This window comes from Bacillus cereus, from assembly GCF_007678085.1.
In the GTDB taxonomy this organism is placed as follows: Bacteria; Bacillota; Bacilli; order Bacillales; family Bacillaceae_G; genus Bacillus_A; species Bacillus_A cereus_BE.
Genome location: NZ_VEDW01000003.1, coordinates 402,367 through 460,037 on the forward strand (window position 1 = coordinate 402,367; position 57,671 = coordinate 460,037).

Below are 57,671 nucleotides of genomic sequence, written 5' to 3' on the forward strand. Positions count from 1 at the left end.
TAACGTATATGAAATGTGGCAACAATTAGATGCACATAGTAGCAGTGCCGAGCAAAAGCTATTAGCGAATAAAGTGTATGATTTACAACTACTATATGATGATTTTGAGCGTGCTTTAATCGGAAAATATTTAGATTCAGAAGATTACTTGCAATTGCTAATCGAAAAGCTTCCGCAGTCTGACTATGTAAATGGGGCTGAAATTTATATAGATGGATTTCATTCATTCTCACCGCAAGAACTAGAAATTGTAAGAAAGCTTATGATTTGCGGTGCGAGAGTTACAATCACTTTAACACTAGATGAAAAAACGTTAGCACAGCCGGTAAATGAACTAGATTTATTTTATGAAACGACGTTAACGTATGAAAAAATAAAACAAGTAGCACGTGAAGAGAAGATAGAAATTGAAAAAACGATTCCACTTATGGAACAACCGCGTTTTCATTCACAATCATTAGCGCATTTAGAAACGCATTACGAAGCACGACCAAATGAAAAGTTTCACGGGGAAGCAAGTGTAACGATTAGTACAGCAGCGAATTTACGAGCTGAAGTAGAAGGCGTTGCCCGTGAAATTCGTAGACTTGTGGCAGATGAAGATTATCGTTACCGAGATATCGCGGTTCTTCTTCGTAACGGGGAAAGTTATTACGATGTAATGCGAACGCTATTTACAGATTATAATATCCCACACTTCATCGATGAAAAACGCCCGATGTCACATCATCCGCTAGTAGAATGCATTCGTTCTGCACTCGAGATTATTAGCGGGAATTGGCGTTATGATGCAGTGTTTCGCTGCGTGAAAACAGAGCTTTTATATCCATTAGACGTAAGAAAAGAAACGATGCGTGAAGAGATGGATGAGTTTGAAAACTACTGTTTAGCGTACGGTGTACAAGGGAAGAGATGGACTTCTGAGGATCCGTGGATGTATCGCCGCTATCGTTCTCTTGACGATACGGACGGGATGATTACAGACAGTGAACGTGAAATGGAAGAGAAAATAAATAGGCTACGCGACGTTGTAAGAACGCCAGTTATTCGTATGCAAAAAAGACTGAAGCGTGCGGGAACAGTTATGCAAATGTGCGAAGCTGTTTACTTATTTTTAGAAGAACTTGACGTTCCGAAAAAACTAGAAGCATTACGTATTCGTGCAGAAGAGAGCGGAGATTTCTTATTTGCGACAGATCATGAACAAGTATGGGAAGAAGTAATGAGCCTTCTTGATACATTTGTAGAGATGCTTGGCGAAGAAAAAATGTCACTTTCTATGTTCACAGACGTTATGTCGACAGGTCTTGAGGCGCTTCAATTTGCTAACATTCCGCCTTCATTAGATCAAGTGTTAATTGCTAATATTGATCGTTCTAGATTATCAAATGTGAAAGCGACATTTGTCATTGGAGTGAATGAAGGAGTTATTCCAGCAGCGCCGATGGATGAAGGTATGCTTTCTGATGAAGAAAGAGATGTTCTTAGCGCTGCAGGTATCGAATTAGCGCCAACGACGAGACAAACTTTATTAGAAGAACAGTTCGTTATGTACCAAATGGTAACGAGAGCAACTGAGAAATTATATATTTCATGTCCGCTTGCAGATGAGGAAGGGAAGACGTTACTTGCGTCTAGCTTTATTAAGAAAATAAAAAGAATGTTCCCTGATGTGAAAGACTCGTTTGTTACGAATGATGTAAATGATTTATCACGTTCGGAACAAATTTCATACGTAGCAACGCCAGAAGTAACGTTGTCATATGTTATGCAGCAACTACAAACGTGGAAGCGATACGGATTTGAAGGGAATTTAGACTTTTGGTGGGACGTATATAACTTCTACGTTACTTCAGATGAATGGAAGCAAAAAAGTAGCCGCGTATTATCAAGCTTATTCTACCGGAATCGTGCGCAAAAGCTAAGTACAGTTGTAAGTAGAGATTTATACGGAGACAAAATAAAAGGAAGCGTCTCTCGTATGGAATTATTTAACCGTTGTGCGTACGCTCATTTCGCGCAGCACGGTCTAGCATTAAGAGAGCGTGATATTTTCAAACTAGATGCGCCAGATATCGGTGAATTATTCCATGCAGCGCTGAAGAGAATTGCAGACAGGCTATTACGTGAAAATCGTACTTGGGCAGATTTATCAATAAAAGAGTGTGAGCATCTTTCGGCTGTAGTAATAGAAGAGATTGCACCGTTATTACAAAGACAAATTTTATTAAGTTCAAATCGTCATTTCTATTTAAAACAAAAATTACAGCAAATCATTTTCCGTACGTCAATTATTCTTCGTGAACACGCGAAATCGAGCGGTTTCGTACCAGTTGATTTAGAAGTGCCGTTCGGTATGGGCGGTACAGGATCGCTTCCGCCGATGGAATTCTCATTACCAAATGGTGTGAAGATGGAAGTTGTCGGCCGTATTGACCGTGTTGATAAGGCAGAAGATGAAAATGGGACATTCCTCCGTATTATTGATTATAAATCAAGCTCAAAAGCGTTAGACTTAACGGAAGTGTATTACGGATTAGCTCTTCAAATGTTAACGTATTTAGATGTTGTTACTTCGAATGCACATACGTGGATGAAAAAAGGCGGCACGGCATCACCGGCTGGTGTACTGTACTTCCATATTCATAACCCGATTGTTGAGATGAAAGGTGACGCATCTGAAGCAGAAATTGAGAAAGAGATTTTAAAGAAATTTAAAATGAAAGGACTCGTACTAGGCGATGCTGATGTTGTTCGTTTAATGGATAACAAACTTTCAACAGGAAGCTCTGATATTATTTCTGCGGGTCTGAAAAAAGACGGTAGCTTTAGTGCGCGTTCGAGTATCGCAAGTGAACAAGAGTTTAACGTACTGCAAAAATACGTACACCATACGTTTGAAAATATCGGTAAAGACATTACAGAAGGCGTGATCGATATTGCTCCTTATAAGAAGGGGAATAAAGCGGCATGTACGTTCTGTAACTTCAAATCTGTTTGTCAGTTCGATGAATCACTTGAAGATAATCAATTCCGTACGCTAAAAGATATGAAAGATAGCGAAGCGATGGAGAAAATTAGAGAGGAGGTTGGCGGAGAATGATTGGAAATTGGCCTAAAAAACCAGAAGGTAGTCAGTGGACAGATGACCAGTGGAAAGCGGTTGTAGCGAACGGACGTGATATTTTAGTCGCAGCAGCAGCTGGATCAGGGAAAACAGCAGTATTAGTTGAACGTATTATTAAAAAGATTATAAGTGAAGAAAATCCAGTCGATGTCGACCGCCTACTCGTTGTAACATTTACGAATGCAGCGGCGCAAGAGATGAAAAACAGAATTGGGGAAGCGTTAGAAAAAGTATTAATTGATGAGCCAGGATCGCAGCACGTAAGAAAGCAGCTTAGCTTATTAAATAAAGCTTCTATTTCAACGATTCACTCCTTTTGTTTACAAGTAATTAGAGGATACTACTACATGCTTGATGTTGATCCTCGTTTCCGCATTGCGAATCAAACAGAAAACGAATTATTAAAAGAAGAAGTGTTAGATGACATATTAGAAGCAGAGTATGGAATTGAAGATAATACGATATTCTTTGAACTCGTTGATCGTTATACGAGTGATCGTAGTGATGATGACTTACAGCGTATGATTTTAGCGCTTCATACAGAATCAAGAGCGCATCCAAATCCGGAAAAATGGCTCGATAAATTAGTAGAAGCATACGACGTAGAAGGAAAGACAATTGAAGATTTAGTGTACGCTTCTTACTTATTAGAAGATGTGAAATTCCAGCTTGAAACGGCGGAGGCGCATATTCGTAAAGCGACGGAACTCGCAATGCTTCCTGATGGCCCGGCGCCTCGCGTTGAAACCTTGCAAGCTGATGCAGCTTTACTTGGAACGTTATCATCAGCAGCTCGTCAGTCATGGACAAGTGTGTATGAAGCGATGCAAAACGTATCGTGGCAAACGTTAAAGCGTATTAAGAAAAGTGATTACAACGAGGATGTTGTAAAACAAGTAGACTCTCTTCGTAATAAAGCGAAAGATGAAGTGAAGAAATTACAAGAAGAGTTATTTAGCCGCAGACCTGAAAGTTTCTTACGAGATTTTCAAGACATGCACCCTGTATTAGAAAAGCTTGTTCAACTTGTAAAAGTATTTACAGAGCGTTTCCAAGCGATGAAACGAGATAAAGGAATGGTCGATTTCACAGATTTAGAGCATTTCTGTTTACAAATTTTAAGTGAACAAAGTGAAAATGGTGAAATGAAGCCGTCAGCAGTAGCGCTTCAATATCGCAATAAATTTGCTGAAGTACTAGTCGATGAATATCAAGATACGAACTTCGTACAAGAATCGATTATTAAATTCGTAACGAAAGATTCTGAGAGTGAAGGAAACTTGTTCATGGTTGGTGACGTAAAGCAATCGATCTATCGTTTCCGACTAGCAGAACCAGGCTTATTCTTAGGAAAGTATAAACGCTTCACACAAGAAGGATTAGGCGGCGGAATGAAGATCGATTTAGCGAAAAATTTCCGTAGTCGTCATGAAGTGTTAGCAGGTACGAACTTTATCTTCAAACAAATTATGGGCGAAGAAGTTGGAGAAATCGACTACGATGCTGACGCTGAATTGAAGTTAGGTGCTACCTATCCAGAAGGTGAAGATGTAGCGGCGGAACTACTATGCATTCAGCAAACGGAAGAAGAAGTAATAGACGGAGAAGAAGGTGCAGAAGTCGAAAAAGCACAGCTTGAAGCTCGTCTTATGGCGCAGCGTATTAAAGCGATGGTTGATTCAGGTTATGAAGTGTATGACCGTAAAACGGATAGTATGCGCCCTGTACAATACCGCGACTTCGTTATTTTACTGCGCTCCATGCCGTGGGCGCCGCAAATTATGGAAGAGTTAAAATTGCAAGGAATTCCAGTATACGCTGATCTTGCGACTGGTTACTTTGAAGCGACGGAAGTAAATATTATGATGAACGTATTCCGCGTTATCGATAATCCGATGCAAGATATTCCGCTTGCAGCAGTGCTTCGTTCACCAATCGTTGGGTTAAATGATGAGGAACTTGCGACGCTTCGTGCTCATGGGAAGAAAGGTTCGTTTTATGAAGTCATGAGCTCATTCTTAAAAGGGGCACCGCTTGAGGAAGAAAAAGAACTACATGATAAATTAGAGTGGTTCTATAACTTGCTGCAAGGATGGCGTGAATTCGCGCGGCAACAGTCACTTTCTGATTTAATTTGGAAAGTGTACGGTGAGACAGGTTATTACGACTTTGTCGGTGGTTTACCAGCCGGAAAGCAAAGGCAAGCAAACTTGCGTGTACTTTATGACCGCGCAAGACAATATGAAGCAACATCGTTTAGAGGATTATTCCGCTTCTTACGCTTTATTGAGCGTATTTTAGAACGCGGTGATGATATGGGTACGGCGAGAGCTTTAGGTGAACAAGAAGATGTCGTTCGTATTATGACGATTCATAAAAGTAAAGGACTAGAGTTCCCAGTCGTATTTGTAGCTGGACTTGGTCGCCGTTTTAATACACAAGACTTAATGAAACGTTTCTTACTGCATAAAGACTTCGGTTTTGGTTCACAATTTATCGATCCTCGTAAACGAATTAAATATACGACATTATCACAACTAGCAATTAAGCGTAAAATGAAAATGGAATTAATCGCAGAAGAAATGCGCGTATTATACGTAGCGTTAACGCGTGCAAAAGAGAAGTTAATTTTAATCGGAACAGTTAAGGATGCAAATAAGGAAATGGAAAAATGGCTTGATGCAAGAGAGCATAGTGAATGGTTATTACCAGATCACATTCGTGCCGGAGCGTCTTGTTATTTAGACTGGATTGCACCTGCATTATATAGACATCGTGATAGTGAAATGCTTCTTGAATTAGGACAAGGAAGCGTTCCAGATGAAATTTATGGGTATAGTGCGAGCTGGAAAGTAGAAGTTGTTGACGGTAACACGTTACTTGCGCCAGAACCAGTTCAAGAAGAGAAACAAGAATTACTAGAAGCACTTCGTGAGAAAAAAGCTGTTCCCCTGCAAAGTGAACGAAAAGAAGAAGTGTATGACAGATTAATGTGGAAGTACGGATATGAGGAAGCGACATCTCATCGTGCGAAGCAATCTGTTACAGAAATAAAGAGAAATTATCAATCTGAAGAAGGTAGCGATAATGCCTTTATTAAAAAAATGCGTGCGCCAATTAAAACGCGTCCTCGTTTTATGGAGAAAAAAGGATTAACGTACGCTGAAAGAGGTACAGCAGTTCATGCTGTCATGCAACATGTTGATTTGAAGAAGCCGATTACAGAAGAAGTGATTCGGGAGCAAATTAATGGCATGGTTAATAAAGAACTATTAACATTCGAACAAGCTGAAGAAATAGCAATCGAAAAAGTCATTTCATTCTTTGACAGTGACCTAGGTAAAAGGGTATTGGCGGCGAAAAGTGTGGAGCGTGAAGTACCATTTACGATGATGCTTGCAGCAGAAGAAGCATATCAAGATTGGCAAGGAAAGAGCGGGGAATCAATTCTTGTCCAAGGGGTTATCGACTGCATGATTGAAGAGGAAGAAGGTATCACGTTAATCGACTTTAAAACGGATACGATTGAAGGGAAGTTCCCAGGCGGATTCGATCAAGCGAAACCGATTTTAGAAGATCGATACAAAGTACAGCTTGCGTTGTATGCAAAGGCACTTGAGAAAAGCTTGCAACATCCTGTGAAAGAGAAATGCTTATACTTCTTTGATGGTAATCATGTTGTAAAAATTGAAGAATAGAGGGACTTGAAAAATGGCAACGGAAAAAACGTTAAGAACGTGTGAAAAAGGTCATGAATACTACAAAAGTAGCGATTGTCCAACTTGCCCAACTTGCGAGAAAGAAAAGAAGCCGAAAACAGGGTTTCTTTCACTTCTTTCATCACCAGCACGAAATGCGCTGCAACATCATGGAATTCACACGATAGAAGAACTATCAAAGTATAGTGAAAAAGAAATTTTAAAACTGCACGGTATGGGACCTGCGTCTATGCCGAAGCTTAGAAAGGCTTTGGAGGAAGCTGGGTTATCGTTTAAATAAAATGAAATTGCAATAAGAAAAAAGTAGGAGAATATCTCCTACTTTTTTTACGCTGTTCCAATTTGATCTTGATCGGCCACATCGGAATCAAACGTATTTGTTGCACTAACACCGTTAAAAGTATTCACGACAAATCCAACATTAGAAGCTCCGGATCCGTTATAAGCTTTCGTATTTTCTTTCGGAGACACATTATAAAAATCCCCTAAATTGAAAGAACCATTACTGTTTTGAACGACGAGATTTCCAACAACAGAAGGCATACCATCCACCTACCTTACTAAGCTTTTTAATTACTATATGAATTATGGAGCGGAAGGTTCATCCGTAATATATTGGCGGATTTGCATAATACGAGAATTATTAAAACCATAATCAACATTTCCAATTTGAAAGCAAGCAGAATTTAAAAGTGATCGTAATTCAACGTTGTTTACTTCAATAAAAGGGCATTCATTTACAATGTTTAATTTTACATCTGTCGATCGTTTGGGGATGGTGACATGTTCATCTGTAAAGATTTCAAATGCATCGAAGCGACCTTCGCCTTTTATATAACAAGGAATTTCTCTGTGGACGGCAAGAGCCCTACTTTTTAACTCCATTTGATTTGCGTCTCCAACTTGAAATACGGCAGTAATCCCTAAAGAAATAATAGAAACATTTTGGACAACAGACACATGATGTAACATAATTTCTCAGTCTCCTTAACCTGGAGTAGGAGGGACATCTGTGACTAATGGTACAAATGGACCCTCTGTAACAGTTTCAAATGGTGTATCAAGAATAGAAGATAAAATGAGGAGATTTGCATCCCCGATTAAAAAGAGTGCGGACGACGATACACCGTTCATTTTAATCTGTCCGACTTTTAATTCACGATTTACAACGTTAACATTCATACATACTTACTCCTTTCGGAAATTGCCCGGTATGTGTTGAATAAAAGATAGGAAAGCTTTGTCGATATCGTGTTTCATTGCTTGAATAATGATATCTCGTAAATAATCTGGATCTGTTGAAATCCCTTCATAGGATTGCGCTTGTGTTAAATAATAAGGAAGTCTATGCTCCATCTGTTTTTTTATGTCATCCACCATCATTTGTCGATACATTTCATCGAGCGGCGTTCTCTCTTCTTGTTCAAAATGGAGAATTCGATTATATGCTTCTTCATCTAAGTAACGATGCATTTCTTGAAGGATTCCTTGGTAAAAGTCTGGATTTATGTCAGTTTCAGGATTGACCTTCAAAGTTTCTGTATCAACTTGAAAATCCTCAATTTGCTGTCCTTTTGTTGAAAATGGATTTAAGCCAATATTTAAAGTGCCATTTAAATTTTCTACTTTTAATTGATCGAATTTGTATTCCACTTTTCCTATAGAAGAGGAGGGGCGACTTTTTAATTCGTTAAGCTCTTCTTGTAGTTGGCGCACTTGATCCTCTAAATTCAGGATGGATGCTTGTTGTATTTGAAGAGCTTGTTGAAGTTGGTGTAAGTAAGTATATATATCTTGATTCATTTTGTGAAACCTCCTTTTCAATAGGGAGGGTAAATATATTCCTGCTATATATTTATGACGAGGATGTCTTAAGAAGAACTAGTTGATGGTTTGATAGAAATAATTTGTCCTTTCGCCTGTAATGGGCGAAGGGGTTCTGTAAATCCACCAGTATTTGAGAATTTAGATAGAGCTTTAATACTTCCAGCAGTACCAATTTGGAATACAGAAGAGGTTGTAATGCTATCAATTCTAATGCTGTTAATGATGATGCTTTGGTTTACGTAAAAATTCAATGCAATCGCCTCCTCTAAGTTGAACCAATTATCGTTTGGTCAACTACATCTGAATCATTAACAGTTGTTGCGCTTTGATAATTGTAGACAGAAACGTTATCTCCAACATTAAAGGAGCCGGCTCCGGCGAAAGCGCGTGAATAACTAATAGGCCTAATCGCAAATACATCTCCGATATGAAAAATACCACTTGATCCAATATTGACGATACGAATATGTCCGACCATAGCTGGCATACAAAACACCTTTCATTTTTAAAATTTTCTTTTCTACTATTGTATGGGCGTTTTCAATAAAATGTGTATTTTTTTGAAATAAAAGAAACACACACGTTATTGCGTGTGTGTATCGAGTGTTTGATTAGGGTGAAAATCCGTATGTACATGCCAAATTGCATTTAAGAGCCTGTCCAGTTCTTGGCTACAATCCACTGTTTTTTGAGAAGTCATTCCATAGCGTTCAGCAAAATAAATCATTTTTTCACGTTTTTTTTCAATCGCTTGCTCAAACATTGAAATCGGCTCCATCTCTAAATGAAATTTTTAGTATATATGTAGTACATATTATACAAAAAAACCATAAAAAAGAAATACCTTCGCTAAAAAAAGTAAAATTTCTACATTTTATGCCAAATATAAAGCAGTAACGAATAGGATATGAGAAGAATATTGTAAAAATTAGCGTGCGTGAGAAGGTTTTTTTCTTGCGGATGCGAATACAATTAAAGGGTATGAGTTTTAGGATGGAGAGTGGAAATATTGCGTTTGGTAACGGCAAAAAAAGATGAAAAGGTATTTGTAGGTATTGTGGATGAAGAGGAAGAAAAGGTATTGCACTTAAGAGAAGCGCAAAGACAAAAAGGGGAAAAGGTTACGATTCCGATTACGATGCTAGAGTGTATTGAAAGAGGAACCGAATGTGTTGAAAAAATATGTGATATTGTAAATTGGGCGAAGGAAACTGAGGGGGCGGCGTATTATCCGTTAACTGAGGTAAAAATATTAGCGCCAATTCCAAGGCCAAGGAAGAACATTCTTTGCGTTGGAAAAAACTATCGTGAGCATGCGATAGAAATGGGCGGAGTAGAGTCAATTCCAGAAAATATAATGATCTTTACGAAAGCGCCAACGACAGTTATTGGAATAGATGAAAAAATTAATAGTCATCCCCACGCAACGAATGAATTAGACTATGAAGGAGAACTAGCTATCATCATTGGTAAGCGAGGAAAACAAATAAAAAAAGAAAAAGCGCTTGAACATGTTTTTGGTTACACCATTATAAATGATATAACTGCTCGCGACATTCAAAGGAAGCATAAACAATTTTTCCTTGGAAAAAGTTTCGATACATTTTGTCCGATGGGACCATATTTAATTCATAAATCAATGGTAAGTGCGCCCAATGCGTTACACATTGAAACGGTAGTAAGTGGGGAAGTAAGGCAAACTTCCAATACAAATAAAATGATTTTTTCAATAGAAGAAATTATTTCAACAATAAGTAAAGGAATGACATTAGAACCAGGCGACATAATCGCAACAGGAACGCCAGCTGGTGTCGGAAAAGGTTTCACACCACCGAAGTTTTTGCATGCTGGTGATGAAGTGGTCATCACAGTAGAAGGAATTGGTACTTTACGAAATGTCGTGAAATGAGAAAAGAGCTATCTTATCGAAGATAGCTCTTTTCTATGGCCTTGGATTATAGAGGTAATCGATAACCGAAAAAGTGTAAAGACCAATGAATGCAAGTGTACAAATGCCAAATAGTATAACGGTAAGTGCGCTTTTTTCTCGTCCAAAACCAATGATAGTAAGAATAACAGCAGTCCAAAATGATGCTTTCAGTAGTGTGAATGTAGTAGAAGTGGAGTAGTGAATAAGCGATGTTACGGAAAGTAGGAAGCCAAAGAATGTAACTAAAATAAAAGATGTAGCCAAATAGTTAATATGTTTGCCATACCTTAATAACATATCGAATCTCCTTTATAATTTTAAAATACAGAAAATTATAATTTCATTTTAGTATAAATCAATATAAAAAGAAAGAGGTTGTCCCAACATGTAGGACAACCTCTCTATTATTACGATAAGACCGCTTTAATTTTTTGGAATGCCCACTCTAAATCTTCTTCAGAGATTACTAGAGGTGGTGCGATACGAATTACATTTTCGTGTGTTTCTTTACATAATAGACCAGCTGCTTTTAATTGTTCACAGTAAGGACGAGCTGGCTCGTTTAATTCGATGCCGATGAATAAACCTTTACCACGAACTTCAGTGATCATTGGGTTATCAATCTCTTTTAATTGCCCAACTAATTTTTCACCTAATTGAAGAGAACGCTCTGTTAATTTTTCTTCTTCTAACACTTCAAGAGCTGCGATAGAAACAGCACAAGCAAGTGGGTTACCACCGAATGTAGAACCGTGAGAACCTGGCTCGAATACGCCTAAAATGTCGCGGTTTGCTGCTACGCAAGAGATTGGGAATACGCCGCCGCCAAGTGCTTTACCAAGTATGTACATGTCAGGAGTTACATTGTCCCAGTCACAAGCAAATACTTTACCAGTACGGCCTAAGCCGGTTTGGATCTCATCTGCTACAAATAAAACGTTTTCTTTTTTACATACTTCAAGAGCTTCTTTTAAGTAACCAGCTGGTGGGATGTTAATTCCTGCTTCACCTTGGATTGGCTCTAAAATGAATGCAGCTGTATTTGGTGTAATAGCAGCTTTTAACGCTTCTAAATCACCGTAAGGAATTACGATAATGCCAGGAAGCATTGGACCGAATCCGCGCTTGTACTCTTCGTTTGAAGACATAGAAACAGCACCCATCGTACGTCCGTGGAAGTTATCTTCACAAACGATAATTTCAGCGCGGTTTGCTTCTACTTTCTTCACATCATAAGCCCAGCGACGAGCTGTTTTAATTGCAGTTTCAACAGCTTCTGCACCTGTATTCATTGGAAGTACCATTTCTTTATTAGTTAGTTTCGCAACTTTTTCGTACCAAGGACCTAATTGATCGCTATGGAAAGCACGAGAAGTTAACGTAACACGATTAGCTTGGTCAATTAAAGCGTTAATAATTTTTGGGTGACGATGACCTTGATTTACTGCAGAATATGCACTTAATAAGTCCATATAGCGGTTTCCTTCAGGATCTTCTACCCAAACGCCTTCTGCTTTAGAAATAACGATCGGAAGTGGGTGATAGTTATTTGCTCCGTATGTGTCTGTAAGTTCGATAATATCCTTAGTTTGAATCATGATTGTTCCCCCTTTTGTTATTACAAGAAGTTTGTAAATACTCTAAATATTATAGCATTTAAATGTAAAAAAGCGAAACATTTCCTGAAAATAAATGAACATGTTATCATATAGAGTGAAAAAGTGTGAAAAGAGGAGGTAAGGGATACGATGGTACATATGCATATTACAGCATGGGCGTTAGGTTTAATTTTATTCTTCGTTGCGTATTCACTTTATTCAGCAGGAAGAAAAGGTAAAGGTGTACATATGGGGCTTCGTCTTATGTACATTATCATTATTGTGACAGGTTTCATGTTGTACATGGGTATTATGAAGACTGCAACAAGTAACATGCACATGTGGTATGGTTTAAAAATGGTAGCTGGTATTTTAGTTATCGGTGGAATGGAAATGGTTCTTGTAAAAATGAGCAAGAACAAAGCAACAGGGGCAGTTTGGGGGCTATTTATTGTTGCACTAGTAGCAGTATTTTACCTTGGACTGAAATTACCGATTGGCTGGCAAGTATTCTAATAAAAAATAAAACCACCTTATAATCTCAAATGTTTGGGAGATAAGGTGGTTTTTTATTTTATATCGCATCGATATGCAACTCTTCTCCGTTTGCTTTCGTAAAACGAAACATATTTTTATTTGACGTACCGTGACGAACGAAATGGTGCTGCAGTGTACAAATCATCTCTTCGTTATCAAACAAAAGAATATTTACTCCTTCGCACGCTTCCTCTTTCGGTAAGAAAGATAAATAATTATGACAATACATGCAATCATATAAAGAGTAATGAAGGGATTGCAATGATTCCGTTAATAATGTAAAGACAGAGTCAGGTAATTCCTCGAGCCATTCCGTATAGCTGAGAAGTAATTTCTTTCGAATTCGTATCATTTCCCCGTTTTGCAAATGGTGCTGTTCGTTGGCGATTTGTAATACATCTTGTTCATAGAAACGAGCTGGCAGCCAGTTGTTGTTATATAAGATCTCAAAGCCATCTTCGGCAATATCTTCTAATAAAAATGCTTCATCATTTTCATCATCAAAGAATACCCATTCATTGTTTATATATTCTACATTACCGACCGTATGAGCACGAGGCTGGTTATATAAAATATGGTTACGTTGTATCATACACGATTTCTCCTTTATGAAAAGTAGTTATTTCTGTTATAGACAGTTCGCGCATTCTTTATAACTAGACACATCTAGACATAGGTGGGCATACAATAAAACACGTTTTACTGAGTGAAAATGCTATTCCGTATGTGGATAGTAGGTTATCGTCAAGTTTTTCATTTTTTGATCCGCACCTCTAAGGGTGGGGATTACTGCGCGTTCAAGAAAAGAAATAAGATGGAAGGATGATTTATATGTGCGGGATTACAGGGTGGGTGGATTATAAACGCTCATTAGAAGGAGAGCGGGACGTCGTTACGAAAATGGCTGAGACGTTAGCAAAGCGTGGCCCAGATGATAATAAAGTTTGGATTAAAGGCAATGTTGCATTTGGGCACAAACGGTTAATCGTTGTTGATCCTGAGGGTGGGAAACAACCGATGACTTGTTTAAAAGATGAAACGAATTATGCAATTTGCTATAACGGTGAACTGTATAACACCGAAGATATTCGAAAGGAACTATTAAGAAGAGGATATACGTTCAAAGGTCATTCTGATACAGAAGTACTATTAGCGTCATATATGGAATGGAAAGAAGAATGTGTCGATCATTTAAACGGTATATATGCGTTTGCCGTATGGGATGAACAGAAAGAGCAAGTATTTATTGCGCGAGATCGATTAGGTGTAAAGCCGCTATTTTTTAAATATGATAGTGGACGATTACTATTTGGTTCAGAGTTAAAAGCGATATTGGCTCATCCTGATGTGAAGGCGGAAGTAACGTTAGAAGGATTATCCGAAATATTCGGTCTTGGACCATCTAGAACACCTGGTCACGGTATTTATGCTGGTATAAAAGAATTACGTCCAGGTCATGCGATGACATTTTCAAAGAACGGTTTATGTATATGGAGATATTGGAATGTAGAAAGCAAAAAGCACGAAGACTCCTTTGAAGAAACAGTAGAGAAAACACGCTTTTTATTACAAGATGCGATTACAAGGCAGCTCGTTTCTGATGTACCGTTATGCACTTTTTTATCAGGTGGTGTAGATTCGAGTGCCATTACGGCAATTGCTGCGAAAGAATACGCAAGGTCAGGGAAAGGGCAATTACACACATACTCTGTTGATTATGAAGATAATGACAAATACTTTAAAGCGAATGCGTTTCAGCCGAATTCAGATGCACCATTTATTCATTTGATGACGGAGACGTTTGAAACGATCCATCATCGCTGCGTCATTTCAAATGAACAATTAGCACAGTATTTAACAGAAGCAGTACTCGTTCGTGATTTGCCTGGTATGGCAGATATCGATTCGTCATTATTATGGTTTTGCCGCGAAATTAAACAAGATTTTGTTGTTGGTTTATCTGGGGAATGCGCAGACGAAATATTTGGTGGTTACCCGTGGTTTTATAGAGAAGATGATTTACAATCGAGTGCGTTTCCATGGATGCGCTCTACAGAAGCACGTGAACAACTGCTAAAGAAAGAATGGAGAAATAAATTAAACTTACAACAATATGTACAGCAGCGCTATGAAGAATCCATTCAAGAAGTTCCTATTTTAGAGGGAGAAAGCCCAATTGAAGCAAAGAGACGACAATTATTTTACTTGAACATGGTATGGTTTATGACAACATTATTAGACAGAAAAGACCGTATGAGCATGGGGGCAAGCTTAGAAGTACGCGTTCCGTTTGCGGATCACCGACTTGTCGAATATGCGTGGAATATTCCTTGGGAAATGAAAATGTATAAAAACCGCGAAAAAGGTCTATTGCGTAAAGCGTTAGAAGGATTGCTTCCAAATGACATCTTATATAGAAAGAAGAGTCCGTATCCGAAAACGCATAATCCGCACTATACAAATGCAGTCACAGTATGGCTACAAGATTTATTGACGGATAAAGGTTCAATTTTACACGAACTATTTGATAAAGAGCAGCTGAGCGGATTAATTGAGTCAGGCGGTAGTGCATTTCAATCACCATGGTTCGGTCAATTAATGACTGGGCCTCAACTTTTAGCTCACTTAGCGCAAATTCATGTTTGGTTTAAAGAATACGGGGTAAATATTAAAGAATAGAAGAAAAGCGACTTACTTTTATGTAAGTCGCTTTTTATTAAAAAAATTGTCAAATAAAATTCAAAATCATATTAGAAAAAATACTTATTTAGAATAATTATCTTTACGTATTTATTATTAGTTGTTATAATTGGAAACAAATGTTCTTGAAAAAGATTCTCATTTATAAAATTGAGGTGTTATATAGATGGTAAAGAAAAAAATAGGTTTACTCGTAATGGCGTATGGAACGCCAGAATCATTAGATGATGTAGAAGCGTACTACACACATATTCGCCACGGTCGTAAACCTTCCGAAGAATCACTCCAAGACTTAATCGGGCGCTATAAAGCGATTGGTGGAATTTCACCACTTGCAAAAATTACGAAAGAGCAAGCGCATAAATTAACAGATGCAATGAATAATATATTTACAGAGTATGAATTTACTTGTTACTTAGGCTTAAAACATATTGCTCCATTTATAGAAGATGCAGTAGAAGAGATGAAGCGCGATGGAATTGAGCAGGCGATTAGTATCGTATTAGCACCGCACTATTCTACATTTAGCATTAAAGCGTATAATGACCGTGCGATGCGTCTTTCAAAAGAAATCGGTGGCCCTGTTATTGAACCAATTGAACAATGGTACGATGAACCGAAATTTATTTCCTATTGGGCAGATCAAATAAAAGAAACATTTACAAAGATTGAAGATAAAGAGAAAGCAGTCGTAATTTTTTCGGCACATAGTTTGCCTGAAAAAATTATTGCAGCAGGGGACCCTTATGTGGAGCAATTGCAGCATACAGCTGATTTAATTGCGGAGGCTGCCGATATTCAAAACTATACAACGGGTTGGCAAAGTGCTGGAAATACGCCAGACCCATGGATTGGTCCGGATGTGCAAGATTTAACGAGAGATTTATTTGAAAAGCATGGATATGAATCTTTCATATATTGTCCGGTTGGGTTTGTGGCGGAGCATTTAGAAGTTTTATATGACAACGATTATGAATGTAAAGTTGTAACTGATGAATTAAATTTGGCGTACTTTAGACCAAATATGCCAAATTCACAATCTGTATTTATTGATTGCTTAGCTGAAATTGTTTCCAAAAAAATGAAGGAAATAGTTGACAAGAATTTAGTTTTGAATAATAATTAGTTTATAATAATTTTAAATAAATAATAATTACTATGAAAGAAAGAGGAGGATCCCCCTAGATGAATCCAAATAATCGCTTAACAACAAACCAAGGTGCTCCAGTTGGAGACAACCAAAATTCTCGTACAGCTGGTCGCCGTGGACCGGTATTATTAGAAGACTATCATTTAGTAGAAAAACTTGCGCACTTTGATCGTGAACGTATTCCGGAGCGTGTTGTGCATGCACGTGGTGCAGGTGCTCACGGTGTATTCGTAACGAAAAACAGCATGAAGCAATATACGAAAGCAGCATTTTTACAAAATGAAGGAACTGAAACGCCTGTATTTGTTCGTTTCTCAACGGTTATTCATGGTCAAGGTTCTCCGGAAACAGCTCGTGACCCACGCGGGTTCGCTGTTAAATTTTATACAGAAGAAGGAAATTACGATATTGTAGGTAACCATTTACCGGTCTTCTTCATTCGTGATGCAATTAAATTCCCTGATATGGTGCATTCTTTAAAACCAGCACCTGATACAAATATTCAAACGCCAGATCGTTACTGGGATTTCATGACGTTAAGTCCAGAATCTACACATATGATGACGTGGGTATTTTCTGATTACGGTACACCAGCAAGCTATCGCGAAATGGAAGGTTTCGGTGTCCATTCATTTAAATGGATTAATGCAGAAGGTAAAATTGTCTATATTAAATATCACTGGAAACCACAGCAAGGTGTACGTAACTTAAATGCAAAAGAAGTGCAAGAAGTACAAGGAAAAGACTTCAACCATGCAACTCGTGACTTGTTCGATGCAATCGAAAAAGGAAATTATCCAAAGTGGGATTTACACGTACAAGTGATGCAACTAGAAGAAACGGATTCTTTAGACTTTGATCCATTAGACCCAACGAAAGTATGGCCAGAAGATCGCTTCCCGTTAATTGAAGTAGGGACGATGACGTTAAATCGTAACCCGAAAAACTTCTTCGCAGAAGTAGAGCAAGTGGCGTTCTCTCCAAGTGCAACTGTAAATGGTATTGAACCATCTGAAGATAAATTATTACAAGGTCGTTTATTCTCTTATCCAGATACACAGCGTTACCGTCTTGGTGCGAACTACTTACAAATTCCTGTAAACTGCCCGTACGCAGCTGTTCATAACCAACAACGTGATGGTGCGATGCAAATCAATCAAAACCCATCTACAATCAACTACGAACCGAGCCGTCATGCTGAAAATCCAGTTGAAGACAAAGCTTACCGCGATTCAACTATGAAAGTAGAAGGCTATGTATCTCGTGAAAAAATTGACAAACCAAACGACTTCAAACAAGCAGGTGAGCGTTACCGTTCATTCTCTAAAGAAGAGCAAGCCAACTTAATTGCAAACTTAACAAATGACTTAAAAGACGTAAATGAGCGCACGAAATTACTAGCTGTTTGTAACTTCTTCCGTGCAGATCAAGAGTACGGAATGCGTTTAGCGCAGTCTTTAAATGTTGATATTACGCAATATGTAGGGAATGCTCCGAAATAAATAGGAAAAGACGACTGTTAAACGGTCGTCTTTTTTATATGTAAAAGATGTTTTACATACGAGGCGAAAGATGCTATACTCTTGTCAAATAAGTTTTACATAAAAGAGGTGTGTTTTGATGGATGTTTTGATTTTCATTATTGCGTTAAGTGTCTTTTTATTTGTAGTGTTTGCTATTATAAAAATGTTTATAGCAATTGGAAAACAAGGTGATGAGCGTGCTACGTTTATAAAAAATAAAGCGATGGCTGAGACATTTAAAATAGCGATGGGGCTAATGGTACTTGAGATGATTCCCTTTATTTATCATCGTTTTAATGAAACGGTAGGAACACCGTTTAATCCGGTTCGTTTTTTAGCTGTAATAGCGATTGCGTTTCTTATTATATTAAGTTTGAATAAAAGTAAGTATGGTGATTCGTAAGTCATACCGGGGTATTCTTCGAGTTCGTTATGTTGGGATTTATTGATAAAACGATATGTCTGGAGAATCGCCGATATATTCACTAGAATACTAGGTGGGGTATACCAGCAACGAGCACAATAAAAGAGATGCAATCTACTACGAATAGATTGCATCTCTTTTTTAGTTTACTCGCTCTGTATACTCATAAGCTTTCTCCCCATGCATCGAAATATCAAGTCCCATATGTTCTTCGTGCTCATCTACCCGAACAGGGAGGAAGAAGTTAATGGCTTTAATAATGGCATATGTCATTATAATTGTGAATGCATATGTTGCTCCGATTGCTACAAGTTGTTTAAGCAGTAAAGCGGCGTTTCCGTAAAATACTCCATTAGCGCCATCGGTATTTACCGTAGTAGTTGCAAATAGTCCTGTCGCAATACCACCCCAAGTGCCGCCAATACCGTGGCATCCGAATGCATCGAGTGTATCGTCGTATCCGAATTTTGTTTTTAAGAAAAAGACTGCTCCGAAGCATAATACGCCGCCGATTGCTCCGATAAGAAGAGCGGAGAAAGGTGTAACGAACCCACAAGCTGGTGTAATAGCGACTAAACCGGAAACAACTCCGCAAGCAGCTCCCATCGCAGTCGGTTTTGATTGGAAGAACCATTCTGAAAGCATCCAAGTTAATGCGGAGGCAGCAGCGGCTATATTTGTATTAATAAATGCAGTTAAAGCTACATCATTTAAAGATAATGCACTACCGACGTTAAAACCGAACCAGCCGAACCATAGTAGACCGGCCCCTAACATTGTGAATGGTAAATGGTGAGGAGAAGTACCGTTTATGTTTTTTCGTTTTCCGAGAAAAATAGCTAATACAAGGCCGGCTACGCCAGATGTAATATGAACGACGTTACCACCAGCGAAGTCTAACGCGCCAAGTTCTCTTAGCCACCCGCCAACACCCCATACCCAATGAGCGACAGGGTTGTAAACGATTGTTGTCCATAGAAGGATGAAAATAAGGAAAGCAGAAAATCGCATTCTTTCGGCGAATGCCCCTGAAATTAAAGCGGGAGTTAAAATGGCGAACATGAGTTGGAACATCATAAATAGATTGTGAGGAATAGTAGATGAGTAGTCTGGATTTGGTGCGTAGGTAACTTCGTTTAAACCGAACCAATCGAGTGTACCGATAAGTCCGTGCCAGTCTGGTCCGAATGATAAAGAATAGCCGATCACAATCCACTGAATCGAAACGATAGCCATTGCACTATAACTATGCATTGTCGTACTGAGTACGTTTTTACTGCGAACCATGCCCCCGTAAAAAAGTGCCAATCCTGGTGTCATTAACATGACCATTACTGTCGTTACAAACATAAAAACTGTATCTCCTGTATTCATTTTCTCTCCTCCTATAATGTTAGAAAAAATAACATCAACTTGTTATGTTTCATATCATATTCGAAAAGAAAAGAAAAAACAACTAAAAATTCAGAAAATTTTATGACTTATGTAAGGAAATCTAACATGAAGTGTTTTAAGGAGAATGAAATCAACGTATGCGATTCGTTTGGAAAATTGGTATAATATTCTTACAATTAAAAAACATGGGGGATGCGTGTGAAGAAAATATGGACTAGGAAACTATTTATTTGTTTTTGTTTAGCTGTCGTTTTGTTTGTACCAATACATACGTTTGCAGATGAAAAAAGAGAGTGGCGAGACGAAGTTATATATTCCGTTATGATTGATCGCTTCAATAATGGAGAACCGAAAAATGACAAACAGTTAGAAGTTGGCAATTTAGAAGGATATCAGGGCGGAGATATAAGAGGGATTATAAAAAGGCTGGATTACATAAAAGAAATGGGTTTTACCACTGTTATGCTTTCTCCACTTTTTGAAAGTGGAAAGTACGATGGGTTAGACGTGCGTAATTTTCAAAAAGTAAATGAACATTTCGGAACAGAAAATGATGTGAAAGAACTTGTACAAGAAGCGCACGCAAAAGGAATGAAAGTTGTACTTCAATTTCCGCTTGGAGAAAACGAACAGCAAGTCATCGAAGCGATGAAATGGTGGATCAAAGAAGTTGATTTAGATGGAAGTTATGTAATACATAGTGAAAAAAAGTCGCGTTCTTTCTGGAATGACGTACAAAAAGATATGCAAGCGATAAAGAAAGATTTTCGTATTATGACAAAGGAAGCTAGTGAGTATAACGAAAAAATAGTAGAATCGTTTTCAAAAGCGGATGTATCGGTGAAACCTTTATATGATGTGAGTGAAAAGGACGGGGAATTCGTTACATTTTTAGATAATCAAGATACAAAAAGGTTTGCCCGTATTGCAAAAGAGAATATAAATTATCCGCCATCTCGTTTGAAACTAGCTCTTACATATTTATTAACATCGCCGGGTATTCCGAATTTTTATTACGGGACTGAAATTGCATTAGATGGAGGGGATACTCCGGATAATAGACGATTAATGGATTTTAAATCGGATGAAAAATTTATGCAGCACATAACGAAACTAGGTGAGCTTAGACAAACGAGACCATCTCTACGACGCGGTACGTTTGAACTTTTGTATGATAAAGATGGAATGAGTATACTAAAACGAAAATATAAAGATGAAGTCACATTAGTAGCGATTAATAATACGAAAGAAACACAAAAGGTTGCTGTACCCGTAAGTACGATTGGTGAAAAACAAGAGTTAAGAGGATTGTTAGAAGATGAAATTATAAGAGAAGAAAACGGAAAGTTTTATCTTGTTTTAAAGCGCGAAGAATCAAATGTGTATAAAGTGAGCGGAGAAACAGGTGTGAATTGGTTATTTATCTCTTTAATAGTCGGTGTGAACGTATTATTTATTACATTTTTAATTGCCGTTAAAAGGAAACGGAAATGAATAACTCTTTCTTTTAGGTGTTTGTTTACAGTTCAAGTTGAGGTGAGATATTTGCGGAAAAAGAAGTGGTTCGCCCTATGTTTATGTGTTTTTATCGTATTCGTAAGTTTTTATTTTTGGGACAACCGTGATGATGGGGAATTTGTTCAGTGGGGCGATAGTGTTCATTCTGTTGATACGGCAGTTCTGAAGAGAAACGATATAAAATACAAAATCGAAAATGATAAAGTGTATATTCCGGAAAAATTATTTAATAAAGCGATATGGTGTTGCTCGTAATAAGTGCGAAAGCTAGAGGGGGCAGGCTAAGGAAGGTACTTTCTCCCTAGCCTGCTTTTTTGTGTGAAGTGAGACTCTCGCTTCGAAATACAGCTGAGAAAAGAAGTGAAAAGACCTTTAGAACAACAATAATTGCAACTATACTGATTTTACATTACATTAAAGGGTGAAAAAATATTCTGATACTCATTGAGGGCTATATTTGAGGAGGAAAAATGGAATTTTACGATTTGGGTATTACCATTAAAGAACTAAGAATGAAAAAGAATATATCGCAATCTGAATTGTGTCATGGAATATGTTCGCAAAGTCAAATTAGCAAAATAGAAAAAGGTATGATTTATCCATCTAGTATATTGTTATATCAGTTATCTGAAAGGCTTGGTATTGATCCAAACCATATTTTTGCACTAACTCAAAATAAAAAACTAAAATATGTAGAAAATGTAAAATATGTAATGAGAGATTGTACAAAGCAAAAACAATATGATGAACTTTACGAAATAGTGAAACAAGAGAAAAACGAAAATAATTTCCAGTTAAAAGAAGATAAACAATTTCTAATATGGCATGAAGCGATTGCTATATTTCATGTGAATAAATCAATAAAAACTGCTTTAAATCTTTTAAATAGTGCATTAAAACTAACTGTAACGAATGATGATTTTTTATCAGAGAGAGAAATAGATATTATGCAGTCAATGGCTATATTTCATGGGGCAAATAAAGAATATGAAAAGAGTATTACTATATTAAGAAGATGTTTAACTAATTTTAATAAGTTAGATTTTCCTAGAGATAAAGAGATTAAATTAAAAATCATTTTTAATTTAGCAAAAATTTTAGGTCATGCAAATCAACATGAAGAGGCAATAAAATACAATGATATGGGTATCAAATTAGCTATTAATCTAAATACTTTATATTTATTAGGTGAATTATATTATGGGAAAGCTTGGAACTTGCTAAAACTGACACAATATAATGAAGAAGATGTAGCTGATAACATGAAAAAAGCATTATTTATATTTGAACTAACAGAAAAAGAAAATTTGATAAAAATTGTTAAAGAAAAATATTTTGAAAAACAAAATAAAAAAATCACTCATAATTTCTGATGAGCATCTTATTATTTTCTATAAAAAAGGCACCTTATGGTGTCTTTTTTTATGACTTATATCATCAATTATTACATTCCATAAGTTTCTTATACCAAGCTTTGTTGATGTATTTACAATTCTCAGGTGTCGAAGTTTTAGGTGTATCCCTGTGTGTAGTTATATTATTAGAACATCCTGCAATATTTAGACAGAATGTAGTTAATAAAAACCATAGTATTAATTTCTTCAAATAACCACTTCTAACTCTTTTTTAATTAACATTTTTCATAAAATAAATTCCTTACTAATTTTACATTACGTGAAAGGGGAAAAAATATTCTTATACTCATAAATTGTTACATTTGAGTGGGGAAGGAGGTTTTTGCGCCGATTTTTAAAAGAACTTGCTTTATGCATAAAAATATATATCAAATGTATAAAAGTAAAGCTACAATAATTCAATCCCTATTTTAACTATCCGATTACCTGTAAGCTTAGATCTTGCCCTACCGCTAAAAAGAAAAACACCCTCTGTGCAGAGGATGTTTTTCTTTTTAGCGGTAGTTAATAAATTGTACGTCAATCGGTAAGTCAGCACTGCGAACTGCTGCGATAACTGCTTGTAAGTCATCACGGCTTTTCGCTGTAACACGTACTTGGTCATCTTGTACTTGTGTTTTTACTTTTAATTTCATTTCTTTAATGATGTTGTTAATTTTTTTCGCGTTATCTTTATCGATACCTTGTTGAAGTGTTGCACGTTGGCGAACAGTATTACCAGTCGCAGCTTCAACTTTTCCGTAATCTAAGTTTTTAATTGGAACGTTACGTTTTACAAGTTTAGAAATTAGAACGTCTTTTACTTGGTCTAATTTGAACTCGTCGTCAGAAGTTAAAACTAGTACTTCTTTTTCTAATTTAATATCACTTTTACTTCCTTTAAAGTCATATCGGTTTTGGATTTCCTTTAATGCGATGTTAATTGCGTTTGTTACTTCAGGTAATTCTACTTTCGAAACGATGTCAAAAGAACTATCTTTTGCCATAGTTAGCACCTCCAAATAAATTTCTAATCTTTTTATGTACTGTACATACTAAAGTATAGCTGAAAACGAGCTTAGACTTAAGTGTTTTCATACTTATAATCATGTAACCTCATTTTATTATAGTGAATTTTGGGCAGTTGGACAAATAAAGGGAAAATCGTGTTATAATTAACTTTTGTTTGGAATGATAAAAAAGATAATTTTATCCCGCATTAACGGGCATTCAGTTAGAGCAAAGAAGTTAAGTGGGAGATCCACTGCCGTAAACGCCCGATTGGTGAGGGTTGACAATTAGTGGGAAGGAACAAAACCCCACTGAGTAAAGTTTCACTTTATATAGAGAAGGGAATTAAAAAATATGTATTTACAATTAGGAGCGATTGAACAGGTAACTGTTTTACGTGAAACGGAAATCGGATATATGGTTGGGAATGAAGAAGAAGAAATTTTCCTACATAAAAACGAATTAGTTGGAGAAATTGAAGAAGGCGATACGATTGATGTATTCTTATACCTTGATCATCAAAATCGTGTTTCAGCAACAATGAAGGAGCCACTTATTACAACTTTTGACTGGAACTGGGTAAAGGTTGTAGAAGTTATTCCTAGTTTAGGTGTGTTTGTTGATATCGGTGTATCAAAAGATATACTAATCCCAGCTGATGAGTTCCCAATTTATATGCCAGTATGGCCAGAAGTTGGCGACGAATTATATTGTACGTTAAAATTAACGAATCGTGATCGTCTTATCGCTCTACCGGCAAGAGATAGTGATATGCAAGAAATTATCGTAGATGCGACGCCATCTATGCGTAATAAAAACGTAAATGGACGTGTGTATCGTTCACTTCAAGTTGGTTCATTCATACTAACTGATGAGCATTTCCGTGCTTTCTTACACCATACGGAAAGAAAAGAACAAGTCCGCATCGGTGAACGCGTAACGGGCCGTATTATTGACGTAAAAGATGACGGTACAATTAACATTTCACTTCTTCCTCGTAAAGAAGAAGGAATGGAAGATGATGCTGCTGTAATTTATGCATATATGGAAGAACGAGGCGGAGCAATGCCGTTTTGGGATAAGAGCCATCCAGAAGACATTAAAGAACGTTTCAACATGAGTAAAGCTGCATTTAAGCGTGCACTTGGTAAGTTGATGAAAGAAGAGAAGATTTATCAAGAAGAAGGCTGGACGTATTTTAAGAAGTAAATGAAATAAAAAGCACCGCCTTATTTTGTTATAAAAAATAAGGCGGTGTTTTTTTAATTCCCTTGCTCATGCACAAGAGTAAACGTATCTTCCAAGTCACTATCGTTTATTTTAATATTTGCTTTTTTCAATTCGTCTTGTAATAGTTTTTTGCTGAATACAGGGTCAGAGATACGTTCTTCTTCTAAGTGTTTGCGAATAGAGTCTTTCACTTCATCATAGGGTTTTAAATCTTTTTTATCAGTTAATTTAATAATATGATAACCGTTTGGTGATTTAACGGGATTGCTAATTTGTCCGACTTTTAGTTTATAAGCAGCTGTTTCAAATTCAGGAGTCATTCTGCCTGAATTGAAGTACCCAAGGTCTCCGCCTTTTTCTTTTGATAGTAGATCTTGTGATTCTTGTTTTGCTAATTCTTCAAATGAAGCACCAGCATCTAATTTTTTCTTTATTTCTTTCGCTTCGTTTTCATCACTTACTAAAATATGACTCGCTTTAATTTCAGGTTTATAGTGGTCTTTCACGTCTTTTTCTGTAATGCTTTTCTTAATCGCTTCATTCATAGCAAGTTTGAATTTAATTTGATTTTTGAAATCAGCTTCATCTTTTAAACCATTGTTTTTCAATACGTTTTTAAATTGGTCTCCGTATTGATTTTTCGCTTTTTGTACTTCTTTATCTACATCATCGTCAGATACTTTATATTTTTTCGTGATAACGTCTTGTGCCATCATTTCGTATAGCATGTCTTTTCCGTAACGATCTTTCAACTGCTTTTCGAAGTCGCTCTTCGTAATGGTTGAGTCTGTTGCTGTAGCGACTGTAGCTGAGCTATTTTTTTGTTCGCAAGCAGCTAGCATTAATATACTTATTAGTGCAGTAATAATGAAAATGTGTTTCCCTCTCATGCCAACACCTCATCCGAATATGTTATCGCTATTGTAGAATATAGAAGTGAACATGAAGTGAATTTTTAATGTTTTTTCCCTGTAAAATGTAAAAAAGTACATCAACAATACTGTTGATGTACGATGGAATCAAAGGTGATCGGTCTTTTTAGAATAGGCACGCTTACCTTGCTGAATATTTTTTTGTTCTTGCTCATTTTTTTGCGTACGCTTTGCATTATTATCGCGTGCTTTTTTGTCGTTATCACTCGTATGTGGCATATGTATCAACTCCATTTCTAAACGTTGTACGTTTATCATTTCCTTTTTCGTAAAGACTATGTATAGCAGTGCATTCATGAATAATAAAGGTGGATTAGAAATGGATTTGAAGTTGAATTATACCGAACTTATAAAGAAGTTAATCGTTGTAATCGTCGCAGGTTTGTTAAACGCGATTGGAATGAATTTATTTTTAACGCCAGCGAAAGTGTACGCGAGTGGCTTTGCTGGATTGTCTCAATTATTATCACAAATATTAGGTGACTTTTTATCTATTCATATATCGACGGGGGTATTGTTTAGCTTGTTTAATATTCCCGTCGTTATTTTAGCGTGGAAAAAGGTTGGAAAGGCCTTTACTTTCTTTAGTTTTCTTTGTGTTATATTTATGACTTTGTTTCTAGAAATTATCCCGGTTAGGGCAGTCTCGAACGACATCATATTGAATGCGATTTTTGGTGGTATTATTTCAGCAATTGGGGTAGGGATTGCGTTAAAGTGGGGGGCTTCTACAGGTGGTTTAGATATTATCGCCATGATTTTATCAAAGATTAAAGACAAGCCGGTCGGTACGTATTTTTTCTTTTTTAATGCACTTATCATTATCGCTGCTGGCTATGTGTATGGATGGGAAAAAGCATTATATACTTTGGTAACTTTGTATGTTTCAACGCGAATTATCGATGCGATTCATACGCGTCATGTGAAAATTACAGCATTAATCGTTACGAAGAATGGGGCAGATGTACGAAAGGCGATTCATTCACGTTTAGTGAGGGGGATTACAACTATACCGGCAACAGGTGCTTATACAAATGAAAATAAGGAAATGTTAATGATTGTTATTACGCGTTATGAATTATATGAATTAGAGAGAGTTATTAGGCAAGTGGACCCAGGTGCATTTACAAACGTACTGCAAACGGTTGGGGTGTTTGGATTGTTTCGAAAAGATTAAAGAGGACCAAAGCTGGTCCTCTTTTTTAATGCAAATTCGTAATGTTTTGCAGCTGCTCCTGCATTTCACGTAGCTGAACTTTTTCAGCTGTTGAAGAGTTTGCATAAGCAGAGTGCAAAGCGTTTTTTGCTCTATATACGAGATCTTGTTGCTCAGAACCGCTTGAACAAGATACGGCATTTGCAACAGCATCTCTAGCTTGTTGGAATAGTAAGTTCCCCATTTAAACCCCTCCAAAAGAAGAGTTACTTCTCGCTTTTTCTGCCTCAGCTAATGTACCTCTGTACGGGAATCTTGCATCATGCTTCATTACAGCATCGGCTCCTTGTTGGATAAAACGTTTTGATTTGTTCTTTTTACCCATTCGAAAAACCCCCTTTATTTAGCTGAAAACAATCGACGCGCTGACTTTCGCGTCTAATAATAGTATGAGCGTTTGGCGAGAAACTATAAGCAGGGAATTTTTAGATTATAACCCAAGAACCTCTTCTAAATATAGCGCAATACCATCTTCTTCATTCGTTAATGTCGTATGATTTGCGAGTGATTTTAATTCAGGAATTGCATTCCCCATTGCGATGCCGTGACCAGCAAATTCAATCATTTCAAAGTCGTTATCTTCATCACCGAAAGCGATAATTCGCTCTTGTGGAATGTTGTAATGACTAGAAATTTTTTGTAATCCGACAGCTTTATTTAACCCGCTTTTTACAATTTCAATAATCGGCCAAGGTGCGCCCCATTTTCTATGGTCGATTACTTCAGCATGCATATCAGTTAAATGCTGACGAATTGCACTAGAATGCTCGTCATGTGCGTCAATTAATAAGCAAGTTGGATGATCGTTTAAAATATTTAATAAGTCTCCTGTAAAAATCTTTGGAGAACCGAATTCGAAAATATGTTTTTTATCTTCATCAATTTCACGAACATACACATCGTCCATTACTTCAGCGTATATATTTTTTACACCAAAATCAAAGCAAGCTCGGACAATTTCTTGGGCTGTTGCTAGCTCAAGAGGAGAGTGATGTGTTCCCCACTTTGAATCAAGAGGATGGTGTACGTAAGCGCCATTAAAATTTACGATTGGTGTATTCAGATCAAGTTCTTTATAGTAATCATAACTAGCGCGGAATGGACGTCCTGTTGAAATAACGACAATATGTCCTTGTTCCTTTGCTTTTGCAATTGTATGTTTCGTTCGAGTGGAAATTATTTTGTTGTCTGTTAATAAAGTGCCGTCTAAGTCTAATGCGATTAAATGCTGTTTATTCATAATTTCACCTCTTATAATAATTTTTTTGTTTCTATCTGTATTTCCGTTTTTAATATGCAGAAATAAGAGGTTAAACTGGGTGAGAACACCAAAGATGGAAAGTTCACTATATATCCATCTTACGTCGCAAAGTGCTACGGTGTCTACTATTTCTCGCTGGAAATTAAGAAAAGTCAACGTCTTTTTAGAAAGTTCAAACAATGTTTCTTTCATTATGTACAAATTGTGAAAAGGGTTACATTGCTCGTGTGAGGAAGTTTATAATGAACATGTAATCTTCTCGTATATGTTTGACTCTCCTTTGAAACTGGCCTATAGTAGGTTGGTTTCTTTTTTTCTACAAATAGGAAAGAACTCCCTTCCTAAGCTTGTGTCATTCATGTATATGTACAAGAACGAAATGTAATACTTGTTTCCTAAACATGACAGAAAAGCTTTCTTTTAAAATGGTTATACTAATGAGGCAAAGACGTCATGGAAGGAGAATGGAAATGGGACAAAATCGCAGGTTTCGTTCTGGACAAAAAGCGCCAAATGATGGCATTTACGTAGAAATTGGTGAAACAGGAAGTATGGTAAAAGATCCGCAAATGGTGAAATTAACTGCCGGTGAAAAGTTTCCAGATAACACGAATCATAACCGTCAGTGGACATATAAAAGAAAACCGTAATAGAAGCCGCAATCATTATTGCGGCTTTTTTGTCGTTACATATTATAATTTCATTTACCGTATATTTTTCAATTGTACAATGAATGTTCCCTTTTTCTTTTTCCAATAATAAGTTTGAAAATACATAAGCAAAATTATTGTATAAAAAAGTCAGTTGGCGTATAATCAAATCAAAGGTCAAAGAAAGTCAAACATTTGGAGGACTGTAAAGATGGACTTAAATCAAATGACAACAAAAACACAAGAGGCGATTATGAGTGCACAATCTTTAGCGGTATCTCATCATCATCAAGAAGTAGATACTGTTCATCTCTTGTTTACATTATTAGAAGAGCAAGATGGGTTAGCAGTGCGTATTTTTCAAAAAATGAATGTCGATATAGAAGCGTTAAAACAAGGCGCGGAAAGTTTAATTAAGAAAAAGCCTTCTGTAACGGGAAGCGGTGCAGAAGCAGGAAAATTATATATAACAGGTGCTCTGCAACAACTACTTGTAAGAGCAGGAAAAGAAGCAGAGAAATTGCAAGATGACTACATTTCAGTTGAACATGTACTACTTGCTTTTTCTGAAGAAAAAGGCGATATAAATCAATTACTTACAAGATTTCATATTACGAAAGATAACTTATTACAGTCGTTAATGACAGTTCGGGGGAATCAAAGAGTGACTAGTCAAAATCCAGAAGCAACTTATGAAGCGTTAGAAAAATATGGACGTGATTTAGTGGCGGAAGTAAGAGCGGGGAAAATTGACCCTGTTATCGGCCGCGATAGTGAAATTCGCCGCGTAATTCGCATTCTTTCACGTAAAACGAAAAATAACCCAGTTTTAATTGGTGAGCCAGGTGTTGGTAAAACAGCAATCGTTGAAGGATTAGCGCAGCGTATTGTGAAAAAGGATGTACCAGAAGGGTTAAAAGATAGAACCATCTTTGCATTAGATATGAGTGCGCTTGTAGCTGGAGCGAAATTCCGTGGTGAGTTTGAAGAGCGCCTGCAAGCTGTATTAAATGAAATTAAAAAGAGTGAAGGCCGCATTTTATTATTCATTGATGAACTTCATACAATCGTCGGCGCTGGTAAAACAGAAGGTGCGATGGACGCAGGAAATATGTTGAAACCGATGCTTGCTCGCGGTGAACTGCATTGCATTGGGGCGACAACGTTAGATGAATATCGTAAATATATTGAGAAAGACCCAGCGCTAGAAAGACGTTTCCAACAAGTATTAGCAGAAGAACCAACTGTTGAAGATACAATTTCCATTTTGCGTGGTTTAAAAGAGCGTTTTGAAATTTATCACGGTGTAAATATTCATGACCGTGCGATTGTAGCAGCATCAGTTTTATCAGATCGATATATTTCGGATCGTTTCTTACCAGATAAAGCAATTGATCTTGTTGACGAAGCGTGTGCAACGATTCGAACAGAGATTGATTCTATGCCAACAGAATTAGATGAAGTAACGCGCCGCATTATGCAGCTGGAAATTGAAGAAGCAGCTCTTGGAAAAGAGAAGGACTTTGGTAGCCAAGAACGTCTAAAAACGTTGCAACGTGAATTATCGGATTTAAAAGAAGTTGCAAGTGGTATGAGAGCGAAATGGGAGAAAGAAAAAGAAGATATTCACAAAGTTCGTGACTTACGTGAACATTTAGAGCGTCTGCGCCGCGAATTAGAAGAGGCAGAAGGTAATTACGATTTAAATAAAGCAGCGGAACTTCGCCATGGGAAAATTCCTGCGATTGAAAAAGAGTTAAAAGAAGCGGAAGAAATGGGCGCGCATAATAAACAAGAAAATCGTTTATTACGTGAGGAAGTAAGTGAAGAAGAGATTGCTGATATTGTTTCACGTTGGACTGGTATTCCTGTCGCGAAACTCGTTGAAGGAGAACGTGAGAAATTACTACGCTTAGAGCAAATTTTATCAGAGCGTGTCATCGGACAAGAGGAAGCGGTAAGCTTAGTATCAGACGCAGTTCTTCGTGCACGCGCTGGTATTAAAGACCCGAACCGTCCAATTGGTTCCTTCATTTTCTTAGGACCGACAGGTGTTGGTAAAACAGAACTTGCAAAAACGTTAGCGCAGTCTTTATTCGATAGTGAAGAGCAAATGATTCGTATCGACATGTCTGAGTATATGGAGAAACACGCTGTGTCACGCTTAATTGGTGCGCCTCCTGGATATGTTGGATATGAAGAGGGCGGTCAATTAACAGAAGCAGTAAGACGTAAACCGTATTCAGTTATTTTATTAGACGAAATCGAAAAAGCACATCCAGAAGTATTTAACATTTTATTACAAATGTTAGATGATGGACGCATTACAGATTCGCAAGGACGTACAGTAGACTTTAAAAACACGGTTATTATTATGACTTCAAATATTGGATCTGCTCATTTGTTAGATGGATTAGAAGCAGATGGCTCAATTAAAGAGGAATCAAGGGAACTTGTAATGGGACAATTAAGAGGACATTTCCGACCAGAGTTTTTAAACCGTGTCGATGAAATTATTTTATTCAAACCTCTTACAACGAATGAAATTAAAGGTATTGTTGATAAAATTGTAAAAGAATTACAAGGTCGTTTAGCTGACCGTCATATTACAGTAGAATTAACAAACGCAGCGAAAGAATTTGTTGTAGAAGCTGGCTTTGATCCGATGTACGGAGCTCGTCCATTAAAACGATATGTACAGCGTCAAGTTGAGACGAAATTAGCGAGAGAATTAATTGCAGGAACGATTACTGATAACAGTCACGTAGTTGTTGATGTAGAAAATAACGAATTAGTCGTTCATGTAAAGTAAAATAAAAAAGAGTTCGGATAAAATCCGGACTCTTTTTTAGTGTTGTTCTACTGGCTCGTTTGGAATTGCAGCTGAAATTGCTAGTACTAATACCGCAAGAACAACTGAGAAAATAGACGCTTGGTTAAAATCGTATGTACCGCCAGTCATAGAGCCGATTACGTAGCTCATCATATGTACAAGCGCGAACGACCAAATTAATGCCCAAATGAAACGCATATTTTACACCTCTATTCGTTCAATCTGTCCTTATTGTAACACAATTGAAAAAAGAATATAGAAAAATATTTGTAGATTTTTCAACGCAAATTTGCATTCCGTTCATACATTATAGAAGAGTACTTTTATACGTTTAGAAAATAAGGCGGGGGAAAAATGAGTATTACGGAACGTTTTTTTTATTTAGAAAAAGAACCATGTGTCATTTATTTACCAGAGAAGCCAAATGGATTTTCTGTAATGCTTCTTGGTGATTACAACTACTTTATTGAGAATGGTACAAGTTTATGGACACAGCATGCAGGTAGATCTTATTTTTTACATGGCCTTATTGAGGAAGGCTACACGGTCTTTTCTTCTAATTTATACGGAAGACATTGGGGAAACGACCAATCTGTTCGTTTAGCAAAACGCTTATATGATGTTGTTTTGAGAAAAGAGACATTGAATGCGAAAATGCACATTATGGCAGATGGTATGGGGGCACTTGTAGCACTTGAAATGATGAACAAATACCCTGAATGTATACGCTCTGTCATTATGTTAAATCCGTGTTTAGATTTACCAGAATATGTGGAGTTTGAGAAAGAGCATAAGTTTTTTTACAAAAGATTATTGAAGGAATTAAGTTTGGCGTATGATTCCAAAGAAGAAGAATTGGAGTCCAAAATAAATAAGAAAACATTTACGCTTCTTCCATCTTGTGTACCTGTTAAAGTTTTCGTATCAACACAAGAAAAAAGAGGGAGAAAACAGTTGTTACGTAAATATGAGAAAATGAGGCAATTCAATCAATGTGATACTTCTGTCCTATTCCATCTGCAAGATGTGAAATATAAAATGGTTAGGCAAACGACGGATTTCTTTAAAAAATATGAAGAAGAATTGTGAAGCTCCCATATACATAAATGAGGAGCTATTTGTTTCAAGGAGAAAGGGTTGGTGGTATGGAGCGCGTGCTAATTATAGGTGCACTTACGTTTGTAGGTTATCACCTTGTGAATAAAATGATTGCAGAGGAAGTAGAAGTGTACGGTCTTGATTTTGATGAATTCGAGAATATGACAAAAATTAATGAAGAAAAGTTATTGTTAATTGGACGAAATGCGTTATTTACGTATTATTCGATAAGAGATGAAGATGGATGGAGATCAGTAGAAGAAGAGAAGTTCGATACGGTTTACTTTTGCTTGTATGAGCCAAATCAACAAAATGGCTTTCGGAATGAAAGAGTTATATTACAGTATTTAAAGCGGATTATAAGGCTGTGTGCAGAACAGAAAGTGAAGTTAAATCTAATTTCCTCTATTGAAATAGGGAACGCAGATGAATCCGAAAATAAACGTCTATTTTCGAAAGTGGAAGAAGGATTGAAAAAAGGAGAGGTACAATATAGTGTATTTCGAGTTCCTACATTATATGGACCATGGCAACCATCTTTTATGATATATCATCAGCTCATGTTATCAGAACTGGATGAGAAAGAGTGCCATTATGTGAGTGAGGAAGACGGAAGTGATCTACTGTACGTGGAAGATGTATGTGAATACTTGTTGGAAAATGGATTGAACGAGGAGCATCTTGGCATATACAATTTACTTAGTGGTAAAAAATCATTATGGAAAAAAGGTATGAACCTTTTACGTGCAGAGGATAAAGTGAATAAAGAGAATGAGGGAGAAAGAGATGAAACTGTAGAGGTTATTTTGATAAAAAGAAATACCCCGTTAGAATACGGTTTAAATAAACAATTGGCACATATGAAAAAATATAAAGAGTTATACGAAGGGTAACGAGCGTGTTACACTATGTATGTGAAAGTTTTAATGGAGAGGAAGAACGTAATATGAATGAGAAAAGCATGCAATTTTTACAAATCGCAATGAAGCATTTACCAGAAGCAAAGGCCATTTTAGATGATAATGGAATTGCGCTTGATATGGAGAAAGCACAACCAGTATTAGAGTTATTGATGAAAGTTATGAACGAAGCATATGAGCTTGGGAAAGCAGATAAAGAATAAAACCTTCTTTTTTGAGGGAAGAGAGGCTCGAACCGTAAGTAGAAGCGGTTCGGGCTTTTTTATATTTCAAAAGAAACAGGAAAGGTATGTTTCTGTTTCTTTTAATAAACAATAAAGTGAATAATGCCTAGCTTTATGTTTTAGCTGAAATATATTCTAGACAAAAATACATTTATGTTTTAAAATTAGTACCAAGTCATAATAATTGATATAAAACGGAGGGCTGCGATGTGAACGTGGGCATTTTAGGGATCGGAAGATATGTGCCGGAAAAAGTAGTCACAAATCACGATTTAGAGAAAATAATGGATACATCCGATGAATGGATTCGTACGAGAACGGGAATTGCAGAAAGACGCATTGCCGATGATACAATAGATACTTCATATATGGCCGTAGAGGCTGCTAAAAAAGCACTTGAAGATGCAGGGGTTAGCGGAGAGGAAATAGATCTTATTTTAGTGGCAACAGTAACACCAGATCGTGCATTTCCAGCGGTAGCTTGTGTCATTCAAGAAGCGATTGGAGCGAAACATGCAGCTGCAATGGATGTAGGTGCAGCATGTGCTGGTTTTATGTACGGAATGATTACAGCACAGCAATTTATTCAAACGGGAACTTATAAAAATGTATTAGTAGTTGGTAGTGATAAACTATCTAAAATTGTAGACTGGAATGATCGCAATACAGCAGTACTATTTGGAGACGGAGCCGGTGCTATTGTAATGGGGGCTGTTTCAGAAGGAAGAGGCGTTCTATCTTTCGAATTAGGAGCAGACGGAAGTGGCGGTAAGCATCTTTATCAAGACGAGTATGTTATGATGAATGGCAGAGAAGTCTTTAAATTTGCTGTTCGTCAACTTGGTGAATCTTGTCTTCGCGTGCTGGATAAAGCTGGTCTTACGAAAGAGGATGTGGATTTCTTAGTACCACATCAAGCGAATATTCGCATTATGGAATCTGCAAGAGAGAGATTAAATTTACCACAAGAAAAAATGAGTATGACAATTGAAAAGTTTGGTAATACATCAGCTTCTTCAATTCCAATTGCAATGGTAGAGGAATTGCAAAATGGACGTATTCAAGATGGTGATTTAATTATACTTGTTGGTTTCGGCGGCGGATTAACATGGGGAGCAGTTGCTCTTCGTTGGGGTAAATAAGGACTGAGAGAAAAAAAGGAGTGTATTTTGTATGGAAAAAAAGAGGGTCGTAATTACAGGACTAGGAGCTGTTACACCGATTGGAACAGATGTTGAAACAGCGTGGGAAAACATTAAAAAGGGTGTATCTGGAATCGGACGACTTACACGAATTGATCCGGAACTATTTCCAGCAAAAGTAGCAGCAGAAATTAACGACTTTGAAGTCGAGAAATATATTGATAAAAAAGAAGCGCGCCGTATGGATCGCTTTACACAATATGCAGTAGCAGCAGCGAAAATGGCAGTTGAGGATGCAAAGCTTGAAATTACAGAAGAAAACGGACCTCGAATTGGTGTATGGATTGGTTCTGGTATTGGCGGTATGGAAACATACGAAGAACAATTTAAGATTTTTACTGAGAAAGGCCCGCGCCGCGTGAGCCCATTCTTCGTACCGATGATGATTCCAGATATGGCAGCAGGTCAAGTATCGATCGCAACAGGAGCAAAAGGAATTAACACTTGTTCAGTAACAGCTTGTGCATCTGGTGCAAACTCAATTGGTGATGCGTTTAAAGCAATTCAGCGCGGTGATGCGGATGCAATGATAACAGGCGGAGCAGAAGCGCCTTTAACAAGTATGGCATTTGCAGGATTTAGCTCAGCGAAAGCATTAACATTCAATGAAGATCCAGCAACAGCTTGCCGTCCATTCGATAAAAACCGTAGTGGTTTCGTAATGGGTGAAGGCTCAGGTATTTTAATTCTTGAAGAATTAGAGCACGCATTAGCTCGTGGTGCTCACATTTACGCGGAAATCGCTGGTTACGGTGCAACTGGTGATGCGTTCCATATTACAATGCCAGCTCCTGGCGGTGAAGGCGGGGTGCGTGCAATGCGTCAAGCTTTAGCAGATGCAGGTCTACAGCCAGAAGATATTGATTACATTAATGCGCACGGTACAAGTACGGATGCGAATGAAAAGTATGAAACGATGGCAATTAAAGAAACGTTCGGTGAGCACGCGTATAAAGTAGCAATTAGCTCAACGAAATCAATGACAGGTCACTTATTAGGAGCAGCTGGTGCTGTTGAAGCAATCTTCTCTATTAAATCAATTACAGACGGAGTAATTCCTCCAACAATTAACTATGAAACGCCAGATCCAGAGTGTGACTTAGATTACGTACCAAATAATGCGAGACATCAAGAAGTAAACGCAGTGTTAAGTAATTCACTAGGATTCGGTGGTCATAACGCAGTGTTAGTATTTAAATCGTATAAATAATAGATGAAATAAGGAGTTTTTTCGCAATATATTGCGAAAAAACTCCTTATTTATTTTTACGCCTTTTTCTCCTTGTGCATATACATAAGAAAAAGGAGGGATAAAGATGGGGATTGTTGAAACTGCTGAGTGGTTACATCTATATTATGGACGGCCAGAAAAGCTGTGTGAGAAGTTTACGAAGTATATCCCGCTGCCAAAAGAAAGGTTGTATCGCTTTTTAATTTCTAAAGGTATGTATCGCCCGGTTATGCGAGGAGAACAAGAAATTAAAGAGTTAGAAAAGAAGGAAATTTGGAAAGAGTTACGTATGGAGTATGAGAAACTGAAAAATTGGTTAAAAGGTCCGGATGTCCCTGTCTTTATTTTATTATCAGATTCCTATAATCGAACTGTACAAGAAGAGTATAACGGCAGAGCTGGATTATCTATGCGTCACGTTATTTTCTTATTCGTATGCGGACGGAATTCGGTGGAAGAATTAAAAGTGTTATTGGCACATGAATATCATCACATATGTAGGTTACATCAAATTGAGACGAAAGAAACAGAATATACATTACTTGATACGATGATTATGGAAGGGCTAGCTGAGCAAGCAGTAACGGAAAGATATTCAGAAAAAAACAATGCACCGTGGACGACGTATCTTTCAAAAGAAGAGGCTATTTATTATTGGAAAAATGTTGTCCATGAAAGAATAAGTATAAAACGAGGAACAAGGGAGCACGACATTTTATTAAATGGATTTCATTCTTATCCGAAGATGCTTGGTTATGCACTCGGATTCCATATTGTCAAAGATTGTGTAACTTTTGAAGGAGAAGATACACTTTCTTTATTATCTATAGATGCGAAAGAAATATTAAATAAAGCAAATACATTTCATATATAAAAAAACAGGAGCGCTATTTCCTGTTTTTTTTAGTATTAAAGGAACATCTAATCCCATTGGGAATGAAGGGGGTATGAATGGTAATTATGGGGGGAAGAAAAGATGGAGCTTGTTCAAAAAGAAAGAAAAAAATTACGCACCTGTGGCGGTACGTAGTAGCCTTGCGATGAGTAGTGCTATTATATTTAGCAATATTATATATATTCCTCATGTATTTGCTGCAAATCCTGTTACAGATGTGAATAAAGTATTGAAAGATGTACAATCAAGTGATGGAAAGTTTAAAAATGATATAGATGGCCAACTATACACGCGGATTGTAAATGCATTCGAATCGGTTATTTTTCTAATTAAAACAGTATCATATTTAATTGTGTTCGTGTATTTGTTGCAAAGAGCAGACACATCAAGTGTCTTCTTTTATCTGTATTCGTGTACATTATATTTATCTATGACCATGGCCGATATGTCCGCCACCGAATCCACTACCAAACCCTCCGCCAAACCCTCCGCCAAATCCTCCGCCAAATCCGCCACCAAATGGAGGAGTAACAGGGATTAATAAACCACCATGGCCAGGGCCATGTACTCCACCCATTCCTCCGCCAAATGGACTAATCGGTATTAAAGCACCAGGGCCATGTCCATAAGGGTCTGGATAATGAACATCGTAATGACAGATACCTCCAGGTGGACAGTGCAAATCTACATGTGGTCGGGGATAAGATGAATATCCATTGTTGTTCATAATAAAAATTCCTCCTAAAATTAAAAAATTAAAGTTCCTGTTTTAAACTATGTCTTTAAATTTTGGTGTGTATAGGTTTATTGATAGGTCAGACAAGCCAAAATTTAAAAACAGAAGGATTTTTCATGATACACATTGGATATCTCACCCCCGAAAAACACGAAATCATCAAGTGGCATATACCTTTATGAAAAAGTTAGTAAAAACTTTTGAAGAACCAAAAGTCCTCATTATAGATAAGGCCCCATATTAATTTGTACGTTCAAGACCAACGTATTCACTTGTTTTAGCGATGTTAGGCCAAGAGTTTGAACACTTAACAGTCAAAGATACAACATTGATCCATTCTGATCAAGTTGGCGCTATCAAATGAAACAATATCGTTATTCCCCTTACTAAACGTGGCATTACCCAAAGCATGTCTCGTAAAGTAAACTGTTACGATAACGCAATGATTGAAAACTTCTTTGACATCATGAAGTCAGAATATCTGTATTGAAAAGACTTTGAGAGTATAGAACATTTTAAGAAAGAACTAGCAAAATATATAGAGTACAATAATCATAAAAGAATTAAGGCAAAGCTAAAGGGGCATGAGCACGTTACAATACTGGACCCATGCCTAAATAGAAGAAAAAATAATAATTAGAATATATTTCCTTAGGTGGAATAAAGTTAAGGAAAATTGAACATAATGATTGATACAAACAGTAGTGAAGTGAGGGGTAGTGAATGTTATATCTACATGATGTATGGGTAAATTGGTTTGAAGGTGAAGAGAATGGGTATAACGTTTGTCATTTTTACGAATGGCGAAAAGATGATACGATTGAGCTATTAGATCAAGTGCCATTATTAAAAGTAGATTCCACATTATATCATTACATCGAAGACGAATTGTTAGAGCTTCCGCAAAAATTGTTGGAAGACGTACATCATAAGGCTTATATTCGTAAAAATCATGAACGTTTGCAGCAAGAGTATTGCTTTGTAGTTACAGATGGAAAAGGAATTATTGCGATCGACACAATTGGTTACAATGTACCAATTCGAAAAAGTAGACTTATACCACGCCAAGAGCAGATGGTATATGAGATGGTAGAAAGCGTACAAGCAGAAAAATATGAGTTCCAAGTAGAAGAAATGGAAAAAGAACATCATATTTTATCACCATCACCTTTCATTATGAATGGCTTAACTCGTAAAGAAAGACAACTTAAACAATTATTATTTATGGCGTTAGATCAATTACATACAACGAAAAACACAGCAGAAATTCGCTATTGGTTCACAGAGTGGGATCCATCAGCATACGGGATGGTTCAACATATGGAATTTGAAGATATTTGGTCTAGACTGTACGATGAAGCGAAAGCAGGCTGGTCTGAGAAGCACGAACAATTATGCGAGCGTCTCGTAAAAGGACAGCCATTTTTTGAAAAGTTATGGGAAATGGAAAACGAGCAAAAGGTAAATTAAAAAACCGCCAATTGGCGGTTTTTTTAATTTGTTGTAGCTTAGCTCCGGCAGCAAGCTCTTCGTGTCTAAGAACTTTCCGCATAAGACAAAAAGCGCCTTCTATGCGAAAGAACCTTAGCCAGTCAGAGCTGAACGAGCTGTCTCCGCTTTATATGTTACCTACGTTTTCTACTTAACCCCATTGCGTTTTCTACTTTACGTAGTTGTTTGAATGCAACGCGGTTTGCTTTTTCGGCACCTTTGTCTAGAATTTCGTCTAGTTCTGGTGAGTTGATTAGTTCGTTATATTTGTCTTGGATTGGACGAATTGCTTCTACGACTACTTGTGCTAGGTCGCCTTTGAAGTCTCCGTATCCTTTTCCTTCGTACATTGCTTCGATTTCTTCTACTGTTTTTCCTGAGAATGAAGAGTAGATTGTTAATAAGTTAGAGATTCCAGGTTTGTTTTCTTTATCAAATTTCACAATACCTTCAGAATCAGTTACAGCACTTTTAATTTTCTTTTCAATTGTTTTTGGTTCATCAAGCATGCTAATCATTGATTTTGGATTTGGATCAGATTTACTCATTTTTTTCGTAGGTTCTGTTAATGACATAACACGAGCGCCAACTTTTGGAATGCGAATTTCAGGAACAGTGAACACTTCACGGAAGCGTTTGTTGAAACGCTCTGCTAGGTCACGTGTTAATTCCATATGTTGTTTTTGATCATCACCAACAGGTACGATTTCAGTGTTGTAAAGTAAAATATCAGCAGCCATTAATGGTGGATACGTTAGTAATCCAGCTGGAACTGAATCTCTACCAGAAGCTTTATCTTTATATTGCGTCATACGCTCTAATTCTCCAACGTAAGCAACTGATTGCATAATCCATCCTAGTTGAGCGTGTGCTGGTACTTCTGACTGTACAAATAAAGTAGCTTTTTCAGGATCAATGCCGCATGCTACATAAAGTGCAGCAAGACTGCGGATATTTTTACGAAGTTGTACGGGATCCTGAGGTACTGTAATCGCATGTTGGTTTACAATACAGAAATAACAGTCGTGTTCATTTTGAAGCTCTGTAAATTGCTTCATAGCTCCTAAATAGTTTCCCAGTGTAATCGTTCCACTCGGCTGAATACCAGAAAAGATAACTGACATAAGTAATTCCTCCTAAATTTGAATGCGTGATAGGGAAGAGAAGGCAAACAAAAAAGCCCATTCATCCCAAAAAACTATAGGGACGAATGGACCGCGGTACCACCCTAATTATTTCACTACTGTGAAATCTCTCTAATCCATAATAACGTTTGGATATAACGCCAAAGCCTACTACTTTCGGTTCGGTTTGGTGCTCAAAAGCCCATTCCATACTGCACAATTACTTGTTCACACCAGCCACAAGCTCTCTGAAATTGCCTCAATATGTACTCTTCTTTATCATCGCATACATATAAATTTATTTATTGTTACCTGAGCTCTTTAATATGAAAGAACTAAAGTTTTATAACAAAATGTTTTGCTGATTATTATATCATATGGGATAGTGTTTGCAAACTACATCAAAATAGTAAAGCTAATGAGGGTCGAGAACAACCCAAGAACGATACCGGTAATGCAAATTGGATACGTCCATTTGAATGAATATGTTTTATAAATACGTTCTTTCTTATCGACAGGTTCCTCTACTTCTTCAATTAAAGAGTCAATTTTTTTGTTCGTACCAAACACTCTTTGGAAGGCGTAAATTGTTACGTTAAAAAATCCATTTTGAAATATGAATAAAAAACCGCCTATAAGAATAAAAAATAGTGCGATATAAAACGATATGTTGACAAAATTCAACAAAAATTGCGATGAAACGAGGAATGCGCCAATACTAGCAGCGATTATCGCTATGAAAATTAGTATACAAGTATGAAAAAAAACTTTATTCAAAATGTTCCCCTCCGTCAAAATATTACTAGAATTATTATACTATAAAAGCTATAATAAGTACTAGAATTAATTTTTTGAAAATTATACGCAATTAAAGGTCTGATTTCAAGATGATGGTAGCAATGTTAACGTATCCCTTTACAAAAAATAAAAAAAATAAAAAAAATAAACATTTTATTAAAAATTTTAACAAAAAAACAAAAAACTATATTCACAATTGTTATATTATATGTATAATGAAAATTGTAGAAACTTGGAGATTATTCTTTCAATTCTACTTTTTTACAAGTGAGGGTACAGGAAGTGCAATTAGGGGAGGCAACACAACATGAAGAAAAAGATACCGTTATTACTTGCATCGACGTTGACTGTCAGTATGTTAGGAGCTTGTAGTTACCAAAAAGAGGATAATAAAGCAGGCGCAAAAGAAAAATCCTCAAACAAGCAAGTGTTAAATCTAACCGAGACAGCTGAAATCCCAACTATGGATACGACGTTATCAACAGATGCAGCATCTTCTAACATCATGAATAACACAATGGAAGGATTATATCGTCTGGGGAAAGACGATAAGCTTGTTCCAGGTGTCGCTAAATCTTATGAGAAATCAGAAGATGGCAAAAAGTATGTATTTAAGTTACGTGAAGATGCGAAATGGTCTAATGGTGAACCTGTAACAGCGAAAGACTTCGTTTATTCTTGGCGAAGAGCTGTAGATTCAAACACGGGTGCCAAGTTTGCTTACATACTATTTGATGTTAAAAATGCGGAGAAAGTTAACAAAAAAGAATTACCAGTTGAAGAACTTGGTGTAAAGGCAATTGATGATCATACACTTGAAGTGGAATTAGATAACCCTGTTCCTTATTTTGTAAGTTTAACAGTCTATCCAACATTGTATCCTTTGAATGAGAAGTTTGTAACAGAACAAGGAGCAAAATTTGGATTAGAATCCAATACGACACTTTATAATGGTCCATTCGTATTAAATGAATGGAAGCATGAACAAAGTTTCCAACTTAAGAAAAATCAAACGTATTGGGAAAATAAAGAAGTAAAACTTGAGGAAATAAACTTCAATATTGTTAAGGATCGTTCAACTGCTATAAATTTATATGAAACGAAAGCAATTGATCGTGTAGTCTTAACATCAGAGTTTGTAGACAAATACAAATCAGATGCTGACTTTAAAACGATTAAGAGACCATCTACACAATTTATTCGCTTAAATGAAAAGAATAAATTTTTAGCAAATAAAAATATCCGAAAAGCAATTGCAATGTCCTTTGAGCGTGAAAATATCGGGAAAGTTATCTTAAACGATGGTTCAGAGGGGATATATGGTTTTGTTCCGAAAGGCTTAGCAAAAGGTCCGAATGGAAAAGACTTCCGTGAAGAAAACGGAAAGCTTATAAAAGAGGATATTAAAGAAGCTCAAAAATACTGGGAAGCTGGTAAAAAAGAACTTAGTGTGGACAAAGTAGAGTTAGAGCTATTAAACTTTGATACTGATGATGCTAAAAAAATCGGAGAGTATTTAAAAGGCCAATTTGAAAAGAACTTACCAGGTTTAACAGTTTCAACAAAAATGCAGCCATTTGCACAAAAATTAAAACTTGAAGCAAGTGGAGATTACGCAATGTCATACGCGGGATGGAGTCCAGATTATATGGATCCAATGTCATTCCTTGAAATGTATACGACAGGTAATGCGCAAAACAAAGTAAATTACGCAAATGCAGCGTATGATGATTTAATTAAAAAAGCGAAAACAGAAGTTGATGTACAAGCTCGCTGGGATGCATTATTACAAGCAGAAAAACAACTGCTTGAAGATGCAGCGATTGCTCCAGTATATCAACCAGGAAAAGCTTATTTACAACGTGGCTCAATTACTGGCCTATTAGAACATAAATATGGCGGAGAATTTAGCTATAAGTGGGTTGAACTAAAAAACTAAAAATGGTTTCCATCATGAATAAGGGTATATGCTTATGATGGGCATATGCTCTTATTTTAAAAAAATAAAAGTAAGAATATTTAAAACTATCTTATTGCTTTTGAGAAAAACGGGGAGGTGCTTGACTATGGGACGTTATGTATTAAAACGTTTCGTGTACATGGCTTTGACATTATTTTTAATTACTACACTGACTTTCTTTTTGATGAAATTACTTCCGGGTTCTCCGCTTAAAAACCAGGAGAAACTATCACCGGCACAAAAAGAAATCATTCTTGAAAAATATGGCTTAAATGATCCAGTACCAGTTCAATATGCACGTTACTTAGGTAACTTAGCAAAAGGTGATTTAGGGGTATCATTCCAATATGATAACCGTCCAGTAACAGATATGATTGTGGATCGTATTGGACCATCAGCACAACTTGGTTTACAAGCGATTATATTAGGTACATTTATCGGTTTAATTTTAGGAATCGTTGCGGCACTTCGTAACAATACGTGGGTCGATTATGGGGCGACAATTATTTCCGTACTCGGGATGTCGGTACCATCGTTCGTATTCGCCGCATTACTACAATATTTCGTAGGGGTAAAACTTGGGTGGTTCCCAGTAGCATTCTGGAAAGGGCCAGAGTTTACAGTAATGCCTACAATCGCTTTATCGATGGCAGTTATCGCAACAATCGCACGTTTCGCTCGTGCAGAGTTAATTGAAGTTATGCAAGCTGACTACATTTTAACAGCGAAAGCGAAAGGAATTAGCCAAGGTGTTATCATTATTAAACACGCACTTCGTAACGCGTTAATTCCAGTTGTAACAATTTTAGGACCAATGGTTGCAGGGTTAATTACAGGGACATTAGTTATTGAGCAAATTTATGCTGTACCTGGACTTGGGGAACAGTTCGTTAAATCTATTACAGTAAATGACTATACAGTTATTATGGGAACTACAATTTTCTATAGTGCGATTTTCATCTTAGTTATTTTCATTGTTGATATTTTATACGGAATTATTGATCCTCGAATTCGTTTAGCGGGAGGGAAAAAATGATGAAAGATGTACAAAAATTATCTCCAGATTTATTTCAACAAGCCAATCAAAATAATGTGGATAATGAAGTCATTGCCCGTCCAAGCTTAACGTTTTGGCAAGATGTAAGAAGACGTTTGTTCCAACATAAAGGAGCGATGTTCGGTTTAGTTTTATTAACAATTATTATATTACTAGCAATTTTAGGACCGATGGTAAGTAAGCACTCATATAAAGAGCAAGACTTAGGTCGTGCGAAATTACCACCGAAAATTCCTGTTATTGAAAATGTTCATTGGCTACCATTTGACGGTACAGATCAATATGGTGTTGACCAATATGAAAAACGTGATATTAAAGAGTATTTCTGGTTTGGTACAGATGATCTTGGACGTGATTTATGGACAAGAACATGGGAAGGTACGCGTGTATCATTATATATCGCTCTTTTAGCAGCAGCAATTGACTTAGTAATTGGGGTCGCATATGGAGGTATTTCAGCGTTCTATGGCGGTAGAGTAGATAATCTTATGCAACGTGTTATGGAAATTATTAACGGTATTCCATACTTAATCATCGTTATTTTAATGGTAATCATTATGGGATCTGGTATATGGTCAATTACACTCGCAATGGCAATTACAGGTTGGATAGGGATGTCGCGTATCGTTCGTGGACAAATCCTGAAATTAAAAAATCAAGAATACGTATTAGCATCTCGTACATTAGGTGCAACAAATACACAATTAATTGTAAAACACTTAATTCCGAACGTAATGGGACCAATTATCGTAATGACAATGTTTACAATTCCAACAGCAGTGTTTGGCGAGGCATTCTTAAGCTTCATCGGTTTAGGTATTCAGCCACCATTCGCATCACTTGGTTCTCTTGTAAACGATGGTTATAAATCAATTCAAACGTATCCACATATGATGTTCATCCCAGCGGTTGTCATCAGTATGTTAATCTTAGCATTCAACTTAATGGCAGACGGATTACGCGACGCGTTAGATCCAAAAATGCGTAAGTAAAAGAGGGGAGAAGTAAAAATGAAAACATTGCTAGAGGTAAAAGATTTGCAAGTCTCCTTTGATACACATGCAGGTGAAGTACAAGCTGTACGCGGTGTTACTTTTGATTTGAAAAAAGGAGAAACGTTAGCGATTGTAGGAGAATCTGGTTCTGGTAAATCAGTTACTTCTAAAGCGTTAATGGGATTAATTCCGAATCCTCCAGGACGTATTAAAAACGGTGAAATCGTATTTGAAGGTCGTGACTTAACGAAATTAACAGAAAAAGAAATGCAACAAGTGCGCGGTAAAGATATCGCGATGATTTTCCAAGATCCAATGACATCATTAAACCCAACGATGACAATTGGAAATCAAATTATGGAAGGCCTTATTAAACACCAAGGGATGAGTAAAGCAGATGGACGTAAAGTTGCGTTAGAATTAATCGACCTTGTAGGTATTCCAAATCCAGAAGCGCGCTTAAAACAATATCCTCACCAATTCTCAGGTGGTATGAGACAGCGTGTAGTTATTGCGATGGCGTTAGCTTGTAACCCAAAATTATTAATTGCCGATGAGCCGACAACAGCGCTAGACGTTACAATTCAGGCGCAAATTTTAGAGCTTATGAAAGACATTCAGCAAAAAACAGAAGCGGCAATTATTTTCATTACGCATGACTTAGGTGTAGTGGCAAACGTTGCGGACCGCGTAGCAGTTATGTACGCTGGTAAAGTTGTTGAAATTGGAACGGTTGATGAAATTTTCTACAATCCAAAACACCCGTACACTTGGGGCTTAATCGCGTCTATGCCAAGTTTAGATGGTTCAGAAGAAGAGTTATATGCAATCCCTGGAACGCCTCCAGATTTATTAAAGCCGCCAAAGGGAGATGCTTTTGCACCACGTAACCCACAGGCACTGAAAATTGATTTTGAAATGGACCCACCTTTATTTAAAGTAAGTGATACACACTATGCGGCAACTTGGTTACTTCACGAGCAAGCTCCAGAAGTAAGACCGCCGGCAGTTGTTGAAAAACGCATTCTTCAAATGAAAGCAGGTGAACAACATGACTAAACAACGTGAGAAATTAATTGAAGTAAAAAATGTAAAGCAGCACTTCGACGTGAGTGGTGGTGTTGTCAAAGCGGTTAATGATATTTCATTTGATATTTACCGCGGAGAAACATTTGGTCTTGTAGGAGAATCAGGTTGTGGTAAATCGACAACTGGAAGAACGATTATTCGTTTATATGATGCAACTGCTGGTGAAGTGTTGTTCGATGGTGAAAATGTACATGGTAAAAAATCACGTGCACAACTGAAGAAGTTCAACCGTAAAATGCAAATGATTTTCCAAGATCCATATGCATCATTAAACCCTCGTATGACAGTAGGGGATATTATTGCAGAAGGTATTGATATTCACGGACTAGCAAAAGGCAAAAAAGAGCGTATGGACCGTGTGCATGAATTATTAAACACAGTTGGTTTAAATAAAGAGCACGCAAACCGTTTCCCACATGAATTCTCAGGTGGACAACGTCAACGTATCGGTATCGCTCGCGCACTTGCTGTAGAACCTGAATTTATCATTGCCGATGAGCCAATTTCAGCACTTGATGTTTCAATCCAGGCGCAAGTTGTAAACTTACTGAAAAAGTTACAAAAGGAAAAAGGTTTAACATACTTATTCATTGCCCATGATTTATCAATGGTAAAATACATTAGTGACCGCATCGGTGTAATGTACCGTGGTCAAATTGTTGAGCTAACAACAAGTGAAGAGTTATATGCGAATCCAATTCATCCTTATACAAAATCACTATTATCAGCAATTCCGCTTCCAGACCCAGATTATGAGCGCAATCGTAAACGTATCGTATACGATCCATCGCAACATGATTACGGTAGTGAAGCACCAACAATGCGTGAAATTCGCCCAGGACATTTCGTATTATGTTCTGAAGCGGAGTATAAGAAATATAAAGAGATTTATCAATAATAAAAAGCCAATCTTCCGTTATGGAAGATTGGCTTTTTTTCTACTATATAAACCGTTTTATTGTTAACATTTGTCTGTAGGTGAATATATGCATTTTAATTAAATGAGTATTACTGTGCCTGAACAGAAACAGTCTCCTCTTGTTCTTCAGGTTTAACAAGTGCATAACGCTCCCACGCTCTACTTTTCCAGCGGAAGAACATAATGATAGCACGTGTCCATTCATCAATAGCAATCGCTAACCAAATACCAACGAGTCCCATATCTAAATGGAAGGCGAAAAAGTAACCGAGTGGTAAACTCATTAACACCATCGAGAATGCTCCGATTAAAACTGGGTACTTTGCATCACCAGCTGCGCGAAGTGAATTGATGATGACGATGTTCATTGTACGCCCTGTTTCAAGTAGTACACTTAATAAAAGAACTGATGCACCTAAGGCGATAATGTGCGGATTATCTGTAAAGAGTCCCATTAATTGTGTGCGGAATGTAATAACGAGAGCGACCATACATAAAGTGACTCCAATTGCCCACTTTACACTTTTCCATACGCGCTCATAGGCTTCATCTTTTTCACCACCGCCAACGAGGCGTCCGATAATAATTGCTGTTCCCATACCAATCGCAATCGCGAATAAATAAGTGAACATAGAAATGTTTGTAGCGTATTGTCTCGCGGCTAATGATTCCGTTCCTAAATATGTTGCATAGTATAAGAAGACAATTTGGCAAGCTTGATACATAACCTGCTCAAATGCAGATGGAATCCCGATTTTTAAAATTTTCCCGATGTATTCTTTTGATAAAGTGAAGTAATATTGGAATTTCACACGATATTCCATAACGCGGTACAGTAACCAGAAGAAAACGATAAGAGCGATTAATCTGCTGACAGCAGAAGAAATGGCAGCCCCTTGTACACCGAGTTCTGGGAAACCGAATTTTCCGAAAATGAGTACGTAGTTTCCAGCGATATGAATAATATTCATTCCAAGTGAAATAAACATCGCTTGCTTTGTGAAGCCATGTACGCGGATAATTGCGGCTAATGAATTAATAATAGCTTGAAGGAAAATAGCGCCTCCGACGATGGATAAATAGCCTTGCGCGTACATGAGTACATCGCCTTGTAAGTTCATTGCCATCATCATATGTTTTGAAAATAAAAGAAAACCAGCGCTTATAATGAGTCCGACCACTAAATTTAATGTGACGGCTAATGCTGATATTTTAGATGCTTCCATAAAACGTTTGGAACCGAGGTATTGAGATACGACGATAGCTGCGCCATTCCCGATAACTTCTAGTACCAAAATAGCGATATGGAGATATTGATTCGCTGCGCCAACCCCAGATACAGCATCGTCTGATAATGCACTTAACATGAAAGTATCAGCGATCCCCATTAACATAAATAGAAAAACTTCTAGAAAAATAGGCCATGTTAATAAGAATAAACTTAATTTCTCTGTCGGCCCGTTTTTTGCCTGAATTGCTGTCATGTCCGTCCCCTCTTTACCGATATCTATTTTTAGCAAAGTGTATCGTAACACACTTTCTTATCCTTTGCACTCATTTTAGCCTACATATCTTTATTATGAAGGGCCTGCAATTTTATGTTAAAAAGAGAAGGATAATTATGCACAAAGTATTATGAGATATAAAATTTATTTTTCTCTGATAATTTAGAAAAGTTTAAAAATAATTATTTTCAACACTTTAGTAAGGAAAATCGGCAATATAAAACGTTTACAAAGGTTTATTTTTAAACAGAAAATTTTAATAAAATAGAAATATAAATATACAAAAAACGTATTTGTGTGTATAATATGAATTATTAGAACATATATATATTTCTATTTGTTTGAAAATGAAAGGGCTAACATTTTTGTGGAGGGTGGAAGTATGAAAAAAAAGATGCCAGTTTTTGTAGTATCAACAGTAGCGTTGAGCATGATGTTAGGGGCATGTAGCTACCAAAAAGATGAACCGCAAGCGAACGCAAAAGGGGATAGCGGGAAAAGCGGTGCGAAGCAAGTTATTAACTTAATTGAAACACAAGAAATTCCAACGATGGATCCAGCGTTATCAGCTGATGCAGTTTCTTCAAGAGTAATGACTAATACAATGGAAGGCTTATACAGTTTAGGAAAAGATGATAAGCTAGTTCCTGGTGTAGCGAAGGAATTCCAAAAGTCAGAAGACGGTAAAAAATATACATTTAAATTACGTGAAGACGCAAAATGGTCAAATGGTGAGCCTGTGACGGCGAAGGATTTCGTATACGCATGGCAAAGAGCGATTAACCCAGATACTGCTGCGAAATCAGCTTACATTATGTATGATATAAAAAATGCAGAGAAAATTAATAAAAAAGAGATGAGTCCGGATCAATTAGGTGTAAAAGCGATTGATGACTATACATTAGAAGTGGAATTAGACAATTCAATTCCATACCTTGTAGATTTAATGGTATATCCAATCTTCTATCCTGTGAATGAAAAGTTTGTAAAAGAGCAAGGTACGAAGTTTGGTTTGGAAGCGAATACAACACTTTATAACGGACCATTTACATTAAGTGATTGGCAACATGAACGTAGCTTTAAAATGACAAAGAGCGCGTCATATTGGGACAATAAAGAAGTGAAGATTGAGGAAGTAAACTTTAATATTGTTAAAGATACGTCAACGCCAATTAATTTATATGAAACAAACGCAGTCGATCGAGCAACGTTATTAGCAGAGTTCATCGATAAATATAAAGGAAAACCAGATTTCCAAACAGTAGAAGATACATCTGTATTCTTCCTTCGTTTAAATCAAAAAGATCCAGCTTTAGCCAATAAAAATATTCGTAAAGCAATTTCACTTGCTTTTGAACGTAAGCCGTTCGTTGATACATTATTAAATAACGGTTCTAAGCCAGCAACAGGATTAATTCCTGATAACTTCATTAAAGGGCCGGATAAAAAGGACTTCCGTGCTGTAAATGGAGATATTGTAAAACCAAACGTGAAAGAAGCGAAGAAATATTGGGAAGCTGGTAAAAAAGAGCTTGGTAAAAATGAAATTGAATTAGAGCTATTAAATGAAGACGTTGAATTATCGAAGAAAACGGGTGAATATTTAAAAGGTGAGTTAGAAAAGAATTTACCAGGTTTAACAGTGAAAATTAAACAACAACCATTCGCGCAAAAACTAAAATTAGAAGATGCGGGCGATTATGTCATGTCATTCTCTGGATGGAGTGCAGACTTCCCAGATCCAGTTACATACCTTGATATGTTCGTAACGGATGGATCACAAAATAAAATGAAATACTCTAATCCGAAATATGATGAAATTATCATGAAAGCGAAGAAAGATGGAAGCGATGTAAATGCTCGTTGGAAAAACTTACTGGAAGCAGAGAAAATGTTACTTGATGACGCTGCGATTGTTCCAGTATACCAACGTGGTAGAGCTTATATACAAAGAGAATCAATTAAAAATATGTACAACCATAAATATGGCGGCGATTTAAGCTTTAAATGGGCGTCAGTAGAGAAATAAGAAAAAAGCAGGTGATTACCTGCTTTTTTTAATACGTACGTTTCTTATAAATACCTTTTCCGCCAACTTGATTCCATCCAGATTGTACATCTAAACTTTTATTAACAAACTTCATCTTTTCTTTTCCGCCAAAGAGTTTTTCACCAATGCTATTTGTAATGACACCAATCAATGCTGTGATTCCGATGATGAGGGCAGCAACAGTGACAAAATCAATAAAAAAAGCAATCATTTGCAAATTCCCCCTTTGCTTGTCTGTATGTTTATTGTATGAGATAAAAGATAAAAAAGAAAGAAATGTCAGAAAAATAATTGATTTATTTTAGAAATCGTATAGACATGAATGAGAATGTTTGTTAAAATAAGAACAAATGTTCTTTTTGATTCTCACTTGTACAGTCTTACATTTCTTAATTGATTTATCAAGAAAAGGTAAGAAAACGTTCTCTTTTTCATAGGAAAGATTATGGGAAAATAACGGTATATCACATGAAAAATCTATGATAAGCAAGCATTAAGAGGGTTGAAGGTTATTGTTAAAGTACAGATGAAGTGAGTGTGGTCATGTTACATAGCAGTGGAATACACGGAAGAGTTTTCTCAATTAGAAGGAAATTTACTGTATATTTCTTGCAAAATCTATTGTATAATGATTATAGAAGTTACTTATTAAAAGTAATTGTTGTTTGCTAAAAGTTGTTGCTTACATGAAATGCGATTTTTGCACTTTGTTTTAAGACAAGGTATCGCAAAAAATTGCTGAATTTAGAAATTTAAACTGTAATTAGTACAGAATTTGTACTCTTTAAGGAGAGTGAGCTTTGTATGGTAACATTATATAGTTCTCCAAGCTGTACGTCTTGTAGAAAGGCGAAATTATGGCTAGAGGAAAATCATATTCCTTATACAGAACGTAATATTTTCTCGGATCCATTAACAATTGAGGAAATTAAAGAGATTTTACGTATGACAGAAAGCGGAACGGATGAGATTATTTCTACTCGTTCAAAAGTTTTCCAAGAATTAAATGTAAACTTAGAGTCTTTACCACTTCAAGATTTATATAAGATGATTCGTGACTATCCAGGGATTTTACGTCGTCCAATTATGATTGACGAGAAACGCCTTCAAGTAGGTTACAATGAAGACGAAATCCGCCGTTTCTTACCACGTACAGTAAGAACGTTCCAATTACGTGAAGCACAGCGTCTTGTAAATTAATTATAATAATATGAAAACCTTCTACTTATTATATAGTAGAAGGTTTTTTTTAATGTTTTACATTTCGTAATCGAACTTGTTGCACGATAATACCGATGCATAAAATGGTGAAAATAAATAAGTAAGGAATGCTTGCAGTGAAACTTGGGTTGTTATGAAAAAAGGTTGCAAGCCTGTCTTCATGTGTAACCATTTTTCCGGCTGTATAGGCGAGAATCGCTGCTCCGCAATAAATGAGGAATGGAAAGCGTTCCATAAGTATTAAAATAAGCTTGCTGCCCCAAATAATAATCGGGATAGAAATGAGTAAGCCGATTATTACGAGTAAAAATCTTCCGTGAGCTGCACCGGCAATGGCGATAACATTGTCAAACCCCATAACGAGATCCGCGAATACAATTGTACGCACAGCTTGAAATAAAGTTGTTTTCCCCTGAATAGCAGAAAGGTCGTTGCTATTATCAGTTAGTAAATTTACTGCAATTAATGTAAGTAAAACGCCTCCGATAAGTTGCAGAAATGGAATGTCGAGTAAATAGACAGCTAGTATAGTAAGTACAATTCTTAGTACGATTGCTAAAAGAGTACCAATCAAAATGGCTTTATTTCGTTTCGATTCAGGTAAATTTCGGCTAGCTAGTGCGATGACGATTGCGTTGTCACCACCTAATACAACATCGATACCGACAATCATTAGTACAGATGTTAAAAACTCTAAGTCCATTCGTCTGCCTCCATTTATGATGTTTTAATAAGCGAACTATATGTATGCGGTGAAAAGAGAGACTACATCATCTTCTCTAATAAAAGTTTCACTTTATTACAGTGTACGGGGGAAGGTGGAAATGTATGTCCAAATTTTTTGTGAGTAAGAAATCGCTATAATGATATATTTGTGTAGATGGTCAAATGAAGATAGGCATATAACTATTTTTGTAAAATAAATCGATTTTATTTCCATTCTGGAGAATCTTATCATAAAATGAGAGTACAAGAATCTATTGATTTGTCATATGAGTGGGGAATCCCTTCATAACAATTCTAAGCAGGAAGGGAGAGTTGTATTTTGGATATTGAAAGAATTAATGACCATACGATGAAATTTTTTATTACGTACATTGATATAGAGGACAGAGGCTTTAATCGTGAGGAAATTTGGTATGACCGCGAAAGAAGCGAAGAGCTCTTTTGGGAAATGATGGACGAAGCTCGTGATCATGATGATTTCTTTATTGATGGACCGTTATGGATTCAAGTGCAAGCAGTCGATAAAGGGATTGAAGTACTTGTAACAAAAGCAGAGCTTTCAAAGGATGGACAAAAGCTAGAACTACCAATAGGGGTAGATAAAATTATAGACATTCCTCTAGATGAAGGCATTGAATCATTATTCCAGCAAGAATTAGTGGAAGAGGTAGAGGAACAAGCAGGAACAAACTTTAACGAAGATGGTACGTTCGGCTTTTTAATTAAGTTTAGTGATTTTGAAGATGTCATTTCATTAAGCCACCGTCTTATCTTTGAAGATATAAAAGATGAGCTGTATTCATTTGAGAACCGCTATTATGTATATGTGGAATTCGATGAAGTGCTACATGATGAAGAAGAAATTGATCGTATTTTAAGTATTGTTTTAGAATACGGAGAAGAATCAACTTTAACAATTCATCGTGTAAGTGAGTATGGGAAACAAATTGTGAAAGAGCATGCGCTTGAAACAATTCGCAATAATTTTCCTGCTAAAACGTAGGCCGATTTCTGTAGTATGAAATCGGCTTTTTATATGAAGAATAGGAAAGCTTTCTTAGTAAGGAGGTAAGAGATGAAAAATACATTAAAGTTGATTTTCTTTGTTCTACTATTGTTCGCATTATTTGTTTCGTTACGTATGTTTATTGATGTAGCATTTTATTCGGATGTAATTGGGATAAAAGATGTTTCGATTTTAGGTATTATTAGTATTTTATTTACGGTATCTGCATTTTTAATTGGCTGCGTTATTTTCTTAGAAAACCGTCATCCGTCTAAAACACTTACATGGCTCATTGTGTTAGGTATTTTTCCGGTATTTGGATTCTTCGCTTATTTATTATTTGGGCAGAACTTTCGGAGGAAGAGAATGTTCCAAAAGAAGGCGTTGCTCGATGAACAAGCATTTTTACAGTATAAGGGGCATGAAGATTACGAAGAAAGAATTTTGCGCAATCATAAGCATCAAGAGTTGTTATTTCGTTTAGCGGATCGCTTAGGGGCTTTAAATATTTCATTTCAAACTGAAACGAGAACATTAACAAATGGAGATGAAACGTTTCAGGCTATTTTAGATGGATTAAAACGAGCGAAACATCACATTCATATGGAATATTACATTGTGCGTGATGATAAGCTTGGAACAGAAATTAAAGATATTTTAATACAAAAATCAAAAGAAGGCGTAGTCGTTCGTTTTTTATATGATGCGGTTGGAAGTTTTAGATTATCGAATTCGTATATTGAAGAATTGAATGATGCAGGTGTCGAAATGATTCCGTTCTTTCCTGTGCGCTTTCCGATTTTAAACGATAAGATTAATTATCGAAACCACAGGAAAATCGTTATTATAGATGGAAATGAAGGATTTGTTGGTGGATTAAATATTGGTGATGAATATTTAGGGAAGGATAAGTATTTCGGCTTTTGGCGTGATACGCATTTATATTTGCGTGGTGAAGCTGTACAAAGTTTGCAGCTTATTTTCCTTCAAGATTGGTTTTATATGACTGGTGAGGCTGTGCTAGCCCCTGAATATTTACAAGCGAAAGCAGTTGAGGGGGAGCATTGGGGAGGCGTGCAGCTCGTTGCAGGTGGGCCAGATAATAAATGGGAAACAATTAAACATTTATATTTTGCCATGATTGCTTCTGCGCGGAAATCCATTTGGATTGCGACGCCGTATTTCATTCCGGATGATGACATTTTATCTGCATTAAAGGTAGCGGCACTTGCTGGTATTGATGTTCGTTTGTTAATGCCGAGTAAGCCTGATAAGCGTACTGTCTTTTACGCGTCGAGATCGTACTTCCCAGAGCTTTTAGATGCCGGGGTAAAGATATATGAATACGAAAAAGGTTTTCTCCATAGTAAAGTTGTCATTGTCGATTCTGATTTAGCTTCAATTGGGACTGCTAATATGGATATGAGAAGTTTTCATTTGAACTTTGAAGTAAATGCCTTTTTATATGATACAGATAGCATTCGAAAACTTGTTCAAGATTTTAAAGAGGATATAGAAGAATCAAGTGAAATTCATGTCGATCGTTTTCATAAAAGGCGTCTTCATAGACGAATTGTGGAATCAACATATCGGTTATTATCACCATTATTATAAAAAGAGATGTCCGAAATTGGGACATCTCTTTTTTTAAAAGGAATTTGTAATAAATTGTAGAATATAAGGAGCTGAAAGGGTGTGATTACGATGTTTATCGCCAAAAGAGAAAACGGAGAAAAAATTCACCTACTCCATCATCGTGATGAGGAGCTTTTACACCGTATGCGTAAAATGGAAAGTTTCTTTTGCATAGCTTGCGGGAAGGAAGTGCAAATGAAATTAGGAAAACAAAAAAGCTGGCATTTTGCCCATAAGAAAATGGACGCATGTCTTGCCTTTTATGAACCAGAATCTATGTATCATAGGCACGGTAAAGAATTGTTATATAGATGGTTCAAACGTCAAAACTTTCATGTGAATATAGAGCATTATCTGCCAGAGATTCAGCAACGACCAGATATTTTCATAGAGAGAGCAGGGAGAAAAATAGCGATTGAATACCAGTGCGCTAACCTCTCTATAGAACAGCTGTACAAACGAACCTATTCGTATTGTCGAGTTGGTATACAGGTCATTTGGATCATTGGTGGAAATCAATTGAAAAAGCAATCAGCATATTGGATGAAATTCTCCTCCCTTATGGCTTTCTCCTTACAATCTTATCCTCAGCCATTTCTTATTTTTTTCTGTCCGAAACAAAAATCATTTCTGAAATGCGCGTTTATCACTTCATTTTCTACAAGCATCTCTTTCTCACATACTCTTCATTTGCCAACTGATACAACTACTTTTGAAATGCTCTTTTCTCCCGTCTCTTTCCGAAAAGAAACATTAGGTGAGGAATGGAAAAAGCGAAAGAGCTACTTTCGGCAAAATGCTCTGCCGATTTGGAATTACAATCATAAGTCACTATTACGCCTCTTATATCAATGTAAATGTACCCCAGCAAATTTCCCTTCTGAAATTGGTGTGCCGCTCCCGTTCTCATTTGCTTTTCAAACAAATCCATTTATATGGCAAGCTTTTCTATATATGAAGTGTATAGGTGAGCTTGCAGTAGGGGATTATATTTCCCTCGAGTATGCGTGTAGTCATGTGAAAAAGTATACGAAAAGGCGCATGCTCCCATACTTTTCTCAGCATATATGGAAAGTAGCAGTTACTGAATATATGAAATTTTTATGTTATGCAGGTGTCTTACGTAAAGTAAGGACTTATAAGTACCAGAAAATAAGGGGGATCGCTATGTTAAAAACAGAGGAGGAAGTTATAAAATATGATGAAATTTGCTTAGCGTATGCCTTATCTTTATTTGAGGCAAAGTACAACATGAGAGAAGGAAAAGGGGATATAATAAAGACTGATCGTGAAGGAATTACATAAGAAAAATCGAATTGTATGTAAGTAGAGATATTTAAAGGAGGGCTTAAAGGATGTCTGAACAAAACACAGCAAAAACATTACCAGATCGCAAAGAGATTGAAGAATCAAGTACGTGGCGACTAGAAGATATTTTCCAAACAGATGCAGAATGGGAAAAAGAATTCCAAGCCATTAAAGAGCTATTACCGAAGTTAACTGAATTTAAAGGGAAACTTGGTGACTCTGCGAACAATTTACTTGAAGCATTGCAATATGAAGATGAAATTTCAATGCGATTAGGTAAGCTATATACATATGCACATATGCGTTACGATCAAGATACAACAAACTCTGTGTATCAAGCGTTAAATGACCGCGCGACAAATTTATATTCACAAGTATCTAGTAGCACAGCATATATTGTGCCTGAAATTTTATCGATTTCAGAAGATACACTGCAAACATTCTTGAAAGAAAATAGAGACTTAAGTGTATATGAACATGCATTAGAAGAAATTACGCGTCAACGC

At 36.7% G+C, this 57,671-nt stretch carries 58 protein-coding genes, 2 pseudogenes and 1 other annotated feature (2 of these 61 only partly in view); of the genes and pseudogenes, 36 read left to right on the plus strand and 24 right to left on the minus strand.

Annotated features, from left to right (window positions below; genetic code table 11):
• The 3 genes in view from addB to FS742_RS15655 are tightly spaced (at most 13 nt apart) and all read left to right on the plus strand, a layout consistent with a single transcriptional unit that may run on beyond the window.
• On the plus strand, positions 1 to 3,103 hold the 3' portion of the coding sequence (addB, locus tag FS742_RS15645) for a helicase-exonuclease AddAB subunit AddB (protein ID WP_144613465.1). 413 nt of this gene lie to the left of the window's left edge; only the last 3,103 of its 3,516 coding nucleotides appear in the window; its start codon lies beyond the left edge, outside the window; it ends in the stop codon at positions 3,101 to 3,103.
• Positions 3,100 to 6,825: a helicase-exonuclease AddAB subunit AddA gene (gene addA / locus FS742_RS15650; protein ID WP_144613467.1), complete on the plus strand. Its 3,726-nt coding sequence runs from the start codon at positions 3,100 to 3,102 to the stop codon at positions 6,823 to 6,825. Before addB ends, addA begins: the two co-directional genes overlap by 4 nt.
• 13 nt (positions 6,826 to 6,838) lie before the next feature.
• Positions 6,839 to 7,126 (plus strand): RNA polymerase alpha subunit C-terminal domain-containing protein, encoded by a 288-nt coding sequence (locus tag FS742_RS15655; protein ID WP_144613469.1) that lies wholly within the window; start codon positions 6,839 to 6,841, stop codon positions 7,124 to 7,126.
• 47 nt (positions 7,127 to 7,173) lie between these two features.
• On the opposite strand, the gene gerPF is transcribed toward FS742_RS15655, so the two are convergent.
• The 7 genes from gerPF to FS742_RS15690 all read right to left on the minus strand — a co-directional run bounded on the left by gerPF (position 7,174) and on the right by FS742_RS15690 (position 9,436).
• Positions 7,174 to 7,389, minus strand: coding sequence for a spore germination protein GerPF (gene gerPF, locus FS742_RS15660; protein ID WP_001141566.1), 216 nt, complete (start codon positions 7,387 to 7,389; stop codon positions 7,174 to 7,176).
• Between the two features lie 42 nt (positions 7,390 to 7,431).
• Positions 7,432 to 7,818 carry a spore germination protein GerPE gene (locus FS742_RS15665; RefSeq protein WP_144613471.1) on the minus strand — a complete coding sequence of 129 codons (387 nt, stop codon included), beginning with the start codon at positions 7,816 to 7,818 and terminating at the stop codon, positions 7,432 to 7,434.
• Positions 7,819 to 7,833: 15 nt separating this feature from the next.
• Positions 7,834 to 8,028 carry a spore germination protein GerPD gene (gene gerPD, locus FS742_RS15670; protein ID WP_001102342.1) on the minus strand — a complete coding sequence of 65 codons (195 nt, stop codon included), beginning with the start codon at positions 8,026 to 8,028 and terminating at the stop codon, positions 7,834 to 7,836.
• 6 nt (positions 8,029 to 8,034) lie between these two features.
• The gene (gene gerPC, locus FS742_RS15675; RefSeq protein WP_144613473.1) at positions 8,035 to 8,649 is read right to left on the minus strand and encodes a spore germination protein GerPC; all 615 of its coding nucleotides are present in this window, start codon (positions 8,647 to 8,649) and stop codon (positions 8,035 to 8,037) included.
• Positions 8,650 to 8,717: 68 nt separating this feature from the next.
• A complete protein-coding gene (gene gerPB, locus FS742_RS15680) occupies positions 8,718 to 8,924 on the minus strand; it encodes a spore germination protein GerPB (RefSeq protein ID WP_087957704.1) in 207 nt (68 codons plus the stop codon).
• Positions 8,925 to 8,938: 14 nt separating this feature from the next.
• A complete protein-coding gene (gene gerPA / locus FS742_RS15685; RefSeq protein WP_144613475.1) occupies positions 8,939 to 9,160 on the minus strand; it encodes a spore germination protein GerPA in 222 nt (73 codons plus the stop codon).
• 96 nt (positions 9,161 to 9,256) lie between these two features.
• Entirely contained in the window at positions 9,257 to 9,436 is a 180-nt protein-coding gene (locus FS742_RS15690) for an aspartyl-phosphate phosphatase Spo0E family protein (RefSeq protein WP_000462840.1), read from the minus strand.
• Positions 9,437 to 9,682: 246 nt separating this feature from the next.
• Here FS742_RS15690 and FS742_RS15695 point away from each other — a divergent pair, with 246 nt between their 5' ends.
• Positions 9,683 to 10,582 (plus strand): fumarylacetoacetate hydrolase family protein, encoded by a 900-nt coding sequence (locus tag FS742_RS15695; protein WP_186327185.1) that lies wholly within the window; start codon positions 9,683 to 9,685, stop codon positions 10,580 to 10,582.
• A gap of 33 nt (positions 10,583 to 10,615) precedes the next feature.
• Here FS742_RS15695 and FS742_RS15700 read toward each other — a convergent pair whose 3' ends face one another.
• Positions 10,616 to 10,900 carry a hypothetical protein gene (locus FS742_RS15700; RefSeq protein WP_144613477.1) on the minus strand — a complete coding sequence of 95 codons (285 nt, stop codon included), beginning with the start codon at positions 10,898 to 10,900 and terminating at the stop codon, positions 10,616 to 10,618.
• A gap of 110 nt (positions 10,901 to 11,010) precedes the next feature.
• Positions 11,011 to 12,201 (minus strand): ornithine aminotransferase, encoded by a 1,191-nt coding sequence (rocD, locus tag FS742_RS15705; protein WP_000616654.1) that lies wholly within the window; start codon positions 12,199 to 12,201, stop codon positions 11,011 to 11,013.
• Between the two features lie 150 nt (positions 12,202 to 12,351).
• Between rocD and FS742_RS15710 the strand changes: the two genes are divergently transcribed.
• Positions 12,352 to 12,717: a YisL family protein gene (locus FS742_RS15710; RefSeq protein WP_000233492.1), complete on the plus strand. Its 366-nt coding sequence runs from the start codon at positions 12,352 to 12,354 to the stop codon at positions 12,715 to 12,717.
• A 58-nt stretch (positions 12,718 to 12,775) separates the two neighbouring features.
• On the opposite strand, the gene FS742_RS15715 is transcribed toward FS742_RS15710, so the two are convergent.
• The gene (locus FS742_RS15715) at positions 12,776 to 13,330 is read right to left on the minus strand and encodes a DUF2777 domain-containing protein (RefSeq protein WP_144613479.1); all 555 of its coding nucleotides are present in this window, start codon (positions 13,328 to 13,330) and stop codon (positions 12,776 to 12,778) included.
• A gap of 239 nt (positions 13,331 to 13,569) precedes the next feature.
• Between FS742_RS15715 and asnB the strand changes: the two genes are divergently transcribed.
• The 4 genes from asnB to FS742_RS15735 all read left to right on the plus strand — a co-directional run bounded on the left by asnB (position 13,570) and on the right by FS742_RS15735 (position 18,514).
• Positions 13,570 to 15,417 (plus strand): asparagine synthase (glutamine-hydrolyzing), encoded by a 1,848-nt coding sequence (gene asnB / locus FS742_RS15720; RefSeq protein WP_144613481.1) that lies wholly within the window; start codon positions 13,570 to 13,572, stop codon positions 15,415 to 15,417.
• A gap of 187 nt (positions 15,418 to 15,604) precedes the next feature.
• Complete coding sequence (hemH, locus tag FS742_RS15725; protein WP_144613483.1) at positions 15,605 to 16,564, plus strand: ferrochelatase; 960 nt, start codon at positions 15,605 to 15,607, stop codon at positions 16,562 to 16,564.
• A gap of 59 nt (positions 16,565 to 16,623) precedes the next feature.
• Positions 16,624 to 18,090 carry a catalase KatB gene (gene katB / locus FS742_RS15730; protein WP_144613485.1) on the plus strand — a complete coding sequence of 489 codons (1,467 nt, stop codon included), beginning with the start codon at positions 16,624 to 16,626 and terminating at the stop codon, positions 18,088 to 18,090.
• 118 nt (positions 18,091 to 18,208) lie between these two features.
• Positions 18,209 to 18,514, plus strand: a complete 306-nt coding sequence (locus FS742_RS15735; RefSeq protein ID WP_000382767.1) for a hypothetical protein — start codon at positions 18,209 to 18,211, stop codon at positions 18,512 to 18,514.
• A gap of 162 nt (positions 18,515 to 18,676) precedes the next feature.
• On the opposite strand, the gene FS742_RS15740 is transcribed toward FS742_RS15735, so the two are convergent.
• Entirely contained in the window at positions 18,677 to 19,909 is a 1,233-nt protein-coding gene (locus FS742_RS15740; protein WP_144613487.1) for an ammonium transporter, read from the minus strand.
• Between the two features lie 213 nt (positions 19,910 to 20,122).
• Here FS742_RS15740 and FS742_RS15745 point away from each other — a divergent pair, with 213 nt between their 5' ends.
• The 3 genes from FS742_RS15745 to FS742_RS15755 all read left to right on the plus strand — a co-directional run bounded on the left by FS742_RS15745 (position 20,123) and on the right by FS742_RS15755 (position 22,821).
• On the plus strand, positions 20,123 to 21,424 hold the full coding sequence (locus FS742_RS15745; protein ID WP_144613489.1) for an alpha-amylase family glycosyl hydrolase: 1,302 nt from the start codon (positions 20,123 to 20,125) through the stop codon (positions 21,422 to 21,424).
• A gap of 51 nt (positions 21,425 to 21,475) precedes the next feature.
• Complete coding sequence (locus FS742_RS15750) at positions 21,476 to 21,703, plus strand: hypothetical protein (RefSeq protein WP_144613491.1); 228 nt, start codon at positions 21,476 to 21,478, stop codon at positions 21,701 to 21,703.
• A gap of 215 nt (positions 21,704 to 21,918) precedes the next feature.
• Positions 21,919 to 22,821, plus strand: coding sequence for a helix-turn-helix domain-containing protein (locus tag FS742_RS15755; RefSeq protein WP_144613493.1), 903 nt, complete (start codon positions 21,919 to 21,921; stop codon positions 22,819 to 22,821).
• 536 nt (positions 22,822 to 23,357) lie between these two features.
• Here FS742_RS15755 and FS742_RS15765 read toward each other — a convergent pair.
• Positions 23,358 to 23,849, minus strand: a complete 492-nt coding sequence (locus FS742_RS15765; RefSeq protein ID WP_001040146.1) for a YajQ family cyclic di-GMP-binding protein — start codon at positions 23,847 to 23,849, stop codon at positions 23,358 to 23,360.
• Positions 23,850 to 24,207: 358 nt separating this feature from the next.
• Between FS742_RS15765 and FS742_RS15770 the strand changes: the two genes are divergently transcribed.
• Complete coding sequence (locus FS742_RS15770) at positions 24,208 to 25,062, plus strand: CvfB family protein (RefSeq protein WP_064476825.1); 855 nt, start codon at positions 24,208 to 24,210, stop codon at positions 25,060 to 25,062.
• Positions 25,063 to 25,115: 53 nt separating this feature from the next.
• Here the strand turns inward: FS742_RS15770 and prsA are convergent, their stop codons facing one another.
• Positions 25,116 to 25,973, minus strand: coding sequence for a peptidylprolyl isomerase PrsA (gene prsA / locus FS742_RS15775; RefSeq protein WP_144613497.1), 858 nt, complete (start codon positions 25,971 to 25,973; stop codon positions 25,116 to 25,118).
• Positions 25,974 to 26,102: 129 nt separating this feature from the next.
• A complete protein-coding gene (locus FS742_RS15780) occupies positions 26,103 to 26,234 on the minus strand; it encodes a DUF3941 domain-containing protein (protein WP_001120851.1) in 132 nt (43 codons plus the stop codon).
• 100 nt (positions 26,235 to 26,334) lie between these two features.
• Here FS742_RS15780 and FS742_RS15785 point away from each other — a divergent pair, with 100 nt between their 5' ends.
• Positions 26,335 to 27,192, plus strand: a complete 858-nt coding sequence (locus FS742_RS15785; RefSeq protein WP_000364451.1) for a YitT family protein — start codon at positions 26,335 to 26,337, stop codon at positions 27,190 to 27,192.
• A 25-nt stretch (positions 27,193 to 27,217) separates the two neighbouring features.
• Here the strand turns inward: FS742_RS15785 and FS742_RS15790 are convergent, their stop codons facing one another.
• The 3 genes from FS742_RS15790 to FS742_RS15800 all read right to left on the minus strand — a co-directional run bounded on the left by FS742_RS15790 (position 27,218) and on the right by FS742_RS15800 (position 28,471).
• A complete protein-coding gene (locus FS742_RS15790) occupies positions 27,218 to 27,415 on the minus strand; it encodes a DUF3813 domain-containing protein (protein WP_144613499.1) in 198 nt (65 codons plus the stop codon).
• A complete protein-coding gene (locus FS742_RS15795; protein WP_000516816.1) occupies positions 27,416 to 27,556 on the minus strand; it encodes a hypothetical protein in 141 nt (46 codons plus the stop codon).
• 105 nt (positions 27,557 to 27,661) lie between these two features.
• On the minus strand, positions 27,662 to 28,471 hold the full coding sequence (locus FS742_RS15800; RefSeq protein WP_144613501.1) for a Cof-type HAD-IIB family hydrolase: 810 nt from the start codon (positions 28,469 to 28,471) through the stop codon (positions 27,662 to 27,664).
• Between the two features lie 491 nt (positions 28,472 to 28,962).
• Between FS742_RS15800 and FS742_RS15805 the strand changes: the two genes are divergently transcribed.
• Both FS742_RS15805 and clpB read left to right on the plus strand, forming a co-directional pair.
• Entirely contained in the window at positions 28,963 to 29,142 is a 180-nt protein-coding gene (locus tag FS742_RS15805; protein WP_000531421.1) for a YjzC family protein, read from the plus strand.
• 211 nt (positions 29,143 to 29,353) lie between these two features.
• Positions 29,354 to 31,954 carry an ATP-dependent chaperone ClpB gene (clpB, locus tag FS742_RS15810; protein ID WP_144613503.1) on the plus strand — a complete coding sequence of 867 codons (2,601 nt, stop codon included), beginning with the start codon at positions 29,354 to 29,356 and terminating at the stop codon, positions 31,952 to 31,954.
• 36 nt (positions 31,955 to 31,990) lie between these two features.
• Here the strand turns inward: clpB and FS742_RS15815 are convergent, their stop codons facing one another.
• The gene (locus FS742_RS15815) at positions 31,991 to 32,173 is read right to left on the minus strand and encodes a YjzD family protein (protein WP_001211112.1); all 183 of its coding nucleotides are present in this window, start codon (positions 32,171 to 32,173) and stop codon (positions 31,991 to 31,993) included.
• A 156-nt stretch (positions 32,174 to 32,329) separates the two neighbouring features.
• On the opposite strand from FS742_RS15815, the gene FS742_RS15820 reads away from it, so the two are divergent.
• From FS742_RS15820 to FS742_RS15845, 6 genes are all read left to right on the plus strand, one after another.
• Positions 32,330 to 33,064, plus strand: coding sequence for a lipase family protein (locus tag FS742_RS15820; RefSeq protein ID WP_144613505.1), 735 nt, complete (start codon positions 32,330 to 32,332; stop codon positions 33,062 to 33,064).
• A gap of 29 nt (positions 33,065 to 33,093) precedes the next feature.
• A complete protein-coding gene (locus tag FS742_RS15825) occupies positions 33,094 to 33,966 on the plus strand; it encodes an NAD-dependent epimerase/dehydratase family protein (RefSeq protein ID WP_144613507.1) in 873 nt (290 codons plus the stop codon).
• Positions 33,967 to 34,019: 53 nt separating this feature from the next.
• Positions 34,020 to 34,196 (plus strand): ComZ family protein, encoded by a 177-nt coding sequence (locus FS742_RS15830; RefSeq protein ID WP_001986215.1) that lies wholly within the window; start codon positions 34,020 to 34,022, stop codon positions 34,194 to 34,196.
• A 230-nt stretch (positions 34,197 to 34,426) separates the two neighbouring features.
• Entirely contained in the window at positions 34,427 to 35,359 is a 933-nt protein-coding gene (fabH, locus tag FS742_RS15835) for a beta-ketoacyl-ACP synthase III (protein ID WP_001100534.1), read from the plus strand.
• A 31-nt stretch (positions 35,360 to 35,390) separates the two neighbouring features.
• Positions 35,391 to 36,629, plus strand: a complete 1,239-nt coding sequence (gene fabF, locus FS742_RS15840; RefSeq protein ID WP_144613509.1) for a beta-ketoacyl-ACP synthase II — start codon at positions 35,391 to 35,393, stop codon at positions 36,627 to 36,629.
• Positions 36,630 to 36,735: 106 nt separating this feature from the next.
• A complete protein-coding gene (locus tag FS742_RS15845; protein ID WP_144613511.1) occupies positions 36,736 to 37,524 on the plus strand; it encodes a DUF2268 domain-containing putative Zn-dependent protease in 789 nt (262 codons plus the stop codon).
• 445 nt (positions 37,525 to 37,969) lie between these two features.
• Here the strand turns inward: FS742_RS15845 and FS742_RS15855 are convergent, their stop codons facing one another.
• Positions 37,970 to 38,272: a hypothetical protein gene (locus FS742_RS15855; RefSeq protein ID WP_144613513.1), complete on the minus strand. Its 303-nt coding sequence runs from the start codon at positions 38,270 to 38,272 to the stop codon at positions 37,970 to 37,972.
• A gap of 151 nt (positions 38,273 to 38,423) precedes the next feature.
• Here FS742_RS15855 and FS742_RS28050 point away from each other — a divergent pair.
• The 3 genes and pseudogenes from FS742_RS28050 to FS742_RS15870 all read left to right on the plus strand — a co-directional run.
• A pseudogene (locus tag FS742_RS28050) lies at positions 38,424 to 38,539 on the plus strand (IS6 family transposase); the annotation flags it as partial.
• A pseudogene (locus tag FS742_RS15865) lies at positions 38,529 to 38,898 on the plus strand (IS3 family transposase); the annotation flags it as partial. The pseudogenes FS742_RS28050 and FS742_RS15865, both read left to right, overlap by 11 nt.
• Positions 38,899 to 39,004: 106 nt before the next feature.
• On the plus strand, positions 39,005 to 39,751 hold the full coding sequence (locus FS742_RS15870; protein WP_088095535.1) for a YjbA family protein: 747 nt from the start codon (positions 39,005 to 39,007) through the stop codon (positions 39,749 to 39,751).
• 155 nt (positions 39,752 to 39,906) lie between these two features.
• Here FS742_RS15870 and trpS read toward each other — a convergent pair whose 3' ends face one another.
• Both trpS and FS742_RS15880 read right to left on the minus strand, forming a co-directional pair.
• A complete protein-coding gene (gene trpS / locus FS742_RS15875; protein WP_098254665.1) occupies positions 39,907 to 40,896 on the minus strand; it encodes a tryptophan--tRNA ligase in 990 nt (329 codons plus the stop codon).
• A 75-nt stretch (positions 40,897 to 40,971) separates the two neighbouring features.
• Positions 40,972 to 41,188: a binding site (T-box leader), on the minus strand.
• A 104-nt stretch (positions 41,189 to 41,292) separates the two neighbouring features.
• Entirely contained in the window at positions 41,293 to 41,673 is a 381-nt protein-coding gene (locus FS742_RS15880; protein WP_144613515.1) for a DUF3899 domain-containing protein, read from the minus strand.
• A gap of 328 nt (positions 41,674 to 42,001) precedes the next feature.
• Here FS742_RS15880 and FS742_RS15890 point away from each other — a divergent pair, with 328 nt between their 5' ends.
• The 5 genes from FS742_RS15890 to FS742_RS15910 all read left to right on the plus strand — a co-directional run bounded on the left by FS742_RS15890 (position 42,002) and on the right by FS742_RS15910 (position 47,693).
• Positions 42,002 to 43,633, plus strand: a complete 1,632-nt coding sequence (locus FS742_RS15890; RefSeq protein ID WP_144613520.1) for a peptide ABC transporter substrate-binding protein — start codon at positions 42,002 to 42,004, stop codon at positions 43,631 to 43,633.
• 127 nt (positions 43,634 to 43,760) lie between these two features.
• The gene (gene opp3b, locus FS742_RS15895; RefSeq protein ID WP_000534165.1) at positions 43,761 to 44,690 is read left to right on the plus strand and encodes an oligopeptide ABC transporter permease; all 930 of its coding nucleotides are present in this window, start codon (positions 43,761 to 43,763) and stop codon (positions 44,688 to 44,690) included.
• Positions 44,687 to 45,703 carry an oligopeptide ABC transporter permease gene (opp3C, locus tag FS742_RS15900; protein ID WP_144613522.1) on the plus strand — a complete coding sequence of 339 codons (1,017 nt, stop codon included), beginning with the start codon at positions 44,687 to 44,689 and terminating at the stop codon, positions 45,701 to 45,703. The genes opp3b and opp3C overlap by 4 nt, the downstream gene beginning before the upstream one ends.
• Positions 45,704 to 45,721: 18 nt before the next feature.
• Positions 45,722 to 46,765 carry an ABC transporter ATP-binding protein gene (locus tag FS742_RS15905; RefSeq protein ID WP_144613524.1) on the plus strand — a complete coding sequence of 348 codons (1,044 nt, stop codon included), beginning with the start codon at positions 45,722 to 45,724 and terminating at the stop codon, positions 46,763 to 46,765.
• Positions 46,758 to 47,693, plus strand: a complete 936-nt coding sequence (locus tag FS742_RS15910) for an ABC transporter ATP-binding protein (RefSeq protein ID WP_144613526.1) — start codon at positions 46,758 to 46,760, stop codon at positions 47,691 to 47,693. The genes FS742_RS15905 and FS742_RS15910 overlap by 8 nt, the downstream gene beginning before the upstream one ends.
• 110 nt (positions 47,694 to 47,803) lie before the next feature.
• Here FS742_RS15910 and FS742_RS15915 read toward each other — a convergent pair whose 3' ends face one another.
• Positions 47,804 to 49,249: an MATE family efflux transporter gene (locus FS742_RS15915; protein WP_144613528.1), complete on the minus strand. Its 1,446-nt coding sequence runs from the start codon at positions 49,247 to 49,249 to the stop codon at positions 47,804 to 47,806.
• A gap of 352 nt (positions 49,250 to 49,601) precedes the next feature.
• Between FS742_RS15915 and FS742_RS15920 the strand changes: the two genes are divergently transcribed.
• Positions 49,602 to 51,248 carry a peptide ABC transporter substrate-binding protein gene (locus FS742_RS15920; RefSeq protein ID WP_144613530.1) on the plus strand — a complete coding sequence of 549 codons (1,647 nt, stop codon included), beginning with the start codon at positions 49,602 to 49,604 and terminating at the stop codon, positions 51,246 to 51,248.
• Positions 51,249 to 51,276: 28 nt separating this feature from the next.
• Here FS742_RS15920 and FS742_RS15925 read toward each other — a convergent pair whose 3' ends face one another.
• Positions 51,277 to 51,480 (minus strand): hypothetical protein, encoded by a 204-nt coding sequence (locus FS742_RS15925; protein WP_000559978.1) that lies wholly within the window; start codon positions 51,478 to 51,480, stop codon positions 51,277 to 51,279.
• Between the two features lie 593 nt (positions 51,481 to 52,073).
• Between FS742_RS15925 and spx the strand changes: the two genes are divergently transcribed.
• A complete protein-coding gene (gene spx, locus FS742_RS15930; RefSeq protein ID WP_000258267.1) occupies positions 52,074 to 52,469 on the plus strand; it encodes a transcriptional regulator Spx in 396 nt (131 codons plus the stop codon).
• 49 nt (positions 52,470 to 52,518) lie between these two features.
• Here spx and FS742_RS15935 read toward each other — a convergent pair whose 3' ends face one another.
• Positions 52,519 to 53,193, minus strand: coding sequence for a TerC family protein (locus FS742_RS15935; RefSeq protein ID WP_144613532.1), 675 nt, complete (start codon positions 53,191 to 53,193; stop codon positions 52,519 to 52,521).
• A 342-nt stretch (positions 53,194 to 53,535) separates the two neighbouring features.
• Between FS742_RS15935 and mecA the strand changes: the two genes are divergently transcribed.
• From mecA to pepF, 4 genes are all read left to right on the plus strand, one after another.
• On the plus strand, positions 53,536 to 54,219 hold the full coding sequence (gene mecA / locus FS742_RS15940) for an adaptor protein MecA (RefSeq protein WP_144613533.1): 684 nt from the start codon (positions 53,536 to 53,538) through the stop codon (positions 54,217 to 54,219).
• A 72-nt stretch (positions 54,220 to 54,291) separates the two neighbouring features.
• Positions 54,292 to 55,836, plus strand: coding sequence for a cardiolipin synthase (locus tag FS742_RS15945; RefSeq protein ID WP_144613535.1), 1,545 nt, complete (start codon positions 54,292 to 54,294; stop codon positions 55,834 to 55,836).
• Positions 55,837 to 55,917: 81 nt separating this feature from the next.
• A complete protein-coding gene (locus FS742_RS15950; protein ID WP_144613537.1) occupies positions 55,918 to 57,162 on the plus strand; it encodes a competence protein CoiA in 1,245 nt (414 codons plus the stop codon).
• A 50-nt stretch (positions 57,163 to 57,212) separates the two neighbouring features.
• Positions 57,213 to 57,671, plus strand: the 5' portion of a protein-coding gene (gene pepF / locus FS742_RS15955; protein ID WP_088057601.1) for an oligoendopeptidase F. Its footprint extends 1,368 nt past the window's final position; the window shows 459 of its 1,827 coding nt (coding positions 1–459); its start codon is at positions 57,213 to 57,215; the stop codon falls past the right edge of the window.

What these genes read in the sequence shown, in the direction of transcription:
- FS742_RS15735 (WP_000382767.1), top strand. Translation starts at nt 18,209, where the DNA reads ATGGATGTTTTGATTTTCATTATTGCGTTAAGTGTCTTTTTATTTGTA.
- fabF (WP_144613509.1), top strand. Translation starts at nt 35,391, where the DNA reads ATGGAAAAAAAGAGGGTCGTAATTACAGGACTAGGAGCTGTTACACCG.
- opp3b (WP_000534165.1), top strand. Translation starts at nt 43,761, where the DNA reads ATGGGACGTTATGTATTAAAACGTTTCGTGTACATGGCTTTGACATTA.
- FS742_RS15945 (WP_144613535.1), top strand. Translation starts at nt 54,292, where the DNA reads ATGAAAAATACATTAAAGTTGATTTTCTTTGTTCTACTATTGTTCGCA.
- FS742_RS15765 (WP_001040146.1), bottom strand. Translation starts at nt 23,849, where the DNA reads ATGGCAAAAGATAGTTCTTTTGACATCGTTTCGAAAGTAGAATTACCT.
- addA (WP_144613467.1), top strand. Translation starts at nt 3,100, where the DNA reads ATGATTGGAAATTGGCCTAAAAAACCAGAAGGTAGTCAGTGGACAGAT.
- spx (WP_000258267.1), top strand. Translation starts at nt 52,074, where the DNA reads ATGGTAACATTATATAGTTCTCCAAGCTGTACGTCTTGTAGAAAGGCG.
- FS742_RS15655 (WP_144613469.1), top strand. Translation starts at nt 6,839, where the DNA reads ATGGCAACGGAAAAAACGTTAAGAACGTGTGAAAAAGGTCATGAATAC.
- gerPA (WP_144613475.1), bottom strand. Translation starts at nt 9,160, where the DNA reads ATGCCAGCTATGGTCGGACATATTCGTATCGTCAATATTGGATCAAGT.
- FS742_RS15920 (WP_144613530.1), top strand. Translation starts at nt 49,602, where the DNA reads ATGAAAAAAAAGATGCCAGTTTTTGTAGTATCAACAGTAGCGTTGAGC.
- FS742_RS15700 (WP_144613477.1), bottom strand. Translation starts at nt 10,900, where the DNA reads ATGTTATTAAGGTATGGCAAACATATTAACTATTTGGCTACATCTTTT.
- trpS (WP_098254665.1), bottom strand. Translation starts at nt 40,896, where the DNA reads ATGTCAGTTATCTTTTCTGGTATTCAGCCGAGTGGAACGATTACACTG.
- FS742_RS15740 (WP_144613487.1), bottom strand. Translation starts at nt 19,909, where the DNA reads ATGAATACAGGAGATACAGTTTTTATGTTTGTAACGACAGTAATGGTC.
- FS742_RS15800 (WP_144613501.1), bottom strand. Translation starts at nt 28,471, where the DNA reads ATGAATAAACAGCATTTAATCGCATTAGACTTAGACGGCACTTTATTA.
- clpB (WP_144613503.1), top strand. Translation starts at nt 29,354, where the DNA reads ATGGACTTAAATCAAATGACAACAAAAACACAAGAGGCGATTATGAGT.
- FS742_RS15855 (WP_144613513.1), bottom strand. Translation starts at nt 38,272, where the DNA reads ATGAACAACAATGGATATTCATCTTATCCCCGACCACATGTAGATTTG.
- opp3C (WP_144613522.1), top strand. Translation starts at nt 44,687, where the DNA reads ATGATGAAAGATGTACAAAAATTATCTCCAGATTTATTTCAACAAGCC.
- FS742_RS15745 (WP_144613489.1), top strand. Translation starts at nt 20,123, where the DNA reads ATGCGTGTGAAGAAAATATGGACTAGGAAACTATTTATTTGTTTTTGT.
- FS742_RS15755 (WP_144613493.1), top strand. Translation starts at nt 21,919, where the DNA reads ATGGAATTTTACGATTTGGGTATTACCATTAAAGAACTAAGAATGAAA.
- FS742_RS15665 (WP_144613471.1), bottom strand. Translation starts at nt 7,818, where the DNA reads ATGTTACATCATGTGTCTGTTGTCCAAAATGTTTCTATTATTTCTTTA.
- FS742_RS15795 (WP_000516816.1), bottom strand. Translation starts at nt 27,556, where the DNA reads ATGGGTAAAAAGAACAAATCAAAACGTTTTATCCAACAAGGAGCCGAT.
- FS742_RS15820 (WP_144613505.1), top strand. Translation starts at nt 32,330, where the DNA reads ATGAGTATTACGGAACGTTTTTTTTATTTAGAAAAAGAACCATGTGTC.
- FS742_RS15780 (WP_001120851.1), bottom strand. Translation starts at nt 26,234, where the DNA reads ATGCCACATACGAGTGATAACGACAAAAAAGCACGCGATAATAATGCA.
- FS742_RS15690 (WP_000462840.1), bottom strand. Translation starts at nt 9,436, where the DNA reads ATGTTTGAGCAAGCGATTGAAAAAAAACGTGAAAAAATGATTTATTTT.
- FS742_RS15870 (WP_088095535.1), top strand. Translation starts at nt 39,005, where the DNA reads ATGTTATATCTACATGATGTATGGGTAAATTGGTTTGAAGGTGAAGAG.
- FS742_RS15845 (WP_144613511.1), top strand. Translation starts at nt 36,736, where the DNA reads ATGGGGATTGTTGAAACTGCTGAGTGGTTACATCTATATTATGGACGG.
- FS742_RS15925 (WP_000559978.1), bottom strand. Translation starts at nt 51,480, where the DNA reads ATGATTGCTTTTTTTATTGATTTTGTCACTGTTGCTGCCCTCATCATC.
- gerPC (WP_144613473.1), bottom strand. Translation starts at nt 8,649, where the DNA reads ATGAATCAAGATATATATACTTACTTACACCAACTTCAACAAGCTCTT.
- FS742_RS15815 (WP_001211112.1), bottom strand. Translation starts at nt 32,173, where the DNA reads ATGCGTTTCATTTGGGCATTAATTTGGTCGTTCGCGCTTGTACATATG.
- prsA (WP_144613497.1), bottom strand. Translation starts at nt 25,973, where the DNA reads ATGAGAGGGAAACACATTTTCATTATTACTGCACTAATAAGTATATTA.
- FS742_RS15935 (WP_144613532.1), bottom strand. Translation starts at nt 53,193, where the DNA reads ATGGACTTAGAGTTTTTAACATCTGTACTAATGATTGTCGGTATCGAT.
- rocD (WP_000616654.1), bottom strand. Translation starts at nt 12,201, where the DNA reads ATGATTCAAACTAAGGATATTATCGAACTTACAGACACATACGGAGCA.
- gerPD (WP_001102342.1), bottom strand. Translation starts at nt 8,028, where the DNA reads ATGAATGTTAACGTTGTAAATCGTGAATTAAAAGTCGGACAGATTAAA.
- FS742_RS15805 (WP_000531421.1), top strand. Translation starts at nt 28,963, where the DNA reads ATGGGACAAAATCGCAGGTTTCGTTCTGGACAAAAAGCGCCAAATGAT.
- FS742_RS15790 (WP_144613499.1), bottom strand. Translation starts at nt 27,415, where the DNA reads ATGGGGAACTTACTATTCCAACAAGCTAGAGATGCTGTTGCAAATGCC.
- FS742_RS15890 (WP_144613520.1), top strand. Translation starts at nt 42,002, where the DNA reads ATGAAGAAAAAGATACCGTTATTACTTGCATCGACGTTGACTGTCAGT.
- FS742_RS15715 (WP_144613479.1), bottom strand. Translation starts at nt 13,330, where the DNA reads ATGATACAACGTAACCATATTTTATATAACCAGCCTCGTGCTCATACG.
- gerPF (WP_001141566.1), bottom strand. Translation starts at nt 7,389, where the DNA reads ATGCCTTCTGTTGTTGGAAATCTCGTCGTTCAAAACAGTAATGGTTCT.
- asnB (WP_144613481.1), top strand. Translation starts at nt 13,570, where the DNA reads ATGTGCGGGATTACAGGGTGGGTGGATTATAAACGCTCATTAGAAGGA.
- FS742_RS15905 (WP_144613524.1), top strand. Translation starts at nt 45,722, where the DNA reads ATGAAAACATTGCTAGAGGTAAAAGATTTGCAAGTCTCCTTTGATACA.
- FS742_RS15785 (WP_000364451.1), top strand. Translation starts at nt 26,335, where the DNA reads ATGGATTTGAAGTTGAATTATACCGAACTTATAAAGAAGTTAATCGTT.
- FS742_RS15770 (WP_064476825.1), top strand. Translation starts at nt 24,208, where the DNA reads ATGTATTTACAATTAGGAGCGATTGAACAGGTAACTGTTTTACGTGAA.
- katB (WP_144613485.1), top strand. Translation starts at nt 16,624, where the DNA reads ATGAATCCAAATAATCGCTTAACAACAAACCAAGGTGCTCCAGTTGGA.
- hemH (WP_144613483.1), top strand. Translation starts at nt 15,605, where the DNA reads ATGGTAAAGAAAAAAATAGGTTTACTCGTAATGGCGTATGGAACGCCA.
- FS742_RS15710 (WP_000233492.1), top strand. Translation starts at nt 12,352, where the DNA reads ATGGTACATATGCATATTACAGCATGGGCGTTAGGTTTAATTTTATTC.
- FS742_RS15830 (WP_001986215.1), top strand. Translation starts at nt 34,020, where the DNA reads ATGAATGAGAAAAGCATGCAATTTTTACAAATCGCAATGAAGCATTTA.
- FS742_RS15910 (WP_144613526.1), top strand. Translation starts at nt 46,758, where the DNA reads ATGACTAAACAACGTGAGAAATTAATTGAAGTAAAAAATGTAAAGCAG.